Source organism: Corynebacterium drakensteinense, from assembly GCF_041224285.1.
In the GTDB taxonomy this organism is placed as follows: Bacteria; Actinomycetota; Actinomycetes; order Mycobacteriales; family Mycobacteriaceae; genus Corynebacterium.
Window position 1 is genome coordinate 56,099 of sequence record NZ_JAXOFP010000004.1, and the last position, 57,167, is coordinate 113,265.

58 protein-coding genes and 1 pseudogene (2 of these 59 running past the window's edge) are annotated in these 57,167 nt (G+C 57.0%); 19 read left to right on the plus strand and 40 right to left on the minus strand.

The window, feature by feature from the left end; translation table 11 throughout:
- Positions 1-108 carry the 3' end of an Rv3212 family protein gene (locus U1140_RS03625; protein ID WP_369846130.1) on the plus strand. It extends 1,203 nt beyond the left edge of the window, so the window shows 108 of its 1,311 coding nt (coding positions 1,204-1,311); the start codon falls outside the window, past its left edge; the stop codon is at positions 106-108.
- Here U1140_RS03625 and U1140_RS03630 read toward each other — a convergent pair.
- Both U1140_RS03630 and U1140_RS03635 read right to left on the minus strand, forming a co-directional pair.
- Complete coding sequence (locus tag U1140_RS03630; RefSeq protein ID WP_369846131.1) at positions 105-554, minus strand: hypothetical protein; 450 nt, start codon at positions 552-554, stop codon at positions 105-107. The genes U1140_RS03625 and U1140_RS03630 overlap by 4 nt on opposite strands.
- A 299-nt stretch (positions 555-853) precedes the next feature.
- Positions 854-1,009, minus strand: a complete 156-nt coding sequence (locus U1140_RS03635) for a hypothetical protein (protein ID WP_369846133.1) — start codon at positions 1,007-1,009, stop codon at positions 854-856.
- Between the two features lie 34 nt (positions 1,010-1,043).
- Between U1140_RS03635 and U1140_RS03640 the strand changes: the two genes are divergently transcribed.
- Positions 1,044-1,304, plus strand: coding sequence for a WhiB family transcriptional regulator (locus U1140_RS03640; protein WP_018121003.1), 261 nt, complete (start codon positions 1,044-1,046; stop codon positions 1,302-1,304).
- Between the two features lie 172 nt (positions 1,305-1,476).
- Positions 1,477-1,554, plus strand: a complete 78-nt coding sequence (locus U1140_RS03645; protein WP_369707185.1) for a 50S ribosomal protein bL37 — start codon at positions 1,477-1,479, stop codon at positions 1,552-1,554.
- Between the two features lie 125 nt (positions 1,555-1,679).
- Here the strand turns inward: U1140_RS03645 and U1140_RS03650 are convergent, their stop codons facing one another.
- Both U1140_RS03650 and U1140_RS03655 read right to left on the minus strand, forming a co-directional pair.
- A complete protein-coding gene (locus U1140_RS03650; RefSeq protein ID WP_369846135.1) occupies positions 1,680-2,048 on the minus strand; it encodes a hypothetical protein in 369 nt (122 codons plus the stop codon).
- Positions 2,048-2,713, minus strand: a complete 666-nt coding sequence (locus U1140_RS03655) for a sigma-70 family RNA polymerase sigma factor (protein WP_369846136.1) — start codon at positions 2,711-2,713, stop codon at positions 2,048-2,050. The genes U1140_RS03650 and U1140_RS03655 overlap by 1 nt, the downstream gene beginning before the upstream one ends.
- Positions 2,714-2,749: 36 nt before the next feature.
- Between U1140_RS03655 and aroA the strand changes: the two genes are divergently transcribed.
- Both aroA and rsgA read left to right on the plus strand, forming a co-directional pair.
- The gene (gene aroA / locus U1140_RS03660; RefSeq protein WP_369846274.1) at positions 2,750-4,018 is read left to right on the plus strand and encodes a 3-phosphoshikimate 1-carboxyvinyltransferase; all 1,269 of its coding nucleotides are present in this window, start codon (positions 2,750-2,752) and stop codon (positions 4,016-4,018) included.
- Positions 4,018-5,085 carry a ribosome small subunit-dependent GTPase A gene (rsgA, locus tag U1140_RS03665; RefSeq protein WP_369846137.1) on the plus strand — a complete coding sequence of 356 codons (1,068 nt, stop codon included), beginning with the start codon at positions 4,018-4,020 and terminating at the stop codon, positions 5,083-5,085. The genes aroA and rsgA overlap by 1 nt, the downstream gene beginning before the upstream one ends.
- An 8-nt stretch (positions 5,086-5,093) precedes the next feature.
- Here the strand turns inward: rsgA and U1140_RS03670 are convergent, their stop codons facing one another.
- Together U1140_RS03670 and U1140_RS03675 are read right to left on the minus strand one after the other, a co-directional pair.
- Entirely contained in the window at positions 5,094-5,600 is a 507-nt protein-coding gene (locus U1140_RS03670; protein WP_369846138.1) for a DUF6912 family protein, read from the minus strand.
- A 1-nt stretch (position 5,601) separates the two neighbouring features.
- On the minus strand, positions 5,602-6,012 hold the full coding sequence (locus tag U1140_RS03675; RefSeq protein WP_369846140.1) for an HAD family hydrolase: 411 nt from the start codon (positions 6,010-6,012) through the stop codon (positions 5,602-5,604).
- Between the two features lie 171 nt (positions 6,013-6,183).
- Between U1140_RS03675 and U1140_RS03680 the strand changes: the two genes are divergently transcribed.
- On the plus strand, positions 6,184-6,600 hold the full coding sequence (locus U1140_RS03680; protein WP_369846142.1) for a hypothetical protein: 417 nt from the start codon (positions 6,184-6,186) through the stop codon (positions 6,598-6,600).
- Positions 6,601-6,658: 58 nt separating this feature from the next.
- Here U1140_RS03680 and secA read toward each other — a convergent pair whose 3' ends face one another.
- The 3 genes from secA to U1140_RS03695 all read right to left on the minus strand — a co-directional run bounded on the left by secA (position 6,659) and on the right by U1140_RS03695 (position 10,805).
- Entirely contained in the window at positions 6,659-9,256 is a 2,598-nt protein-coding gene (gene secA / locus U1140_RS03685; RefSeq protein WP_369846143.1) for a preprotein translocase subunit SecA, read from the minus strand.
- Between the two features lie 188 nt (positions 9,257-9,444).
- Entirely contained in the window at positions 9,445-10,119 is a 675-nt protein-coding gene (hpf, locus tag U1140_RS03690) for a ribosome hibernation-promoting factor, HPF/YfiA family (RefSeq protein WP_369846144.1), read from the minus strand.
- A gap of 86 nt (positions 10,120-10,205) precedes the next feature.
- Positions 10,206-10,805 carry a ComF family protein gene (locus U1140_RS03695; protein ID WP_369846145.1) on the minus strand — a complete coding sequence of 200 codons (600 nt, stop codon included), beginning with the start codon at positions 10,803-10,805 and terminating at the stop codon, positions 10,206-10,208.
- Between the two features lie 471 nt (positions 10,806-11,276).
- Here U1140_RS03695 and U1140_RS03700 point away from each other — a divergent pair, with 471 nt between their 5' ends.
- The 3 genes from U1140_RS03700 to U1140_RS03710 are packed head-to-tail and all read left to right on the plus strand — an operon-like array spanning position 11,277 to position 14,077.
- A complete protein-coding gene (locus tag U1140_RS03700; protein WP_369846147.1) occupies positions 11,277-12,068 on the plus strand; it encodes an ABC transporter ATP-binding protein in 792 nt (263 codons plus the stop codon).
- Positions 12,055-13,389, plus strand: coding sequence for a hypothetical protein (locus U1140_RS03705; RefSeq protein WP_369846148.1), 1,335 nt, complete (start codon positions 12,055-12,057; stop codon positions 13,387-13,389). The genes U1140_RS03700 and U1140_RS03705 overlap by 14 nt, the downstream gene beginning before the upstream one ends.
- A gap of 4 nt (positions 13,390-13,393) precedes the next feature.
- Positions 13,394-14,077, plus strand: coding sequence for a hypothetical protein (locus tag U1140_RS03710; RefSeq protein ID WP_369846149.1), 684 nt, complete (start codon positions 13,394-13,396; stop codon positions 14,075-14,077).
- 79 nt (positions 14,078-14,156) lie between these two features.
- On the opposite strand, the gene lpqB is transcribed toward U1140_RS03710, so the two are convergent.
- From lpqB to U1140_RS03735, 5 genes are all read right to left on the minus strand, one after another.
- Positions 14,157-15,983 (minus strand): MtrAB system accessory lipoprotein LpqB, encoded by a 1,827-nt coding sequence (lpqB, locus tag U1140_RS03715; RefSeq protein ID WP_369846151.1) that lies wholly within the window; start codon positions 15,981-15,983, stop codon positions 14,157-14,159.
- Positions 15,967-17,613 (minus strand): MtrAB system histidine kinase MtrB, encoded by a 1,647-nt coding sequence (mtrB, locus tag U1140_RS03720; protein ID WP_369846275.1) that lies wholly within the window; start codon positions 17,611-17,613, stop codon positions 15,967-15,969. Before mtrB ends, lpqB begins: the two co-directional genes overlap by 17 nt.
- 148 nt (positions 17,614-17,761) lie before the next feature.
- Positions 17,762-18,466, minus strand: coding sequence for an MtrAB system response regulator MtrA (mtrA, locus tag U1140_RS03725; protein WP_369846153.1), 705 nt, complete (start codon positions 18,464-18,466; stop codon positions 17,762-17,764).
- Between the two features lie 8 nt (positions 18,467-18,474).
- Positions 18,475-19,137: a dTMP kinase gene (locus U1140_RS03730; protein ID WP_369846155.1), complete on the minus strand. Its 663-nt coding sequence runs from the start codon at positions 19,135-19,137 to the stop codon at positions 18,475-18,477.
- Between the two features lie 22 nt (positions 19,138-19,159).
- Positions 19,160-19,510 carry a DUF4259 domain-containing protein gene (locus U1140_RS03735; RefSeq protein ID WP_369846157.1) on the minus strand — a complete coding sequence of 117 codons (351 nt, stop codon included), beginning with the start codon at positions 19,508-19,510 and terminating at the stop codon, positions 19,160-19,162.
- Positions 19,511-19,688: 178 nt separating this feature from the next.
- Between U1140_RS03735 and U1140_RS03740 the strand changes: the two genes are divergently transcribed.
- A complete protein-coding gene (locus tag U1140_RS03740) occupies positions 19,689-20,732 on the plus strand; it encodes a hypothetical protein (RefSeq protein WP_369846158.1) in 1,044 nt (347 codons plus the stop codon).
- Here U1140_RS03740 and manA read toward each other — a convergent pair.
- The 3 genes and pseudogenes from manA to U1140_RS03755 form a co-directional block, all read right to left on the minus strand.
- Positions 20,716-22,020, minus strand: a complete 1,305-nt coding sequence (gene manA / locus U1140_RS03745) for a mannose-6-phosphate isomerase, class I (protein ID WP_369846160.1) — start codon at positions 22,018-22,020, stop codon at positions 20,716-20,718. The genes U1140_RS03740 and manA overlap by 17 nt on opposite strands.
- Before the next feature lie 53 nt (positions 22,021-22,073).
- Entirely contained in the window at positions 22,074-23,480 is a 1,407-nt protein-coding gene (locus U1140_RS03750) for a phosphomannomutase/phosphoglucomutase (protein WP_369846161.1), read from the minus strand.
- A 331-nt stretch (positions 23,481-23,811) separates the two neighbouring features.
- Positions 23,812-24,243: pseudogene (locus U1140_RS03755) on the minus strand (DUF3499 domain-containing protein); the annotation flags it as partial.
- A gap of 123 nt (positions 24,244-24,366) precedes the next feature.
- On the opposite strand from U1140_RS03755, the gene U1140_RS03760 reads away from it, so the two are divergent.
- Positions 24,367-24,840, plus strand: coding sequence for a metallopeptidase family protein (locus U1140_RS03760; RefSeq protein WP_369846163.1), 474 nt, complete (start codon positions 24,367-24,369; stop codon positions 24,838-24,840).
- Between the two features lie 7 nt (positions 24,841-24,847).
- Here the strand turns inward: U1140_RS03760 and U1140_RS03765 are convergent, their stop codons facing one another.
- From U1140_RS03765 to U1140_RS03775, 3 genes are all read right to left on the minus strand, one after another.
- Positions 24,848-25,144, minus strand: a complete 297-nt coding sequence (locus U1140_RS03765) for a WhiB family transcriptional regulator (RefSeq protein WP_027017995.1) — start codon at positions 25,142-25,144, stop codon at positions 24,848-24,850.
- A gap of 225 nt (positions 25,145-25,369) precedes the next feature.
- On the minus strand, positions 25,370-26,440 hold the full coding sequence (manB, locus tag U1140_RS03770; RefSeq protein ID WP_369846165.1) for a mannose-1-phosphate guanylyltransferase: 1,071 nt from the start codon (positions 26,438-26,440) through the stop codon (positions 25,370-25,372).
- A gap of 124 nt (positions 26,441-26,564) precedes the next feature.
- A complete protein-coding gene (locus tag U1140_RS03775) occupies positions 26,565-27,410 on the minus strand; it encodes a glycosyltransferase family 2 protein (RefSeq protein ID WP_465246419.1) in 846 nt (281 codons plus the stop codon).
- Between the two features lie 149 nt (positions 27,411-27,559).
- On the opposite strand from U1140_RS03775, the gene U1140_RS03780 reads away from it, so the two are divergent.
- The 4 genes from U1140_RS03780 (at position 27,560) to U1140_RS03795 (ending at position 33,505) form a co-directional block, all read left to right on the plus strand.
- Positions 27,560-29,176, plus strand: a complete 1,617-nt coding sequence (locus tag U1140_RS03780; protein WP_369846167.1) for an LCP family protein — start codon at positions 27,560-27,562, stop codon at positions 29,174-29,176.
- Positions 29,177-29,217: 41 nt separating this feature from the next.
- On the plus strand, positions 29,218-29,880 hold the full coding sequence (locus U1140_RS03785) for a TIGR03089 family protein (protein ID WP_369846169.1): 663 nt from the start codon (positions 29,218-29,220) through the stop codon (positions 29,878-29,880).
- Between the two features lie 130 nt (positions 29,881-30,010).
- Positions 30,011-31,189 carry an acetyl-CoA C-acyltransferase gene (locus tag U1140_RS03790; RefSeq protein WP_369846171.1) on the plus strand — a complete coding sequence of 393 codons (1,179 nt, stop codon included), beginning with the start codon at positions 30,011-30,013 and terminating at the stop codon, positions 31,187-31,189.
- A 3-nt stretch (positions 31,190-31,192) separates the two neighbouring features.
- Entirely contained in the window at positions 31,193-33,505 is a 2,313-nt protein-coding gene (locus U1140_RS03795) for a 3-hydroxyacyl-CoA dehydrogenase/enoyl-CoA hydratase family protein (protein ID WP_369846173.1), read from the plus strand.
- Positions 33,506-33,699: 194 nt separating this feature from the next.
- Here U1140_RS03795 and U1140_RS03800 read toward each other — a convergent pair whose 3' ends face one another.
- Entirely contained in the window at positions 33,700-35,409 is a 1,710-nt protein-coding gene (locus U1140_RS03800; RefSeq protein WP_369846174.1) for an AMP-binding protein, read from the minus strand.
- A 362-nt stretch (positions 35,410-35,771) separates the two neighbouring features.
- Complete coding sequence (locus U1140_RS03805; RefSeq protein ID WP_369846176.1) at positions 35,772-36,947, minus strand: acyl-CoA dehydrogenase family protein; 1,176 nt, start codon at positions 36,945-36,947, stop codon at positions 35,772-35,774.
- 165 nt (positions 36,948-37,112) lie between these two features.
- Here U1140_RS03805 and U1140_RS03810 point away from each other — a divergent pair, with 165 nt between their 5' ends.
- A complete protein-coding gene (locus U1140_RS03810) occupies positions 37,113-37,772 on the plus strand; it encodes a TetR/AcrR family transcriptional regulator (protein ID WP_369846177.1) in 660 nt (219 codons plus the stop codon).
- A gap of 19 nt (positions 37,773-37,791) precedes the next feature.
- Here U1140_RS03810 and U1140_RS03815 read toward each other — a convergent pair whose 3' ends face one another.
- The 4 genes from U1140_RS03815 to lepA form a co-directional block, all read right to left on the minus strand.
- The gene (locus U1140_RS03815; RefSeq protein ID WP_369846179.1) at positions 37,792-38,670 is read right to left on the minus strand and encodes an HpcH/HpaI aldolase/citrate lyase family protein; all 879 of its coding nucleotides are present in this window, start codon (positions 38,668-38,670) and stop codon (positions 37,792-37,794) included.
- A gap of 110 nt (positions 38,671-38,780) precedes the next feature.
- The gene (locus U1140_RS03820) at positions 38,781-38,939 is read right to left on the minus strand and encodes a hypothetical protein (protein ID WP_369846180.1); all 159 of its coding nucleotides are present in this window, start codon (positions 38,937-38,939) and stop codon (positions 38,781-38,783) included.
- Positions 38,940-38,983: 44 nt separating this feature from the next.
- Positions 38,984-40,435 (minus strand): M20 metallopeptidase family protein, encoded by a 1,452-nt coding sequence (locus tag U1140_RS03825; RefSeq protein WP_369846277.1) that lies wholly within the window; start codon positions 40,433-40,435, stop codon positions 38,984-38,986.
- A 217-nt stretch (positions 40,436-40,652) separates the two neighbouring features.
- Positions 40,653-42,500 (minus strand): translation elongation factor 4, encoded by a 1,848-nt coding sequence (gene lepA / locus U1140_RS03830; protein WP_369846182.1) that lies wholly within the window; start codon positions 42,498-42,500, stop codon positions 40,653-40,655.
- A gap of 128 nt (positions 42,501-42,628) precedes the next feature.
- Here lepA and U1140_RS03835 point away from each other — a divergent pair, with 128 nt between their 5' ends.
- From U1140_RS03835 to U1140_RS03845, 3 genes are all read left to right on the plus strand, one after another.
- Complete coding sequence (locus U1140_RS03835; RefSeq protein ID WP_369846184.1) at positions 42,629-43,165, plus strand: type II toxin-antitoxin system PemK/MazF family toxin; 537 nt, start codon at positions 42,629-42,631, stop codon at positions 43,163-43,165.
- Between the two features lie 215 nt (positions 43,166-43,380).
- Complete coding sequence (gene rpsT / locus U1140_RS03840) at positions 43,381-43,647, plus strand: 30S ribosomal protein S20 (RefSeq protein ID WP_369846186.1); 267 nt, start codon at positions 43,381-43,383, stop codon at positions 43,645-43,647.
- Between the two features lie 919 nt (positions 43,648-44,566).
- Positions 44,567-44,734, plus strand: a complete 168-nt coding sequence (locus tag U1140_RS03845; RefSeq protein WP_369846187.1) for a hypothetical protein — start codon at positions 44,567-44,569, stop codon at positions 44,732-44,734.
- 209 nt (positions 44,735-44,943) lie between these two features.
- On the opposite strand, the gene U1140_RS03850 is transcribed toward U1140_RS03845, so the two are convergent.
- The 14 genes from U1140_RS03850 to proB all read right to left on the minus strand — a co-directional run.
- The gene (locus U1140_RS03850) at positions 44,944-45,069 is read right to left on the minus strand and encodes a hypothetical protein (RefSeq protein WP_369846189.1); all 126 of its coding nucleotides are present in this window, start codon (positions 45,067-45,069) and stop codon (positions 44,944-44,946) included.
- A 423-nt stretch (positions 45,070-45,492) separates the two neighbouring features.
- Positions 45,493-46,143, minus strand: coding sequence for a LysE family translocator (locus U1140_RS03855; protein WP_369846191.1), 651 nt, complete (start codon positions 46,141-46,143; stop codon positions 45,493-45,495).
- Positions 46,140-46,568 (minus strand): ankyrin repeat domain-containing protein, encoded by a 429-nt coding sequence (locus U1140_RS03860; RefSeq protein ID WP_369846194.1) that lies wholly within the window; start codon positions 46,566-46,568, stop codon positions 46,140-46,142. The genes U1140_RS03855 and U1140_RS03860 overlap by 4 nt, the downstream gene beginning before the upstream one ends.
- A gap of 12 nt (positions 46,569-46,580) precedes the next feature.
- A complete protein-coding gene (holA, locus tag U1140_RS03865) occupies positions 46,581-47,537 on the minus strand; it encodes a DNA polymerase III subunit delta (RefSeq protein ID WP_369846195.1) in 957 nt (318 codons plus the stop codon).
- 106 nt (positions 47,538-47,643) lie between these two features.
- Positions 47,644-49,323 carry a ComEC/Rec2 family competence protein gene (locus U1140_RS03870; protein WP_369846197.1) on the minus strand — a complete coding sequence of 560 codons (1,680 nt, stop codon included), beginning with the start codon at positions 49,321-49,323 and terminating at the stop codon, positions 47,644-47,646.
- A 78-nt stretch (positions 49,324-49,401) separates the two neighbouring features.
- Positions 49,402-50,250 (minus strand): ComEA family DNA-binding protein, encoded by an 849-nt coding sequence (locus U1140_RS03875; protein WP_369846199.1) that lies wholly within the window; start codon positions 50,248-50,250, stop codon positions 49,402-49,404.
- Positions 50,251-50,417: 167 nt separating this feature from the next.
- A complete protein-coding gene (locus tag U1140_RS03880; RefSeq protein WP_369846201.1) occupies positions 50,418-51,227 on the minus strand; it encodes a DegV family protein in 810 nt (269 codons plus the stop codon).
- The gene (locus U1140_RS03885) at positions 51,228-51,905 is read right to left on the minus strand and encodes a histidine phosphatase family protein (RefSeq protein WP_369846202.1); all 678 of its coding nucleotides are present in this window, start codon (positions 51,903-51,905) and stop codon (positions 51,228-51,230) included. It lies immediately after the preceding gene.
- Entirely contained in the window at positions 51,902-52,360 is a 459-nt protein-coding gene (rsfS, locus tag U1140_RS03890; RefSeq protein WP_369846204.1) for a ribosome silencing factor, read from the minus strand. The genes U1140_RS03885 and rsfS overlap by 4 nt, the downstream gene beginning before the upstream one ends.
- Positions 52,361-52,447: 87 nt before the next feature.
- On the minus strand, positions 52,448-53,128 hold the full coding sequence (nadD, locus tag U1140_RS03895; RefSeq protein WP_369846206.1) for a nicotinate-nucleotide adenylyltransferase: 681 nt from the start codon (positions 53,126-53,128) through the stop codon (positions 52,448-52,450).
- Positions 53,129-53,182: 54 nt separating this feature from the next.
- Positions 53,183-53,701 carry a hypothetical protein gene (locus tag U1140_RS03900; protein ID WP_369846207.1) on the minus strand — a complete coding sequence of 173 codons (519 nt, stop codon included), beginning with the start codon at positions 53,699-53,701 and terminating at the stop codon, positions 53,183-53,185.
- Positions 53,702-53,765: 64 nt separating this feature from the next.
- On the minus strand, positions 53,766-55,067 hold the full coding sequence (locus U1140_RS03905) for a glutamate-5-semialdehyde dehydrogenase (RefSeq protein ID WP_369846209.1): 1,302 nt from the start codon (positions 55,065-55,067) through the stop codon (positions 53,766-53,768).
- Between the two features lie 96 nt (positions 55,068-55,163).
- Positions 55,164-56,072: a D-isomer specific 2-hydroxyacid dehydrogenase family protein gene (locus U1140_RS03910; protein ID WP_369846211.1), complete on the minus strand. Its 909-nt coding sequence runs from the start codon at positions 56,070-56,072 to the stop codon at positions 55,164-55,166.
- Between the two features lie 95 nt (positions 56,073-56,167).
- Positions 56,168-57,167: the 3' portion of a glutamate 5-kinase gene (gene proB / locus U1140_RS03915; protein WP_369846212.1), read on the minus strand. Its footprint extends 239 nt past the window's final position; only the last 1,000 of its 1,239 coding nucleotides appear in the window; its start codon lies beyond the right edge, outside the window; it ends in the stop codon at positions 56,168-56,170.

A 57,167-nucleotide genomic window follows, 5' to 3' on the forward strand; every position in this document is an offset into this window, starting at 1 on the left:
CGCACCATTCCACTCGATCGCGGCGACTACGCCGGGCCGGTGTCGCTTGCGCTCGCCGGCGAGTTTCTCGTCGAAAAGCGCGGTACGGAATTAGTCGTGCTGCATTAGCGGCGCGCCTGGTGGTGCAGCTCCATCCACGCGTTCGACTGTGGGTGGAAAACCATCATCAACGCGATCAGTGCCGAGGCCAAAATGAAGATGCCAAAAAATACCGCCCCACCCGACATCATCTGAAACGACGACGCCGCCAAGATCACCTGCAGCAAAACGATCGGACCGCGACCCCAGCGTTTACCGCGGTACTGTGAGATAGCAGCTGCGACGATGGTGCCAAAAACGATGATGATAAACCCGGCGGTACCTGCGCCAATCCAGTTCGCGGTGGCGGCATCGGAGGCCACGCTTGGGTTTTCGGCGTCAATGATCTCGCGCCAAATCAAAAACCCAGCAAAAATCAGCGCTATCGTTGACTGCACGACGGCGATCAGCGCAGCAAACTTGATGGTTGCTGGCGGTTGCACTGGTGTGTCTGGCTTATCCGACGAAGATTTCACGTCCCGTATTCTACCGTTAAGATTCTGCACCTGGAAAGAGCGTGGCATAACAGCCTGCCCAGGTGGCGATTTGACGAGCTTCACTTTTCAGCACTTTTGCAGAATAAAGCATTCGTGCAGCTCAACGTCGGCAAGATGCTGTGAGGATGCTGAATTAACCGTTTGCGGCCACCGTTTTTGGGAAAAAGTTTCGCGCCTAATACATGATTTAACTCACTATTTACGCGAGAACCCTAGCATTCACCTTTTATTCATGTCATTATTCCTTCATAGCGACAACACAGGCCGCTAACCCGGCATCATCCCGGACCGTGCAGCAAGCACCGCAACCACGAGTTGAGCGAGAACAACAGCTTCCGGGAACTCCAGCGCGCCCAGCGCGAGACCACGGTGCACACCCAGCCGGTAGCACCACAGAGGATGGCCACAACGGCATCTTCGACCACAACCCCCATGAATCTCTGATTTCGATCAAAGGAGCACACAGTAATGTCTGATTGGCGCCACGAAGCGATTTGCCGAAACGAAGATCCAGAACTCTTTTTCCCAGTCGGCAACTCTGGTCCTGCATTGACCCAGGTCGCAAAAGCGAAACTGGTGTGCAACCGCTGCCCCGTCACCAACGACTGCCTACAGTGGGCGTTGGAAACCGGCCAGGACGCTGGAGTCTGGGGCGGAATGTCAGAAGAAGAACGCCGCGCCCTCAAGCGCAAGCGTAACCGCGGCCGTCGTGCCCGCGTCAGCGCATAATCTGGTCTCAGATCTTCGCCGATATCGATGCACTACCAATCAACACCGATGCATCGTGCAAGCTGTAATGCGATGCCTTCCTAGGCCTTTGCACTACCAGTGCTTAACCTGCCGACGGGTTTCGCTACTATAGTCTCTGATACCCGTTCCTAATGAATAAGGAGTGATCACCATGAGCAAGCGTGGTCGTAAGCGTAAAGACCGTCGTAAGAAATCCGCTAACCGTGGTAAGCGTCCAAACGGCGGATAGCGTTCTACGAGCGGAGGATTAGAGCCACAGGCACTAGACCCGCTCGACGTTGAAGAGGCATCACCTGCATAACTGCGGGTGGTGCCTCTTTTTCTTGTGCATAAATACTGCACAAGCCACCAGCGCTAACGTTGCCGACGCTCATAGCGCTCGTAGCGGGCATAACCGCTACTGTGCGTGGTTTCCGTGCGGATCGAGACAATAATGCGTTCACGCAAACTCTGCGGAGCAGCATCTGCTCCCTCATCAACCGCAGCACAACAACGGTTCAGCATCGCCCGGAAGCGCTCTTCTTGTTCCAGCCGCTGATAACACAGCTCGCACGATGCCAACTCAGCGCGCACCTCCTGCAATTCGGCAGAGTTCAACTCACCGTGTGCTGCACCGTCGATCAGCAGGCCGACGAGATGGTTGACCCGCGCCGGGCTACACCCACAGGGTGCATATTCCACGGCCGGATCTTCTGCATCGTCGGGTGTGTTCCACTGTTGCATCAGCGCTCACCTTCTTTGCTGTTCGTCTGCGCGGCGGCAATACCGTGCTCTGCTGCTACTTCCTTCAACGCCTCGCGTAACTTTTTTCTTCCACGATTCAACCGGCTCATCACTGTTCCTAGAGGAATCTCCAGCACATCGGCGATTTCTTTATACGCAAGCCCCACGACATCGGCGTAATAAACCACCCGCCGATAATCCTCGGATAGATCATTCAGCGCCGCGGCAATCGTGGTATCCGGCATCGCTGAAAGTGCTTCCACCTCTGCCGAAACCAGCCCGGCAGAATCGTGCCCAGCGGTGGTATATAACTGTCCGTCGGTCAACTCATCAGCGCTGGTCTGTAATGGTTGGCGCTGTTTTTTGCGGTAGCTGTTGATGTAGGTATTCGTCATGATGCGATACAGCCACGCCTTCAAGTTCGTCCCGACGGTGAACTTCTCGAAGTTCTGGAACCCTTTCAGATAGGTCTCTTGCACCAGATCTTCGGCATCTTGCGGGTTGCGTGTCATTTTTAGCGCCCCGCCATACAGCTGGTCCAACAACGGCATCGCGAGTTCTTCGAAGCTAGCGCTTGCCGACGCCTGCGGCTCGGCGTGTTGTTCTGGTGGAGTACTCGGTTGCGACGCACCGGCCGCCGGCTCGTCGTTGAGCTGCGTTCTCATCCACGTGTCCTTTCCGGCGTGAGCTCGTCTACTAGTATGGCCTGCATGAGCAATTTCTGGGCTGCCCCGTACGCCGAACGCCCGGTTTCGCATAGTCAAGCGATCCCGGGATCGAAATCACTGAGCAACCGCGCCTTAGTACTTGCCAGTCTAGCCGATCGTCCCTCCACGATCCTGCGCCCGCTGCATTCACGCGATACCCAGCTCATGGCCCAAGCCTTGCGCAATATGGGCGTGGGTGTCACCGAAGAATCCGACCGCATCACCGTCGAACCTGCCCCACTACAGCCTGCGATGATTGATTGCGGGCTGGCGGGCACGGTCATGCGTTTTTTGCCTCCGCTGGCTGCTCTGGCCTCGGGAACGGTGGACGTTGACGGCGATGAACAAGCACGCGCTCGCCCCATCGGGCCGCTTCTCGACGCCTTGCGCGCACTTGGAGTCACCGTCGACGGCGAACACTTACCATTTCGTATCCTCGGTGCCGGAGTTCCCACCGGCGGGGTGGTAGAAATCGATGCCTCTGGTTCTTCCCAGTTTGTTTCCGGATTGTTGCTTTCCGGCGCTCGCTATACCGAGGGCATCACCGTGCGTCATATCGGGCATTCCCTGCCGTCGATGCCGCACATCGTCATGACCGTCGAAATGCTCCGCGATGCCGGCGTGCGCGTCGATGTCTCCGACAACGAGTGGCGTGTCCACCCCGGCCCGATTCGTGGCGGAGTCTGGGACATCGAGCCAGATCTGTCGAATGCCACCCCGTTTTTGGCCGCCGCGGCAGTAACCGGCGGCACGGTCGTGATCCCGCAGTGGCCGCCCCACACCACCCAGCCCGGCGAGGAAATCCGCCCGATCTTGCAAGAAATGGGCTGCGAAGTGCAGCATACGGATTCCGGAGAGTTGCGCGTGACCGGGCCGGCGGATGGGCAGCTGCGCGGCATCGAACGCGATATGGGCGATATCGGCGAACTTACCCCCACGGTCGCAGCCCTGGCTGCCCTAGCGACAACGCCGTCGCGCCTGACGGGTATTGCCCACCTGCGCGGCCACGAAACCGACCGGCTTTCCGCCCTGGCCACCGAGATTAACCGCGCCGGTGGCGATTGCGAAGAACTTGCCGACGGGCTGCTCATTCGCCCCGCAGAACTCCACGGTGGTCAGTGGCATTCCTATCATGATCACCGCATGGCCACTGCTGGTGCGATCATCGGCCTGCGCGTCACCGGTATCGAAGTAGAAAACATCGACACCACCGCCAAAACCTTGCCTGGCTTCGCGGACATGTGGGAAGCGATGGTGCATTAATGGCCCGCCGGGATTGGGATGAATCGGATGTCAAGGTCCGCCCTGGCAAAGGGTCGAAACCGCGAACGAAAAACCGCCCGCAGCACAAAAATGCGGTCTTTGGCATGGTCATTGCGAAAGACCGCGGGCGTTGGACCGTTGCCCTAGATCAAGGCCCAGATGTGGTGTGCATGCGCGCCCGCGAGCTCGGCCGCACCCCCATCGAGGTCGGCGATCGTGTCGGAGTAGTCGGTGATACTTCCGGCAAGAAAGATACCCTGGCCCGGATCGTGAAACTTGCCGAGCGCAGCTCGGTGTTGCGTCGTACCGCCGATGACACCGACCCCTACGAGCGCATCGTCGTCGCCAATGCAGATCAGATGCTGATCGTCACCGCCGTTGCCGATCCCCCACCGCGCACGGGTTTTGTCGAGCGTGCCCTGATCGCGGCTTTTGTCGGCAATATCACACCGATTTTGTGCCTGACCAAAACGGATCTCGCCGACCCCTCTGAATTCGCTGCGCAGTTCGCCGATCTGGATATCACCATCGTGCACGCCGGCACCTCTGATGGGCTTTCCGACGTCGCCGGGCTCGTGGCAGGTCACCGTACGGCTTTGATCGGCCATTCTGGCGTCGGTAAGTCCACCCTGGTCAACCGCTTGGTGCCGGAGGCAGATCGCGCCACGGGCGAGGTTTCTGCTATCGGCCGCGGGCGGCATACCTCCACGCAATCAGTGGCTCTGCGGCTACCAGCCAACCTTGCCGACGGCAGCGCCGCGCATAGAGACGGCGCCGCAGATCACAATGGTGACCATGCGGGCTGGTTGATTGATACCCCCGGCATTCGCTCGTTCGGTTTAGCACACGTCGATTCCGAAACCGTGTTAGAGGTCTTTGACGATCTCGACGAAATCACGGAGGATTGCCCGCGTGGTTGTTCCCATATCGGCCCCCCGGCTGATCCGGAATGCGAACTCGACGCGATTGCTGTAGACGACCCAGACCTAGCACCGACCCGGCAGCGGCGCGACGCTGTACGCAGGTTATTAGAAGCACTGCGCAGCAACGTTGACTGGGAGAACTAACCCGGGATCTAGTTGCTCAGCTGCACCAACGCGTTGAGCTCATCGGCATCGTAATATGCCATGAGATTATCTTGCGCATCGCCGACGGCTAGTTCGGCGTCTTCGTCGCCAAGGTCGGCGGCGTCGATGAGCTCAATGGCTTTGGCGGTGGCTTCTTCGGCAGCAGCGACGTCCATGTGAATGGCAGCGAAATCGCGCACGTTGATCACAGCCGGGTCCAATTTAACGACTGGCTCTCCCATTTCTGGGTCGGGTGTGCAGTGTGCTTCCGGAACATCAGCCGAGATCACCACACGACGGTGCGGCAGCTCAGAATCTCCAGCAGCCAATAATCGCAATGAGGCCTCGGCTGCGGAATCGAAGGCGATCAGCTCAATTTCTTCCTCGTCGCCCGAATCGAAGAAATCGCGCAACGCATCGGTCAGCGCGAAGGCCCAATCACCCTGAGCTGGGAATTCACCGTCTTCGGCGCATTTTTTGAGAAGGCTAAACGTCGCAGGCAGGTAGATGCGCATTCTAGAATTCTCCGTCGATATCGAAAATAGCTTGGATTTCTACGCCCGAGCGATCGAACTGGGTATACAGCACTCCGACCATGCCGTAACCAACAGAGGCACGCACGTTGTCAATGCCGTCGTCGACCATCACACAGTCATTCAGTGGCAAATCCATGGCAGCGGCTGCGTGCTGGAAAGCACCCATTTCCGGTTTTTCCATGCCGATTTCGCCGGAAAGCAACACCGCATCGACGATGCCGCGGTATTCCCATTCGCGGATGGGTTCCGCATCCGGCCCGCCAGGGTGGTTCGACAAAATTGCGGTGGCAACACCGTTGGAACGGGCTGCACCGAGCAGGTTGCGCCAACGGCGCTGATCTTCTTCGGAGCCATCCAGCACTCCGGTATAATCCAGGATCAATCCACGCATAAAATATTCTTCCTTTTACCCATTTGCTTCTGTCCCGTTCTCGGGCTCCCATTATTGGGTCCCCGTTTTTGGGGTTGGGTGCGCATTTTTTGCACCTAATTCCACACAGGTCGGTATCGACCAGGCACACTGGATACAGTACCTGTTTCAGTACTTTTCAGGGGGGATACCATGCTGGCTGCCATACCAGGATATGCACATCTGCGCGTTTTTATTCCGGACGAACCCGAGCGTGGGCCAGAGAACGACGAGACTGACATCGACGTTTTACACCGTTACGCACCGCTGTTGCAGATCGCGCTCGAGGTTATTAGTGGGATGCGCACCGATCATCAGGTGCGCAACGCGCGTTTTGGCTCTGCGGTGCGTATCCATATCGCTGCCCGGAAGCGCGGGTCCGGGGCGGCAAAGATTTCTGGCCCGGTGGCGGTGAAATCGCTGCACACCCGCCCATCATCGAGCGAGACCGACTCTTGGGAATTATTCGGCACCGCCCTCATTGGGGCGGCGCACGCCCGCCGCAGCTATGGCTTTACTGCAGTCTGCAGCGGCGAGCAGTTGGTGAGCTTGCGTGTGCTGTCGGGGTAGCTCCAGCCACGCTAAGCACCCAGAACCGAGCCATCCGGCACGCTAGAAATCCGGCGCCCTAGCCGCCCATCACGCTGCTGGTGGCGCCGCCGCCACCAGCGGACTGAATCGGGGTGCCGGGAGCAGATTCCGGCTGGTCCTGCTGTGCAAAGCGCTTGCGCAACATGAACAGCTGGCGCACGGTTTCTTCTTTGATGGCTTCGTTCATGGCGTTGAACATGTCGCCGCCTTCCTTCTGGTACTCCACCAGTGGGTCGCGCTGCGCCATCGCGCGCAAGCCGATGCCTTCTTTCAGGTAATCCATCTCGTAGAGATGCTCGCGCCATTTCTGATCGATAACCGGCAGAATCACCATGCGTTCGGTGTTGCGCATCTGCTCATCGCCACCGATATCCGCAACGGCTTTTTCCAGCTCGTCGTATTCGCTTTGCGCATCGGCGATGACGGCCTCGCGCAGCTGTTCGGCGCTGAGCTCGCCTTTCGAACCGTACTCTGTACCGTCGACGAGCTCCTGCCAGCTTATGGTTGGCTCGTACAGGCTGTTCAGCGCGTTCCACAGCTCGTCGAGATCCCAGTCTTCAACATAACCAACCGCGGTAGCTCCGGAAACGTAGGCTCCGATGGTGTCATCGATCATCGAGCGTACGTGCGAGGAAATATCTTGTGAGGTCAAGATTTCGTGGCGGGTCTTGTAGACGACCTTGCGCTGCTCGTTGAGCACCTCGTCGTACTTCAGGACGTTTTTGCGCATCTCGAAGTTCTGGTTTTCCACCATGGCCTGGGCACCCTTGATGGAATTGGAAACCATCTTCGCCTCGATAGGAACATCATCCGGAACATTGAGGCGGTTCATCATGTTTTCCATGGACTGGCCGACGAATCGCACCATCAGCTCATCTCGCATGGACAGATAGAATCGGGTTTCACCTGGGTCACCCTGGCGTCCGGAACGACCACGCAGCTGGTTGTCGATACGACGTGACTCGTGGCGTTCGGTGCCCAGCACGTACAAACCGCCGGATTCGCGCACTTCATCGCCGCGGCGCTTGCTTTTCGCCTTTTCGTCTTCGATTTCGTTGTCCCAGGCTTCCTGGTAGGCCTCTTCGTCCTCGAATGGGTCCAGGCCACGCTGGCGCAGGCGCATATCCAGAATAACTTCTGGGTTACCACCCAGCACGATGTCGGTACCACGGCCGGCCATGTTCGTCGCGACGGTGACGTTGCCCGGCAGGCCCGCACGCGCGATGATGTTGCCTTCTTCTTCGTGGTATTTCGCGTTCAGCACGTTGTGCTCGATACCCTTGCGGGTCAACAGCTGCGACAGGTACTCGGATCGTTCCACGGAAGTGGTACCCACCAACACCGGTTGGCCGGCAGAGACGTGTTCTGCGATGTCTTCGACCACCGCAGAGAACTTCGCCTCCTGGGTTTTGTAGATGCGGTCCGAGTGGTCTTCGCGCTGGTTGGGTTTGTTCGTCGGGATCGGCACGACGTCGAGCTTGTAAATTGAGTTCAACTCGGCTGCTTCGGTCTCTGCAGTACCGGTCATGCCAGAAATCTTGTCGTAGAGACGGAAGTAGTTCTGCAGCGTGACCGTCGCCAGCGTCTGGTTTTCGTTTTTGATCTCGACTTTTTCTTTGGCCTCGATCGCCTGGTGCATGCCTTCGCTGAAGCGACGTCCGGCCAGCACACGGCCGGTAAAGCCGTCAACGATCATGACTTCGCCCTCGCGGACGATGTAGTCCTTATCGCGCACGAACAGCTCTTTCGCCTTTAGTGCGTTGTTCAAAAACGAGACCAACTGCGCGTGCTCTGGGGCATACAAGTTATCGATACCCAGTTGATCCTCGACGTATTCCACGCCATCTTCACTGATGCCGATGGTGCGCTTGCGGTGATCGACCTCATAGTGCTTGCCTTCGCGCATGCGTGGCGCCAACTGTGCAAAGACCGAGTAGTACTGCGAGCTGCCGTCGACTGGCCCGGAGATGATCAGCGGGGTACGGGCTTCGTCGATCAGAATCGAGTCCACCTCGTCGACGATGCAGAAGTTGTGACCGCGCTGCACGGCGTCATTAAGCTGGCGGACCATGTTGTCGCGCAGGTAGTCGAAGCCGAGCTCGTTGTTGGTGCCGTAAGTGATATCGGCAGCGTAGGCTTCGCGGCGTTCGTCGGGGCGCATCTGTGAAAGGATCACGCCGACTTCCAAGCCCAACCAGCGGTGGACACGCCCCATCATCTCGGCGTCACGTTTGGCCAAGTAGTCATTCACGGTGACAACGTGAACGCCTTTTCCTTCCAGCGCATTGAGGTAGGCCGGAAGCACGGAGGTCAGGGTTTTACCTTCACCAGTACGCATTTCGGCGACGTTGCCGAAGTGCAGGGCTGCGCCGCCCATGATCTGCACCAGGAAGTGCTTCTGGTCGAGAACGCGCCAGGAGGCTTCGCGGGCGACCGCGAATGCTTCCAGCATGATGTCGTTGAGGTCTTCGCCATCGGCTAGTCGTTTGCGGAATTCGCCCGTTTTGTCCTTCAGTTCCTCGTCAGACAGTGCGGCGTACTCGTCGTCGAGCGCCATGACGTCTTGGGCGATTTTCTTCAGGCGTTTGACGGTCTTGCCTTCACCAGCCCGGAGAAGCTTGGAAAGTCCAAACACAGGTGTGCCATCCTTTAAAAATCATGGATAATTTTTGTTCTGGGCTATTCTACGCGCGCAGCAACAAAAAATTGCCCTAGACCGAGGTTGACGAGCAACACACTGGGGATTTCTCGGCCTGCGGCGGGCAATTTAGTTGATCTTCTGGTTCTCAAACAGAACCCGATCAGCGGTATTTATACGGCGGTTTAGCTCTTGTCACCCTCGGTCAGGGAGATCAGGCCGTAGTCGAATGCGTGACGACGGTAAACGACCGATGGACGGTTGTTCTCGCTGTTGATGAACAGGTAGAAATCGTGGCCGACCAGTTCCATTTCTGACAGGGCGTCGTCGACGCTCATCGGAACAGCGGCGTGCTCTTTCTCACGCACGACCTGGCCTGGCTCGATATCCTCGACGGAATCAGCGTATGGGTCAATGTCGTACTTCGACTGCTTCGCCTGCTCTTGGGCTTCCGCCTTCGCGGCAGCAACCATCTCGGCAGCCAATTCGCCAGTACCCTTCGGCGCGCGGTGGCCGGACTTCGCGGCCTCGCGGCGCACCTTTACCTTGCGCAGGCTGCGGGACATCTTCTGCAGTGCGGTCTCCAAAGCAGCGTAGAACGAATCTTCTTTCGCCTCAGCGCGCAGCAGGTGACCTTTACCCGTAGCGGTGATCTGAATGCGGGAGCCCTGCGCTTCACGGCGTGGGTTCTGCTCCTGCTTCAACTCCACGTGGAAAAACGTCAGCGTTGGGTCCAGCTTTTCGATGCGGGAGAGCTTTTCATTAACACGCTCAGCGAAGTGCTCCGGCACCTCGACGTTACGACCAGTGATCGTAACCTGTGCTTCTGGGGCTTGAGCGTCGTTAGCGTTGTTCGTCATAACTGTAATCTTTCCCTTTCATCTCGGTTGCTCTACCTCAATTGTATCAAGGGATGAACTATCACATCTGGGCTTTCGCAGCCGGACTACCGCACCGCCGCGAGCACCACACACCCTGCAACGTCTGCCCCGGCATACACCAGCGTGTCGACGGTGGCGGCCAAGGTCGCTCCAGTCGTCAGCACATCATCAATCACAACGACTTCCACCCCGGGCGGTAGCTCGCGCAATAATTGCACATTGCCACGGACGTTGTGGAGCCGATCATCCCGGTTGAGCGCGGATTGATCTGGCATCGCGGGCGCCAGGCGTACTGCTTCGATGACCGGGAACCCACTACCCAAGCACAACTGTGTCATTGGGTCACCGCCGCGCAGCCTGGCTGAGCGCGCACGAGTGGGGGCGGGAACCAACACCACGCGATGTGAAAGCTCCCCGCGTGCCTGCAAGGTTTCTATCGCTGCCCGCACCACCGCGGCAATATACGGACGGATCGCGCGATTATTACGTTCTTTCATCTCTAAGATGACTTCGCGGTGTGGGCCACCATAGGCACCACAAGCGTATACCGGCGCGAGCACATCAGCCTTCGGGGCGATACGACGAGGTGGCTGGGCCAGCAGCTTACGGCAGTGCCGACACAAACGCTCACCAACTTTTCCACACCCGGCGCAACGACGGGGCAAAACCAGCTCCACAAACCCCGTTCTCACAACCAGCCCTCGAGTGCTGTGCCCCTCTTTACGACGAAATTTCGACATACCCCCGCCACAACCACAACTCAGTTTCAGATTTTTCGGATCCCCGCAAACCTGTATGCGATTTTACTTACATTGAAGTGCCCGGGGATTCGTTCCGATTGCGCAGATGGAAAATCTGGGACATTTCACCAAGAAATTTTCTAAATAAAAGCGATAAACCTATTGCCCCCCCCGTCACAATTGCAGTAATTTAACCACTACCAGTTCCAATTAGAGATATATATCACTTCATGGTCATGAAAGGAAGCGACATGAAGCCTTCCGCAAGTATAAAAACAGTGATCATGTCTGCTGTTACCGCAGCCACAGGAGGCCCAGGCACCCATCGACATCCGACCTGGGATATGGGACGGGACAGAATCACACATTGGCTAAGGATGTAAGAAGGACGCAATAATGTTCAGCGCTGAGCATATAAATAAACATTTCTCCTACAAAGGAACACGTCATACCGCGGTTACAGATTTTTCAGCTTCCTTTAGCCAATCGGTAACCGCCATCATCGGAGCCAATGGCAGCGGTAAATCGACTCTTATCAAAGTCCTTTGCAGCATCGACAAACCCAGTTCGGGCATTATTTATTACAACGACGCACCATTAAAAGGGCGCAACCTGCAAAATTTCCGCGTACAAATCGGCTATGTCCCGCAAGACGTCAATTTTGTACCTTCGATGACCTGTCACGATGCCCTTGCCTATTCAGGATGGGTCTCTGGCATGGATAAAGTGGCGATACGCAAGCGCATCCCCGAAGCATTATCGCTGGTGAATTTGAATGGAATGGAGCGCAAGAAAACCAAAACGCTCTCAGGTGGGCAAAACCGCAGATTGGGAATTGCTGCCGCGATCCTCCACCACCCAAAAATCCTATTTTTGGACGAACCGACAGCCGGTTTAGACCCGTCAATCCGAAAAGAAATTCGCCAAACAATGAGTACGCTTTCGGACTCTACGAAAATAATTTTGTCCACGCACCTGACCAATGATCTAGAGGAAATCTCGACAGATACATCGGTCATTGCATTAGACCGTGGAGTAACTAGCTATGACGGCCCTTGGTCTGCGCTGAAGGCAAAGGCCCTAGCAACTGTCAGTAACACCAGCGCTAGCCAAGATCTGCTTGAAGACGTGTTGACCATGCTCAAGCAGCAGAATAATGGAAAAGATGTAAACGATGATTCTTTATAAGTTAGGTTCGCCAGCCTTCCCTGCCCTCGGCTGGGTCTGGGTTATCGGTGCATTTGGTGCATCCTTATTCATCTCAGTGCAAACTATGACATTGGCTTACATCCGCTGGGCGGACGTAGAAGCGTCGCTCCGATTCCTCTTATTCTTTCTCGCTATGGGCATTGCCGTCGTTGTTTCATTTAACGTATCGGCGCTTTACAACCCCAAAACTCTGACGAATTCGCCTCTTGGCAAGCGCCCAATTCTCATTCAAATAAGGGAACTCGTCGCTTGCCCCACGCTTGTTGGAACCATCGCTGTTATCGCCGGAATAAGCCCGCTGCTAGTCAAAGCCACCATAGACAGTGGAACTATTTCTATACCTTTCCTGCTGGTTTTCCTCAGTTGCATAGCATTTCTTTTTGTGGTTGCACTAGCATCAGCATTGCTCGCGTTCACCGTCCGATCATTACACCCCATTATTGCCGTACTTTTAAGTGCAATTACCCTCTATCTATTTCTTTTCCTTAAAGCCATCCTGTGGACAACGTGGCTCATCAGTCCTGCGCGTGAAGTAATCATTGCTATCCCTACGCAACTTAATTACTTCAATTCAATTGTCAGTCTTTTGAGCACGGTTTTATTCGCAACCGGGCTAGCCTGCATCATTGTGCTAGCTCACGTGCTATCGCAAAAGAAAACCTCCCTATTATATCTTCCGGTGATTTCGGTAAGCGGATTATCTATGATCTTCTTCACAGTGCTGGGAATTGATTACGCTGTCGGTGCGCCCGCCAAAACAGAAAATGACCTCTGCCAAACTTCACACCGAGGCACCGAAATATGTTTCGACGCAAGTGATGCACCTGCCATGGCAACGGCCCTTGAAGACATCAACAGGCTTGAAGAAATAATCCCTCACGTACATCCAGCGCAAATAGCTGATTTCCAGTCATTTGCTAGTTCTTCCAAGCCCGAATACATCTATTCAGTCCTCGACCGCGAAACTGGACGGCTAGATTTAACTAATCTGGCCGCGCATCATAGCGGGTATGCATACTGCGAAGATCCATCCACCGAACCAGCTGAAATTCTAGAGCGATTAACCGTACACTTCATCAACCAAGCTGAAGTCTTTTCCAAAAAAGTCGAAGAAAATGGGGCATTATCTCTCTCGTTTGCCATCACCGGAACCAATGAAGGGGAACTGATTGAAGCAGTAGATACTTTCGCACAAGTGAACCAAGCTGAACTGCACAAACTGCTAGCAGAAAACTGGAATTTCGTGCATAGTTGCCAAGCCACAAACGCTTTGTTTGAAAACCTCCCATTCAAGGAATAGAGCCATGCCAATCACCCTAATAACAAAGTCAGCTCATTTTGTTATTTCGTTTTTAGTTTGTCTCTTATGTTTAGCGGCCGCGCTCTGGCTTGGAGACTATGCACCAATCCGGATAATTAAAAATGGCGGAAGAATAGCGATCGCAGCTATTGAATTTGTTTGTATTTTAAGCGCACTGGTTCTTGTTACATTGGCTGCTCCGCGATTGCAGGATATCGATTTATTCCGTCCGCGAGCTAAACTTCTCGCACTTGTGCGTTTCCTTTATGGTTTCATCCTCATCAGCATTACTACTGCATTAACCGCTTATATTGTCACCGAATCTTATCTACGCGAAGAATTTCCTGAGGAAGCAGCACGACAAGCTGCAACCACCGTTCCGGAATCTGAAGTCTTAATTCACAACAGCTTATTTATTTTCGGCGTAGCTGGGATTCTCATCCCGATAATCGGCCAATCTTTGGGGGTTATTGCGTCGTTAATCGTGTGGGCCATCGGATATTTCCCTGGATTGTTAAACCCTCACGTTGAGCTCTGGCCTTTAGCCAAAATGGATGAAGCGGGCCCCTGGTTTTCCACTCCACATATACTCACCACCGCAAGTTTATTGTTTGTAGCATGTGTTGTGCAGTACAGGACTGCTGGAATGGGTTATACTGCCCGGCGCAACAAAGCAAACCGCGAATAATATGATTCTTTTGGTGGTCGGCATTAATAGCACATGCAGCGACGGTATGCGCTTCTAGCCCCGTTTCACCGAGCAATCACTAGTTCGCCACCAGTGGAACCGAACGCTGCCCCTGCAAGCCCGGAACCTCGCGCCAGAAAGACGTCTCGCTGCCACTCGCCGGGAGCTGCAGCGTCGCATGCGCATCAGTGATATAAATCGTCGAACCAGAAGCGGCCACGGCAACCACCGGCGCAGTCACGTTTCCTGACGGCAGGGACGATACTGCCGAGCCGTCTTGTTCCACGCGCCAAACGGGAGTATCCGCCGCCGAGGTGCCCACCAGCAGTGAGCCATCCGGCTGCCAGTCCAGGCTTAACGCGGTGCCACCAATCTCAGTCCCTAATTCGTGGACGTTGACGATCTTGCGCTCACCAGAAGTCGTGTGCTGCACCACCCCGGTATAAACATGCCCATCGATAATCATTGCCGCCACTGCTCCGCTGTTGGAAAGTCGCAGCACAGAAATCTCACCATCGATATCTTCCAAGGCCGAGGTATCCACGCCACTGGTGGTCAGTTCACCCGAACTCGTCGCGCGCACGACGCGGACGACCTGTTTATCCTGTGTAGCAACCCAAATGCCGCCACCGGTGCGTTCCAACGTCGGGCGCGTGATGTACTCGCTCGACAATGCGTGTTCCAAGGTGCCGTCGAGTTCGCCCACGTACAACTGCGATTCTTCACCGCTCGGCGCTGGCTGGGCCGCCCCCGCACTCTTCGAACGGACCACCGCCAGCGTGCCATCAACGCCGATATCTGCCGCACTCACATCGGACAGCGCCCCGGCAGCGTCGTCAAGCGGCACCCGCTGATCAGAGGCAACCCGCACCAAAGAACCATTCGCCAACGCATACAACGGACTGACCCCACTAGCCGAAGCCTTCGGATTCAGTCCCGCGAAATCATCGGTTGACAACGTCTCTAACCCATCACCAACCGGAACATCGTCGATGAGCACCGAATACGGTCCTGGCACCGACGCATTCGCCAGCGTCCACACCAGCTGGGCCGCAAACTGCATCCGCTGCTCAGAACTCAGCGACGACATTCCAGAAAAGTTGTAGACCCCCTCATCGATGCCGACGAATGCGGCATCCTCTGGCATCACATCTTGCAACGCGGGCGCCAATCGCGAACTTGGGCCTTCGACCAGCATAGTTGCCAAGCTCGCACCGAGGGATTCTTGTTGCGAATACAACCAGCGCCGATCAGAGACCAACACGCTCGCCGTGGAATCAAAGAAATACAACGACTGCGGCTGGTACTGGTTGCGCAGCTCGTTGCGCTCGATAACTACCCCGGAAGGCAGGGTGGCAATGCGCCATTGGTTATCGACCAGCTCCATGTCCACGGTGGTTTCGTACAAGCCATCTTCCGGCTGGTATTTACCGCCATCGCGGAGCTTTCCGATGACCGTTCCGCGCACATTAAATTTCCGTGTCGAGGTATCTGACGGACCCGATGCAGTGTTGAATTCGATGCGATCCACAATCAGCATATCGTCGCTGTGCGGCTGCCAATTCCCCTGCGCATTCTCGGTCAAATACTTCTTGGCGACGCGATAATCACCTTCCGGGCTTGCCGAGGCGCGATAAAACTCACGCAGCAACAAATCCGGTTCTTGGCCGTCGGTGGGGCCGATATTCATGTCGTCGTCAAAGTCTGCGGATGCCTCGAAAGGGCGCAGCGCCTGTGGTTCCGAATCCCGCGGCAGCGAGCTACACGCCACCACAAAACTGAGGCTACCGGCGCAGACCACTGCCAGGCTGCCACGAAGCAGCGGGCTCAGCTGGCGTTGCGAGCGCGAAGAATGCTTGCCGACGGCCTGTGGCTTGTCTTGTGTGCGATTATTTCGCATCGTCATCACGCTCCGCTCGGGTGTTGCGCTTTTGTGAGTCTGCCTCCGGCGGGGTCGAATCTTCCGACTCGGGCGCGGTCTCATCCGGCGCGGCCTCAGCTGGCGCGGTCTCAGCTGGCGCGGTCTCTTCCAGCGCCGACTCGTCCAGCTCTGGCTCCTCCAGCGCCTTCTCCTCCAGTTTTGGCTCGTCCAAGTCAGTGGCCACCGATAGCTCCAGCGGTGCCGGGTCCACGTCACCATGTGGTTTACGCGGCAGCACCAAGCGGAAGCTCGCCCCCACGCCTAATTCACCGGCAGCATCCAAAATTCCGCCGTGCAACTGGGCATCCTCGCGCGCGATCGCCAAGCCCAAACCCGTGCCGCCGGAATGGCGCTTGCGGGATACATCAGCGCGCCAGAAGCGGTTGAAAACTAACTCTTCTTGGCCTTCTTTCAGGCCCACTCCCTGGTCTGCCACCAACACCGCAATCGCGTGTTCATTGGCCGCGGCGGTCACGTGCACGGGGTTTCCCTCAGAGTGATCGATGGCATTCGCCAGCAGATTACGCAAAATGCGTTCAATGCGGCGCGAATCCCCAGCGATCACCAATGCGTCGTCAAGCCCGGAAAAAGTCACCGTAACATCGAGCTTTTGTGCCAGGTGCTTGACCTGATTCCAGGCCGATTCCACGCTTGAGCGCACATCGATCTGGGTTTCGGACAAATCGGCAACGCCGGCGTCGTGACGCGAAATCTCCAACAGGTCGCCCAACAAGTCTTCGAATTTGTCCAACTCGCGGGTCATCAATTCCGAGGCACGCTTGGTCTGCGGGCCGAGCGAATCCGCGTCGGAAGCAATCATGTCGGCTGCCATGCGCACCGTCGTCAGAGGTGTACGCAGCTCATGCGAAACGTCAGAGGTAAATTGCCGCTGCAGGTCTCCGTATTCTTCAAGCTGATTAATCTGGCGGGCGAGCTTATCAGCCATGTCATTAAACGACACGGCCAGCCGCGCCATCTCGTCTTCACCTTCAACGACCATGCGTTCGCGCAAATGCCCGCTGGCCAGGCGTTGTGCGGTGCGTGAGGCCGAACGAATCGGCAAAATCACCTGCTGCGTTGCCAGCCACGCGATCCCCACCAGCAGCACCAGCACCACAACGCCGGCCGTCGACAATAATCCGCGCAACAGCGCCATGGTGGAGGCTTCAGATTCCATCGACAACGCCAAATACACCTGGGCACCAGGGATATCCGATTCGGTCGGCGAACCGATCAACAGCGCGTCGTAGACGGTGCCATCAGCACGTTCCACTGGGGTGAACTGGTAAGAAACGTGGCCTTCGGAGACATACCTGCGCAGCTCTGCTGGTACCCGGAAACCTTCGGGCGCGGTGGTCAATGAGCCGTCGCCGTTGTCAACGACGATGATGGTGTCATACACCGTCGAAAAGTCACTGGTATCGCTGCTGGAATGCGAAATAGATGCCCGCGCCGAGGTGATGCGCACCTGCACGCTGTTCGCAGAGCCAGTGGCGTTGATCTGCTGCTCGACGGCAAAACGCGCGCGATCAATCTCCTGGTTGGCAACGTCAAGTTTCTGATCAACGAGTCGCTGCGTGATCACTGAAATCAACGCGAAAGCCAGCAACAACATGACGATCAGCGAAGAAACAAAAATCGAGCCGATCAGGCGCACCTGCAACGAGGTACGCCAAAATACGACCAACCTGTTGCGCAGGCGGTGGAAGCGTTTAGCAGCAGAAAACACGGATGTGGCGGGCTCCTTCACTGTCTTCTAAGACTTAAGCGGCAGGCTTTTTGCCCGTTTTATAACCCACCCCGCGCACCGTGAGTACAATTTGTGGATCTTCCGGGTCTTTTTCGATCTTTGCACGCAGACGCTGCACGTGCACGTTAACCAAACGCGTATCCGAGGCGTGCTTATAACCCCACACCTTGGAGAGCAGATCTTCGCGCGTGTGCACCTGGCCGGGTTTCCGAGACATTTCCAGCAACAGATCGAATTCCAACGGGGTTAACGAAATCTCCACCCCATCGCGGGTGACGGTGTGTTCGCTGACATCAATGTGCAAATCGCCGACAACAATGATCTCCGCGGACTCGGTTTTCTGCACCTGCGGGTCTACCGCCGGGCGCAGACGTGCGCGAATGCGCGCGATGAGTTCTTTGTGTTTGAAGGGTTTGGTGATGTAATCATCGGCCCCCGATTCCAGCCCCAAAACGACATCGACGGTGTCGGTTTTCGCCGTCAACATCACGATCGGCACAGGCGATTCCGCTCGAATGGTACGGCAGATATCCACGCCATTCATTCCCGGAAGCATGAGGTCGAGCAGGATCAGATCAGGATTGTGCTCGCGGAACGCCGGTACTGCCTCATTGCCATCGGTGACCGCGATGGGCTGAAAACCTTCGGATTCCAGCACGATTGTCAGCATCTCGGAGATTGCTGGGTCGTCATCAACTACCAGAATGGTTGCTGCCATCGTCGTGTTTATCCTCCGGAAGTGGTTGAGCCAGCCAATTCAGCCCGGCGCTTGTCAATCGTTGCCATTATCTTATCTAGGTCAGCGCTGACTAGCCATTGGCCAGCCCAATTACTCTGGGCGAGGCGATGATAAGCGGCATTGGTGTTGGCTTGTAGTTCCCCATCACGCTCATAATGATCACGCTGCCGGGTGCTATCTGCCGCAGAACGGGCTTGTGCACGCGAGGCAGCAATACCGACGGGGACATCCAACAGAATCTGTAAATCTGGTTGCGGTAAACCTAGCCGCCCGAATTCGAGCTCTGCAACCCAGTCAGTGACGTCTTGCTCGCCGGTGCGCGCCCAGCTGAAGGCCGCGTTGGAGGCTACATAGCGATCCAAAATCAATATGGCATCAGCGCGGGCGCCACCGTCGACGTATTCGAGTAACTGCTCGCGGCGTGCACCGCGATCGAGGGCAAAAAGCGTGGCCATCGCGTAAGCAGAAGCACTGAGATCCCCCATGCGCCCATACAGCGCCTCGCGTGCGAGCTGGGCGTGGATGGAATTGTCATAATCCGGGAAAGCCAGCACATCGACGGTGATACCGCGCCGGCGATAACGGTTGGTGAGCTTTTTCACCGTGGTGTTTTTGCCGGCGCCGTCGATACCTTCGATTGCAATGATCATTGATTGACCTCAGTACAAAATTTTACGATAGCGCTTCCAAAAACGGGTCCAGGTCATAGTCTTCTTCGACTTCGCCCAACAGCTCTGCAGCTGCCTCGGAAAGTTGTTCGTCGTGCGTTCCGACGAGACCGCGAATATATGGGTATTCGGCAACGGCATCGCCAGCCGAAAACGGTGCCCCAGCCCAGATCGCGGCGATCGTCGCCGCGACGTAGCCATTGCCAAGCTCGATGTCGTTGGCATCGGAACTTGCTGCGAGCAAACATGCGTCGCGCACGGCTTCGACAATGTCATCGTCGTCCAGGTCTACGAGCTCATCGAGAAAGTCCTGATTGTTTTCGTCGCTAAAGATCGCTTCGTCCCAAGATGTCACTGTGTGCTCCTGTCTTCATCTGTGTCGGCTGAACCAGTTTGGCATATAACGCGTGCCAGCGGGATTTATATAAGCTGACTCACACTATTGCGCTTTTGACTCCACACCCTTACTACATTGCAACAAAACTGTTAGGGTTTGTTATCAAGTTGCAATCAACGCGAAAGGCTAGCGCCCCATGAGCCACGAAACCCGCAGAGCTGTCGCTTTTATCAGTAGCGGCTTCCTGCTTGCGGGTGCAATTGGCCTTGGCGTATGGCAGATTTCTGAATCGGCGCACTTTTCCACGACGGCCTCACAGGTCAACCAAGCCGGGCACACGCAAACGGCAACCACAACGCTCACGGAATCTGCGCCAGTAGAATCCACGCAAGCGCAGGATACGAACGCCGCGCAGCAGAACCCACGCGCAAGCCAGGGCAGCTCGGCACCAGGCTTTGACCCCACGCACACGCTCACGCCACAAGCTCTTCCCGACGCCGAGGCACAAGCTTCACCCCCACAGGGCGCGAAAAATTCACGACGTGCGCAGATCGATGCCGCTGATCCCTACCTTCCACCGCACGCAGTTCTGCAGGAAGATCGAGAACCAGTGGTTCCCACAGTGGTTTACCGCCCACGAGGCTTCGAAGGGCTCCGGGCTGACCTAGAGCCACAGGTGCGCGATGAGTCAGATAATTCCATTGTCATCGCAGAACCTGCGCCCAACGCACTGAATATGCCGCGGAATAATGCGCAAGGCAATGCCCCGCGTTCCACCACTGAGAGCACCGAAAACTCTCCTGCCGACGGCACTCGCAACCGCAGCCCCGGTCAAAATCCGATTGTTCCGCAGGGCGGCCTTCCTGCCCTCGCCGAGGAGCTGCCAGACCTGGACCCGCAGCCGCTGCTCAACGAAACCCTTGATATCGCTGGGCTGGCACAAGATAATCTCCCCCAGGCGCCACAGCTGTCACCGAATACCGGGAACCAGCAGAATAATGAACCTGCGGGAAACTCGGGACAAGCCAATGGCCAGAACGGCGCGGCCAGTCCAGAGACCAACGCTGGTAACGAACAACAACACGAAGCTGCGCCGCAGTCGAGCAACCCATTTGACGCTGCGTTACACGAGATTGAACAGCGTATCCACCAGACGATGAACGACGCATTAGAAGGCTCAAGTGCCTCGGGTGCTCTATCGAGCTCTACGCTGAACTCGCTGGTTACGCCCGAGCGATAAAAAGTTCGGCTGTTCCCGCAGCGTACGGCGCGCTGTTATCAGCGCTTACACCAGCTCCTGCGCCAGTATCAGCAGCACCGCGGCCAGCGCCAGCACCGACGTTAGCCGCAAGGCTGAATTCACAGGGTCCATCGCCGGCTGGCAGCCACACTGCTTCAGCGGCAGCTAGCATCTGCGCGCTGCCTGCACTTGCCTGCACCTGACCGCGCGTGACCAGCACAACCACCGGGCCATCATGGCTGATGCGTACCTGGGGCTGCGCAGAATCCAGCTCTACTCGTTCCAAAACAAATTCTGCAGCGTGCGAAGGATAGCGATACCGCCCCGGCTGGGTTTGTTCAGCGTGCACCACGGGATTGGCAACACTAGAAAATTCCAACACAGAAAGAAGCTCGGGCACATCGACGTGCTTCGCGGTCAATCCACCGCGCAATACGTTATCGGAATTGGCCATAATCTCGACGCCCATGCCTGCTAGATAGGCGTGTAGTTGGCCTGCTTCCAGGCACAGCGCCTGCCCCGGATCCAAAGACACATGATGCAGCAGCAACGCGCCCAGCACACCAGTATCGCCGGGATAACGGCGCTGCAAATCCACCACTGTGTGCAGACTATCCAGCATCCAGGCCGGCAGCCCGGTAGCACCAGCGATGACCGCTTGTGACTTGTCGACGATCGCCGTAATCAACGCGGCGCGTTCATCGTCGTCAAGCGTTACCCACCGGCGAAACAGCTTGTGCAGGCGCGCCGATTCGGTATCGTCAACCGCCAGCATCTGCGCGTATGGCTGCAGCTGTGCACAATCCAGGGCATCGAAAAGCCGCTGTGTATCGGCAATAGAACGAAACCCAGCTAGCGCCCGAAACGGGGTGAGGGCAACGATGAGTTCTGGTTTGTGGTTAGCATCTTTGTAATTACGCTGCGGATCATCCAAAGCCAGGCCAGCCGCGTTTTCCCGCGCAAAGCCTTCTTCTGCTGCTGCCTTCGATGGATGAGCCTGTAATGACAACGGCTCATCGGCAGCCAGCAGCTTCAACATAAACGGCAAGCGCGAATCCGCACTCTGCTCCACCCGAGCGCCCAACTGGTATTCCGGGTCCACGGCGATAACCTGATCCAGACTGGTGGTCCCGCCCTCTGGCGCTGCCAGATGTGCAGGGGCAGCCGGGTGAGCTCCGAACCACAGCTCGGCGACGTGTTCACCAGTGACGGGCTGGCCTGCGAGTTTGGGAATCAGCGTCGTCGAACCCCACGGGTAGTGGCGAATCGCCGGATACAGAGGCTGCATATAAAGAAAATTATCCTTTAACTGGGACAATGGGATTGCACCTTCAACGATCGCTAAGATACAAGCGCCGAGATTTCGTCGACAAGCTCTGCGACGTCTTCTGCCGTTTCTGCCTCCACATTCAACCGCAACAACGGCTCCGTATTCGATGCACGCAGGTTAAACCACGCGGTGCTATTCGCCAGCTGCACGGTCATGCCATCCAGCTCGTCGATGTGTGCTGCCCGCTCCGCAAAGCCAGCGCGAACTTTTTCCTGCGCGGCGGCTTGGTCAGAAACGGTGAAGTTGATCTCGCCCGAGGCGGCATAGTGCTGATACGACGCCATCAGCTCCGATAACGTTCCATCGAACTCTGCCAAAGCTGCCAACATGTGCAACGCCGCCAACATGCCGGAATCGGCGTTGAAGAATTCGCTGAAGTAGTAATGCGCGGAGTGCTCACCACCGAAAACTGCTTCGTGTTCCGCCATTTTCGCCTTGATGAACGAGTGGCCGACCTTGGTGCGCACTGCAGTACCACCGGATTTTTCCACCAATTCCGGCACCATCTGCGAAGTGATCAAATTGTGAATGATCGTTGCCCCTGGGTAGCGCTGCAGCATTCGTTCTGCGATGAGCGCGCAGATCGCAGACGGGGAAACAGGGTCGCCTTTTTCATCCACCAAAAAGACGCGGTCAGCATCACCGTCGAATGCCAGCCCCACATCGGCTCCTTGTTCTACGGTAAAACGCTGCAGATCAACGAGGTTTTTCGGATCCAGCGGGTTGGCCTCGTGGTTGGGGAAGGTGCCGTCGAGGTCGAAATACAGCGTGCGGATCTCAAGTGGCAGGTCACGGAATACCGCCGGCACGGTGTGCCCGGCCATGCCGTTAGCTGCATCAACAGCCACCACTAAGCGGCGTGCGGAAGACAGCGGTACCAGCTCGTTGAGGTAATTGGCATAATCGGGCAAAATCTCGCGTTCTGCAATCTCACCCGAAGTATTAGCTGCGCGTTCCGTGTGAGCGCCGCCGTCGGCAGGCTCTGCGCCGTCATCGGAAAGCTGCGCCAAGTATTCGGCGATTTCGCCGAGCCCTGTGTCTTGCCCAACGGGTTTCGCACCCGCGCGACACAGCTTGATGCCGTTATAGGCTGCGGGGTTGTGCGATGCGGTGAACATGGCACCGGCGCAATCCAGCTCACCAGCCGCGAAATACAGCTCATCGGTAGATACCAGGCCCACAGCAACGACATCCAGGCCGGATTCTGCCACGCCTGCGGAAAACGCCGCTGCTAATTCCGGCGATGACGGGCGCATATCGTGCCCCACAGCGACGCGGGTCTCACTGCCGTGGTTTTTCAGGAAGTCTGCGAAGGCGCGCCCGACGTTGCGAACGAAGCTGGCCGTGATCTGGGAATCCACCAAACCGCGGATATCATATGCCTTGATAACAGAGCTGAGGAACTGAGCAGAATACATAACCGCCATTCTAACGGGCACGGCTGTCTACACGCCGATGAGTACACAGACGCAAACATTCCCACCGCTCTTTGACAGGTAGTTAACGGGAAGCAGGCAGCAAGTTACGCTGCACCGGGCCTGGAGCCTTAGTTATCTAGTTATCGAGTTATTCTTCGGGGCGATCTTCCGGCCACAACGATTCAAAATCGCTCACAGAGCCTTCGCGCAGCTCTTCCAACATCGAATCCACCGGATCATTCGATTGCTCTGGTTCCGGCTCTGCGGTTTTCTGCGGGCCCACGGCATGGCGGCTGCCATTCACGCTCACTGACTCGGCAGGGGCTGGCGTGTTGTCGTCGTCAGGCACCACCTGCAAGTGTGCGCGCCGCTGCTGTTTTTCCTCGTACACGCGCGGGACGCGGTGCACGGGGTGGTTGGAGCGCTCCGGGTCAGCTGCATCGGCAAAAGCCGAGGTGTGTGCGACGGGGCTTGCATCAGCATCATCGACAAGCCCGCTGGTCACGCGCCCGTTTTCCCGCACCGCAGCGGCAAGAGCAACCAAGTCTTCGTCGTCGATATCGACATCACCCACGCGCACGATTTCCCAGCCCACCGGGGCCGTAATCTTTTCGGAGTGCTTCTGGCACAAATCCCAACTGTGCGGGTCAGGCTGGGAAGTCAGTGGGCCAACCACCGCGGTGGATTCGGCATACGCATACGTCAGGGTTGACAGCGCAGGCTGACCACAGCCAGGACGGGAGCAGCGACGAATCTGATTCACGAGAATAAGTTTAAAGACTAGCTCCAGGTTTAACAATGTTTCACGCATGCCACGTCCGGCGGTCGGCGCAACACGCGGCGTGGCGCAACGCGGATTTTCGCTGACGAGTTCTAAGCTGATCCCATGAGTGAAAGCGCGCGATTATCCCCACGACGTAACCGCCATGGCCGCGGCTTACGCGGGGTGTTGTTGCCGCAGCAAACTCCGCGGTTTCGTTCCCGCAGCCAGCAATTCGATATGGCAGCGCTGGATGCTTTCAGCTCCATCCACCAAGCGTTCGCCCCGCAACTCGAGTCCCTAGATCTCGCCGTCGATACCGTACCGCGTATGAATGTCGGTTCGAATTTAGCGCTTGTCGACGACGAGATTTTCAGCGATGGTCCCGTACCACTTGGGCGGGTATTGCAACCCGGAATCGATGCACACGGGCAGCCGACGCGGGCTCGCATCGTGTTGTTCCGTAAGCCAATTGAGCAGCGCGCAGCCAACAGCGAGCAGCGACGGCAGCTACTACAAGAAATCTTGACCGTACTGGTCGCTACTTATCTCAACCTCGACCCACGGGATGTGGACGCGCGTTATCCCTGGGCGGATTAGCCGATCGCTAGCCGATATCGCGCTTGAGGCGGCGCCGTTCACGATCAGACAAGCCACCCCAGATACCGAAGCGCTCATCGTGTTCCAACGCGAATTCCAAACATTCATCACGCACAGGGCAAGCCTGGCAGATACGTTTTGCTTCGCGGGTAGAACCACCCTTTTCCGGGAAGAATGCTTCCGGGTCCGTCTGCGCGCACAGGGCCTGGTCTTGCCACTCTTGTTCAACCGCACCGAAGAGTTCTTCAATCGATAGTGCAGCCGCGCCGCCACGGAGAATGGCGTTTTTAGCCATATCGTCCACGCCGTGTCCTTTCTCCGTAGTTGTCGTTCATATACTTCAAGAGATTAGACAACGCGACACTAAATATCGTCAACCCAGATTCCCCTATCGGAGCCGAAACCAAGCAAAAACCCCAGCACTAGACAACATCAGTCACAGCAGTAACAGAATGTCGTTTACGGGGGCGTCCAACAGGGGTACTACATATAGGGGTATGGCGTGTCGGGAAGACTATTCCGCGTGTCGCTACGCGTCCGAGCTAAAGCGGATGCCGGTATCCGGAATGTTGACTCCCGGCCACACCCGCATGCCTGGAGCGAACTCGCAGCGGGCGCCAATCTGTGCGCCCTCACCGATCACGCAGCCGTCAATAATCGCATTGGCACCAATATGGGCCCCATCCGCGATAATCGAATTCCGAATCCGCGCGCCCGGCTCGATGGTGACCCCGGCAAAAATCACCGAGGAATCGATGCGGCAACCGCCTCCGATTTCCACCCCACGACCCACGGTGGTCCCGCCCAACAGCAGCACTCCCCCGGCAACTCCTGCGGTAGCATCCACCAATGATTCGCCAGTCTGGCCTTCCAGCAGCGGCGAGCCAACGATGCCGCGTACTAAGTCTGATGATCCTTGCACGAAATCATCTGGGCGCCCCATATCGCGCCAATACGCTGCATCAACGTGGCCGACCAGCTTGCGTCCTTCGTCGAGAAGCCGCGGAAACGTCTCGCGTTCCACCGAGACATTGCGCCCCGCCGGGATCGAGGCGATCAGGTCTTTTTTAAACACGTAACAACCCGCGTTGATCTGATCAGTCGGCGGATCTTCAGTCTTTTCCATGAACGCGGTGACCTGCCCATCCGCATCAGTGGGCACGCAACCGAACGCACGCGGATCGGCCACGCGCACCAGGTGCATGGTCAGGTCCGCGGATTTTTCTTCATGCGTGCGCAAAATGCCGCGCAAGTCTGTCGCCGCCAACACGTCACCGTTGAAAACCATGGCGTTATCGTTACGCAGCTTGTCATAGACGTTGCGGATACCGCCGCCGGTGCCAAGGGCCTCTTCCTCGACGACGTACTCAATTTCCAGGCCCAGCTCCGAGCCATCTCCGAAGTATTCTTCAAAAACTTCTGCACGGAATGACGTCGACAAAATCACGTGCTCGATGCCAGCAGCCTTGATGCGAGCTAATAAATGCTGCAGGAAGGGATACCCGGCAGTCGGCAGCATCGGCTTCGGCGTATTGATGGTCAACGGGCGCAGGCGGGTGCCGCGGCCGCCGACCAGAATCACGGCGTCGGTATTGCTCATGGGGGCAATATAACTGTTCAACACCCCCAATCCGGGTTTACACACCGGGACCGAAACGGATCATCGCAGATCATCTCAGTGTGCTCGGCGTGCTCGGCGTGCTCGCCGGCGTCGCCGCGCCCACCTAGCTGCGCGTCAGCAGTTTGGCCCGCACCCCCAGCCCGGCGCGCAACACCCAACGCACAGGGGCCTGATACCAGCGCGGCAACCGGTCACACAGATAGCGCGCGGCAGACTCATGGTGCACGCGCAACATCGTCGCCGAAACGGACTCTGCTTCGGTGGAGTGCCCTTGCGCGTGGCTGATATGCGCATCTGGGCAATAAATATTGCTATAGCCCGCGCGCGTGAATCGGTCGCCGAGATCAGTGTCTTCGAAATACATGAAATAGCGCTCATCGAACCCGCCGACGCGGGCAAACGCCTGGCGGCGCACCAGAAGGCACGAGCCAGACAGCCACCCGGCTTCGCGCTCGGTTTCCATGTCCTGGCCCTGGCGGTAGCGCGCAGACCACGGGTTGGATGGCCACAGATCAGCGAAAATAGCGTGGCCGATGCCGTCGACAAGCGAGGGCAAAGCACGGGCCGAAGGATAGGTGCTGCCGCCGGTATCGATAATGCGCGGGCCCACAGCCGCTGCATTCGGGTGGCGGGCTGCACAGTCCAGCAAGGCGTCGATAGCGCCGTCGTGGAAGACCACATCGGGGTTGGTTAGCAGCACGAAATCGTCGGCAAGCTCGTCGTTATCCCACACCGAGTCTGCTGCTTTGAGCCCAACGTTCATTCCAGCGCCATAGCCCAAGTTGCCGCCGGTGGGAACGAACGCGACGTTGTCGTAGTTTTCCGCCGCCTGTTGCGGGGCAGAGTCGGTCGAGCCGTTATCGGCAAGCACCACCGCGAGACGACGCGTGGTGGCAGCAGGCAAGGATTCCAACAGTGCACGTAGGTGATCACCCGGCGAATAGGTCACCGTGATCACCGGCAGACGCTGGTGCTGGTGCTGATCATGCGCGGGGGTCGGTGTAGAAGCTGGTTTGGAAGCTGGTTTAGAAGTTTGCTCAGACACAATAGCGCTTATGGTAACCGAAAAACGGCGGTTATGCCCTAAGCTTGAACAGCGTGAATGACCGTAATCGCTCCATTCGAGAGATTCAGCCCGCCCCGAGTTCCCGCTCTGCGCTCAAACAGCGTGGCCCTGGAGGGCTCAAGATCATCGTCACCCTACTTTCGGTGCTGACCCTGCTGGTCACTGCAATGGGTTATTGGACGGTCGGCCGTGTTGGTTCCAGCCTGGCTTCTGCCGGCAACCTGGGGTTGAGTGAGACTTCGCAAGGCTCCGGCGATCAGGCACCCGATGGGGCCGTGGACATTTTGCTGGTCGGTTCGGATTCGCGCACCGACGCGCACGGCAACGAGCTCAGCCGCGAGGAACTTGAGCACCTGAACGCCGGTGAATTTGCTGGCGAGGACAACACCGACACGATGATGTTGATCCGCGTGCCAAACGACGGTTCACAAGCCACCGCGATTTCTTTGCCGCGCGATACCTATGTGCATGACGACGAATTCGGCAACATGAAGCTCAACGGCGTGTATAGCGCCCACAAAGCTGCTTTTGAAGAGCAGGCAGCGCAGTCCGCAGAACCTAGCGACGAGCGAGCTGCGATGGAAGCCGGACGATCTGGGCTGGTCTCTGCGGTCGCGGGTCTTACCGGCATCGAAGTCGATCACTACGCCGAAGTCGGCCTGCTGGGGTTCGTGTTGCTGACCGACGCTGTCGGTGGTGTGGATGTGTGCTTGCAAGACGCGGTCGACGATCCGATGTCTGGCGCGAATTTCCCCGCCGGTGTGTCGACTCTCGATGGACGCGATGCCTTGGCATTTGTGCGTCAGCGCTACGGCCTGCCACGCGGCGACCTGGATCGCATCGTGCGCCAGCAAGCGTTCATGGCATCGCTGGTGAACAAGGTCTTGGAGACCGGAACCTTGACTAACCCATCAACGCTCAACAAGATCTCCAACGCGGTGGAGCGCTCGGTGATCATCGACGAGGACTGGGATGTCATGAGCTTTGCCACCCAGCTGTCTAACTTGGCGGGCGGCAACGTCACGTTTACCACCATCCCCGTGACTGCTATTGACGGAATTGGCGATCATGGCGAATCCGTCGTCACCGTAGATGAAGAGCAGGTGCATGCTTTCATGGATCATTTGCTTGCCGACGCCGACTCCGGTGAGGGCGACGGTGCCAGCGACAGCGCTAACGACGCTGACTCCGGCAGCGACGGTGACCAGCCTGCTGCTGGCGATGCAGATGGCGAAAAGCTCGTGGAGATGGTCGCTGAAGGCGCCCAGCTTCATATCTTGAATGCGCAGGCTCCGACCGGTACCGCAGCAGGAGTCGGAGCCTGGCTGGATGAGCACGGCTATACCGTCATGGATGTGTCCAATGCCAACGAAGGCATCTATTCCACCTCGCAAATCGTCGCCGCCGATGCCAACGATCCCCGCGCCCAGGCGCTGGCTGAGCAGTTGGGAATCGAGACGGTAACGGCAAACGCAAACTTGGAACCAGATTCCATCGTCGTCGTGGTCGCTCCTGATTACAACGGCCCGCTGAATGAAGAAAAACTCGGTGAGGATGATGCTTCGGCGGCCGTCGGTGAGGACTTCGGCAGCGTTGTCGATGCCCCAGAAATCGATGCTGGCGGCGACGGTCCGCGCTGCGTGCATTAGTTGCGCTGCAGGCCACCAGCGCAATCCCTAGGATGGGGCCCATGGATATGTTGTCTCATTTGCTTGCCGATGATCCCGCAAGCCCCCGGCTGACCGTCTACAACGAATCCGACGGCACCCGCATGGATTTCTCCGCCCAGACCACCGAGAACTGGGCATCCAAGGTGGCAAATTTCTTGCGCGAAGAATTGGATCTTGACGACGATTCGGTGATCCTGTGCGATCTCCCAGTCTCGTGGCAAACCGCCATGATCGCCCTGGGCGCACTGGCCGCCGGTGTAACGGTGCGTTTTGCCACCGACGACGCCAACGCCGATAAACCAGTGGTCTTTTTCACCACTACGGACAAAGCCGATGAATACGCCGGGCACGGCGATGTTGTCGTCGTAACCACAGATCCGTTCGGTCGTGGTGTCGAAGAACTCGGCGAACAAGTCCCCGCAGGCGCCATCGATTTTGGTCCCACGGTGCGCTTTTATGGCGATTTCTACCCTGGCCAGACCCGGCCATTGGAGGAATTGGTGGCGGCAACCCCAGACAAGCTCCGCGTGCTGTCGACCGGGTGGACCGACTGGGCATCGTTTTCGCGGCAAGTGCTTTCACCACTTGCCGGTGGCGGCTCGGCGGTGGTGGTGGCTGGCATGGTCGATACTGATCGGCTGGCTGAGATCGCAGATAATGAAAAGATCACCGCCCGGGACTAGCAGTTTCCCCCGGCCAGGTTGCAGCGGGCCTCGCCCGTGAGATCATTGCCGAAACCTGATTTGTGACATAGACTACGTTGCATAACGAATAATCATTCGTAAAACGTTGTTTCAACCCGCAAGGAGTCTCATGTCAGAGATCTATATTGCCAGTGCAGCCCGCCTTCCTATCGGAAAAAACCAGGGCTCACTCGCCAAACTCTCTCCTACCGAAATGGGCACCATTGCCGCGAAAGAAGCAATTTCGCGCGCGGGTGTCGACCCTGCAGCTATTGAATCCGTCGTTGCCGGAAACGTAGTTCCTACCACCCCTTCCGACGCCTACTTGTCGCGGAAAATCGGTATCAATTCCGGCCTGCAGGATTCATCCATCGCTTTCAACGTCAACCGTCTGTGCGGTTCCGGTGCGCAAGCCATCGTCTCGGCTAGCCAGCAGCTCTTGAGTGGTGATGCCGAGCTCGCGCTCGCCGCGGGTGTCGAACACATGAGCTCCGCACCATATTCCGTCAAGGGTATGCGCCGCGGAGGATTGAAGATGGGCGATGGCGTGCTGGAAGACTGGTTGTTGGGAACACTTGCGTGCCCATTCGGCACCGGCCACATGGGTGTGACCGCAGAAAACGTCGCGCAAGCCTACGGGATCTCGCGGGAACGCCAAGATAAATTCGCTGCAGAATCACAGCGCCGCGCCGCTGCTGCTCGTGAAAACGGCGTGCACAAAGAAGAAATCGTGCCGGTTACCCTGCAAACCCGGCAGGGCGAGGTCACTTTCGACTTCGACGAACACGTTCGCGAAACCACCCCAGAGGCGCTGGCTAAGCTCAAGCCAGCTTTCCAAAAAGACGGCACTGTCACTGCCGGTAACTCCTCTGGCATCAACGACGGCGCAGCAGCTTTGCTGCTGGGCACCGAATCCGCACTGAACCAGCACGGTTCCAACCCACTGGGCCGCGTGGTCTCGTGGGGCATCGGCGGCGTGGACCCCACCAAGATGGGCCTGGGGCCAATCGTTGCTGTGCCGAAGGCGCTGAAGAAGGCCGGCCTGAGCTTGGACGATATCGATCTCATCGAATCCAACGAGGCATTCGCTGCCCAGGCCATTGCTGTGCAGGATGAGTTGGGCTTCGACCCAGAAAAGACCAACGTACACGGTGGTGCGGTAGCCCACGGACACCCAGTGGGAGCATCCGGCGCCATTTTGACGGTCAAGGTACTGCACCACTTGCGTGCCACCGGTAAGAAGTACGGTCTGGTCACCATGTGTATTGGTGGCGGACAAGGAATCGCACTGATTGTGGAGGCTGTATAAACCATGACGAACTCTTCTCAAAACACAGCACAGAAAATTGTCACCAATCCAGAACCAACTACCGTGGAAGCGCCCGTAAAAAACGCGGCCGTCATCGGTGCTGGTTCCATGGGTGCAGGTATCGCGGCTTTGCTGGCAAGCTCTGGCATCAAAGTCACCTTGCTGGATATGGCCGATGAAGGCGAGACCCACGAAGAGCGCAGCGCTCGTGCGCACAAGGGCATCGAAATTCAAAAGAAACGCAAGGGTTTCGTGCACCCGAAGTTCGTGGAAAATATCTCCGCCGGCAACACCACGGATGACCTTGACAAGCTCAACGAGTGTGACTGGGTTGTCGAGGCCATTTTCGAGGATCTCGATGCCAAGCGTTCGTTGTATGAGACGATCGCACCGCACCTGAATGACACGGCTTTGCTGTCATCGAATACCTCAACAATCCCGCTGGCAGAACTTACCGCCAAGCTCTCGGATGATCTGGCCAGCCGTTTTGCCATCACCCACTTCTTCAACCCGCCACGCGTGATGCGGTTGGTAGAAATCGTGGAAGGCGAAAAGACCAGCGAGTCGACACTCAAAGTGCTCAACGCCGCCGCCGAGCAGCAGCTGGGCAAGGTTGTCGTGGACTGCCGCGACACCCCGGGCTTCATCGCCAACCGCCTGGGTTGTTTCTGGTTGGGTGCCGGTGCTGAGCTGGCCATGAAACAAGGTGTCTCCTATGAACTTGCCGACGCAGTATTCTCCAAGCCATTCGGCATCCCGCGCACCGGTGTGTTCGGGCTTCTGGACTACATCGGCCTACAACTGGTCAAACCCATCTGGTCGTCGTTGACCAACGCTTTGCCAGAATCTGACAAGTTGCAACAGTTCAACTTGGAAGAAAACGATGTCATCACCGGCCTGGTCGAGCGTGGCTTGACCGGCCGTACTGGCGACGGTGGCTTCTACCAGGGCCGCGATAAGGTCATCCAGGAAGACTTCAGCTACGGCGAGCGCCAGAAGCCAGAAGACCCTGCCACCAAGCACAAGGACGCTGCTTCGGTTATCGCAGAAGACAGCGCCGGTGGGCGCTACGCACGCGACCTGTTCGCCGCAACGTTGGGCTACTGCCTGGACACCGCAGAAGAAATCGCCGACACCGTCGAATTGATGGATAAGGCCATGGTGTTGGGTTACGGCTGGAAGCAGGGCCCATTCGCGCTGGCAGATTCCATCGGCTTGGATAAAGTAGCAGAGCTCTACGACGACACCCCTGCCCTGCTGGAGGCTGCCATCAAGGCGGGCGGCTTCTACCCAGAGGTGGGCAAGGTGTTGGCTACCGATGGCACCGTCTCCGAGACCAAGGACCGTTCCGGTGTAGTCACCGTCAAAGAGCTGCTGGCTTCGGGCAAAGCCAAGACTGTGCGTGAGGCCGATAAGGTCAACATCCACCTGCTGGATAACGGCGTCGGCATCTTGGACATCAAGACTTCGCTGAACTCTTTGAGCCAACCGGCGCTCAACGATATCCGTGCGGTGATCGACGATGCAGAAGAACTCGGCATCAAGGCCCTGGTTGTCGGCAACGACGAGCAGCGCGCATTCTGTGCCGGCGCTGACTTGACCTCCATCGCCGAAGCGGGCGAAAGCGGCGATACCCAGCGCATCGATGAACTGGTTCGCAACGGTTCGCAGGTGATGCGCAAGCTGCGCAACGCGCCATTCCCAGTAGTCGGTGCTGTCCGTGGCGTGGCCTTCGGTGGTGGCTCTGAGTTGTACTTGTCGTGTGATCGCGTCGTCGTCCACGCAGACACCAAGGTGGCCTTCCCCGAGCGCAAGGTCGGTTTGTTCCCGGGATGGTCGGGTACCGTCTCCCTGCTGGAACGCATGCAGGGACTCTACGACGACTACCACCAGCGCGCTTTCGATTTGGTCACCGATGCCAACCCGCTGCCGAACATGTACTTCGCTGCGGAATACGGCTTCATCCGTGAAGGCGATGCCGTGTTGATGTCACCGGACCACGTGCTCGGTTATGCCATCGACCAGGCGGCCGACATGATCGAGGGTTATTCACCTGCTGCAGATACCACGATCGCGCTTTATTCCGGCGATACCCCGCTGGATGAGGGCTGGCCGATCGAGGGTATGACGGACAACGATCACGTCATCGCCCGCCAGCTGGCCAAGCACTACACCGCTGCTGATGGCGTAAACGAGCTTGGCTTTGATGAGTTCGCTGACCGCGAGGTTGAGCATGCGGTGCCACTGATCGCTATGCCAGCGAACGTGGAACGCGCCATTCACATGGCAAAGACCCGCAAGCCGCTGAATAATTAGCGCAGTAGTCGGCGTCTCTGACGCTGCAGGCGGACGCTGCGCACAACAGCGCAGCATCGCCGCTGGGTCAAGTCCGCTGAACGAATACCACGTCGCTAGTGCACAAAGCCGGCTAGGAGGAGAACCTCCTAGCCGGCTTTTCAGTGAGACGATGTCCCATGCTAAATCTGCTACCTGAACTCAAGACAACGAGTCTAGACCCACCCCAGAACTTTTGGCGCCCACTCGCGTAATTCAACTTTGCGCACCTTACCCGACGCCGTCGTCGGGAATTGTTTAATGCAGTGAACATAGCGTGGAATCTTCTGCTTCGACAACTTACCTTCAGCAAATTGCGCGACGTCATGGGCAGTCAGTGGTTTACGGCCATCGCGCATAATAATCCAGGCCATGATCTCTTCGCCATACTTATCATCCGGAACACCAATGACTTCCACATCAGCCACATCCGGATGATTACCCAAAAACTCTTCCACCTCACGCGGATAAATATTTTCCCCGCCGCGAATCAACATATCCTTCAAACGGCCAGTCACCATCAAATAACCATCGGCATCCAATTCACCCAAATCACCAGTGGCCATGAAACCATCAGCGTCAATAACCTCGGCCGTCTTTTCCGGGTGCTGCCAATATTCCTTCATTACCGCAAAACCACGGACTTTAATCTCACCTTGTTCTCCGACTGGCACAACGTTGCCATCTTTATCGACGAGCTTGGCTTCCAGATGCGGCAAAATCTGCCCGACGGTATTCACTCGCTTGTCAACAGAGTCGTCTGCCCGGGTTTGGAATGCAACCGGTGAGGTCTCAGTCATGCCATAACAAATAGCAACTTCTTGCATATTGAATTCATTCATGATTCGACGCATAGTGTTGGACGGGCACGAACTGCCTCCCATGATTCCGGTCCGCAACTTCGGCATCTCATAAGCCGACCCATACTCCACATGGTCTTCGGCCTCAATCAACTCGCTGATAAACATCGTCGGCACACCATACAAACTCGTCGCCCCGGTTTGCTGCACCGCCTTCAAAGACTCACGGGGCTTAAACGTGGGCCCTGGGTTAATTACTGCGGCGCCACGACAGAATGCTGCAATTACCCCGGCGACCATGCCAAAGCAATGGAAAAACGGGACTGGAACCACGATTCGATCACTCTCGTCATAGTTGAGCAGTTCACCGGCCATGTAACCGTTGTTCAAAATGTTGTTATGCGTCAGAGTTGCGCCTTTCGGGAATCCCGTCGTACCCGATGTGTATTGAATATTGATTGGATCACCCGGCTGCAAAGCCGCAGTAACCTCGCTCAAATCAACAATATCCGCAGACAACCACTCATCCCAGTGATCCGAACCAAAATAAACGATATCCTGCAACTGCACACCACGTTGTTTGCGGGCTTCATTCAACATCGACCGGTATTCCGAATCCTTATACCGGCGCGCTGCAAAAACCAGTTTCACCCCGGCTTTCGCCAACACATAGTTCAACTCAGATTGGCGATACGCAGGATTAATATTGACCAAAATCAACCCCAAATGGTGGCATGCCCATTGCACGACGATCCACTCCCACCGGTTCGTCGACCAAATACCGACCCGATCGCCTGTACGATAACCCGCATTGTGCATCGCAGAAGCCATCCGCAGCACCAGCTGATAAAACTCTTCATACGTGAGTTCTTTATCAGCATAAACATCCACGATGGCATCACGCGACGGGAACTTCTCCACGGTTTCCCGTAACTGGGTTCCGAGTGTTTTATCGCGCAGCGGTTTCGCGCCCTGCTCGATAGTCGCACCGAAAACATACGACATGTCGTTGCCGGATTCATCAACGGCAATCGAACCATAGCTTGTCGGACGCGTTGCCCACTGCTGTTGTTCAACTTTGTTCATCACAGCTCTCCTTTTATGGAAATAATCATGTTGTCTGTAGGCAATTGCAGTTCGCCACCACCGCACTACAGCTGAAAATTTTTTAGCCCAATGTCCCGGCAGATAATTCTGGCTGGTGAGACTTGTAAACTTGATATTTATTCGCTTACAAAAATTTAAAGCTCAAAAGACGGCCATTATCTAGCTAAAAAATTCGAGGATTCTGGGCCCGGCTAATTGTGGGCCCGGCTACGAGAAATATCCACGAGCGCCAGGCCCAAAGTCTCGTGAAATAGTTGCCGTTTCTAACGCTTCGAAGCAGCAATTCCAGCAATCACGCTTGAATCGCGCTGCATCGGTTCGCGCTAGCCGCACGCAACGACTTATTTGAATGCACCAACACCGGTGATCTTCTTACCAATGATCAACGATTGCACCGTATCCGTACCCTCGTAGGTGTGATAAGCCTCGGTATCAGCGAAGTGACGGGCGATGTTGTTGTCCAACAAGATGCCCACGCCACCAAGCATGTCGCGGGCATCAGCCGCCACCTTGCGGGCACCACGGGTACACCGCAATTTATTGAATGATGCTTGTTCAGAAGTCAACTTTCCTGCCGCATCCAGTTCTGCGATGTGGTGGTTCAGCAGCATCATCTGGCTGATCTCGAGTTGCATGTCTACCAGACGCTGCTGAATAATCTGGCTTTCCGACAGGCGGCGGCCGAACTGGATACGCTCATCGGCGTATTCGCGTGCTTTCTCATAGCATCCGATCGCCGCACCCAGGGCGATCCAAGCAACACCCGTACGGGTAGCCATCAGCACGGCAGCGGTGTCTTTAAACGTCTTGGCGTTGGGGAGCTGGTTCTCTGCGGGCACACGCACGTCGTTAAGCTTGATGTGTGCCTGGTGAATCGCACGCAGGGAGATCTTGTTTTCAATGACCTCTGCATCGTAGCCCGGGGTGTCTTGCGGAACGATAAATCCAGAGACCTCACCGTCTTCGGTACGCGCCCACACAACGGTGATGTCTCCGCCTTTGCCCAGGCCGATCCACTTCTTCTCGCCGTTGAGCACCCACTCGTCACCATCACGTACCGCGGAAGTTTCCAGGGCGATCGAGTCAGAACCGTGATCCGGCTCCGTCAGCGCGAAGGCACCGAGCAGCTCGCCTTTCGCCATCTTTGGCAGGTACTTATCCTTTTGCTCCTGCGATCCGCACATGTCGATTGAACGCATAGCCAGACCGGCCTGCACCGCCAGGATCGTCGCAACTGAACCGTCGATGCGGGCAACTTCCATCAGGGCTAGACCTGAACCCAAATGCGAGAGAGTCTCGTGCCCGTCAACGTCCAGGCCATCGGTGAGCAAATCACGCTCAACGATCTCGGGGATCAGGTCAAAGGGAATTTCTGCACGTTGCCAGTAGTCATTGATGACGGCTTCGATTGGCGCACGCAGACTGGACGCACGCTTCCAGGCGTTGAGGTCAGCTTCTGGAATGTCATTGAATACGCCGAGCAGGTCGGTGCCGGCGGCGAGTGGATTATTGGACATATTTACTCCTCCAGACGAATCATCGTTAGCAGTTAGTGTGACTCACATCGCATTAATAGTCAAGCAAAATATCCAAAACTTTTCGTGGCATGCTTAACTAAGACTGCGTAGCTGACAAATAGTCCGAGTAGCTGACAACCAGCCCGACGAGGAGACCGATAACCTATGGCTAATCCGAAACGCCGAGCACAGATCGCGGAAGCAGCGATGGAGCTTTTCGACGAGCGCGGCTACCACGCCACCGGCATGGAGGATATCGCCTCCGCCGTCGGCATGCGTGCTTCCAGCTTGTACAACCACTATGGATCCAAACAAGAGGTGTTAGCGGATATTGCGATCAGTTCGATGGAGGCTTTATTGCGCTTTCATGCAACTGGTTATTCGCCCATGAAAACTAGCGCAGACAAACTTTTCGCGAGCATGAAATATCACACGATTTTCCATGCGGAACAGGCCCAGCGCGCACGCATCGTCAACAGCGAAATTCGGGCGCTGCAAGAGCCGACCCGTTCGATCGTGGTGCAGATGCGCCGGGATTATGTGGCCCGGTGGATGGCGATTGTGCGCGAAGGCATTGATTCCGGGGTTTTCGTGGCCGATGACGTGAAGATTGTGAGTTGGGCTCTTATCGATATGGGTATCGGTGTCTCGCAGTGGTACGCCGACGGCGGGCGCCTGAGCAGTGAAGAGCTCGGGGATATGTATGGCCGCATTGCACTGCGGCAGTTGTGCAAACCGGGCACTGATCCTTGCACAGATTCGAGCTTATATACGCGCACAGAAAAAGAACTCACGGGCGAAACCGCAGGTTCTGATTTTTCTTAACAGGCTCTCAGCCCGCCGCTTATTTCCCGGCTTTGGCCAGCAGGTCGAGCGCGCGGCGATAAATCGGTGCGTCTACGTAGTTACCTGAATCCAGCTCGACGGACGATTCTTTGCGCGCCACCGCTGCCTCGAACTTCTCAACAGCCTCCCGTGCCCACGCAATCGCGTTATCCGAAGGCTTAAACGCGGCCGTCACAATCTTGCATTGCGACGGGTGAATACATAGTTTGCCGCTAAAGCCCAGCGCACTGGCGTAGTGCGTGGCGTCGATAAGCCCGTCTTCGTTGGCGACGTTGAAAAATGGCGTATCCACCGGAGGCGACAAACGATAAGCCACAGAGGCCGTCGCCAGCGTCGAACGTGCAAACAGCAAAGCATCACGGTTGGAGTGGTTCACGCGTAACTGTTCGGAATAATCGCCGGCGCCGAAGGCTAGCTGTGCCACGCCACGCGTCGAGGCGATCTCGGCGGCATTGACAATGCCACGGGCGGTTTCTACCAAGGCCACGATCGGCACGGGTGCACCATCGGAATCTTTCAACAGGTGCTTGGTTTCCGACAACGCTTTGGACTCATTGACCAGTGGCTGCATAACAAAATCCAGCTGGTCAGCCACGACTTGCAATGCTTCGAGGTCTTTCGGGTATTCCTGAGAATTCACCCCGTTAATGCGCACACCGATGAGCACCGGCTTATGCGCGGTAATGATGTCCGGGTTCTGCCCGGAGGAGTACTCCTCGATAAACGAAACGATATTTTGCCGGGCCCGGGCCTTGTTTTCTGGCGCGCAGGAATCCTGCAAGTCAAAGACAATCGAGTCGGTTCCACAGTCGACGGCTTCGCGGAAGCCTTCGGGGTAGTCACCGGGAACGAACAGAGGCGAAACGAGTGAAATCATAACTTTGAGTCTACGTGAGGAAGATCAACAATATGGTCTTGGCATGGACGTGCGGCCGACGCAACCGACGACGAGAACCGAAGCGGGAGCACGCGGCTACGTGCCGACAATTAATGCGCGTGAATCATGCGCATTAGGCAGTTGTCGATGACGTGCTCGTCGGCACGCTCTGGGTGCAGTGCGGCTGCTGCAAGTTGCTGAAATTGTTCTTCTTGCTGGCTTGTGAGCCCACAGCCCGGTGCGGGCTGCCGTGAATCTGCGTTCCACATAGCCCTCAGCATAGCTGACGACTATCGCGGCGGGTTCATCATGGCTAGGAATCACTGGATCGACCAGCCGCACGGTCTTGCTCCCGCGTGGCTGCTTTCTCCTTCGCTTCCCGCGCCGCGCGTACGCTTGCCGACGGATGTGCCTCTTCTGTCGCCAAACGCTCGAATGCCAACGCCGCCAAGGCTGCGGCCTGATCGCCGAGGATCGAATCGTTGAAATTAATCTTCGGTGAGTGGTTCCAATCGCGCAGGTGCTCTGGTTTTTCCGGGTTTGCGGTACCCAAAAACACGAAGGTTCCTGGAATCTGAGCGAGCACAAAGCCGAAGTCCTCCGAAGCCATCATCGGTGCGTCGAAAGGCTGCACCGCATCTTCACCGAACATCTCGCCCCACACAGAGGCTGCGAACTTGGTTTCCCGGGCATTCGTCTTGGTGGTCGGATACAGCACCTGGAAGTCGATATCGACTGAGCATCGATGGGCGGCTGCGACGTTACCGGCCACCTCTGCGATCATTTGGCGCACCGAATCAATCTTTTCATCACGCAGCACGCGGACCGTCGCACCCAACGTGGCGGTATCCGGGATCGCGTTGAATGCGCCTTCGCCAGCGCGCACGTTAGTTACGGTTACCACTATCGGGTCGAGGGCATCGAAACGCCGCGTAATCGCCATCTGCAGCGAAGTCTGAATCTCGGCCAAAGCCAGCACCGGGTCGATGGCATCGTGCGGGCGCGAGCCGTGCCCTCCTTTACCTGTAACCGTAATGGTCAAGTTGGATGACGACGACATCATCGGCCCAGGCACGTAGTGGAAAGTGCCATAATCCTGCGGTCCGACATGAATGCCGTAGGCTGCGATCGGACGCCGGCCAGCGGCATCGAGCACGCCTTCTTCGATCATTGGCGCTGCCCCGCCTGGGCCTTCTTCTCCGGGCTGGAACATGAAGATGATGTCACCGGCAAGTTCTTCACGGTAACGGCACAAGATTTTCGCCGCCCCGACCAACCCCGCGGTGTGCAGATCATGGCCGCAGGCATGCATGTAATCGTTTTTCGAGGCAAACGGCAGGTCAAGGCGCTCACGCACGGCCAACGCGTCCATGTCTCCGCGCAACAAAACCGATACGGGGTGGTCTCCCCTCTTGCCGCCGCGCAACACCGCGATCACCGAAGACAGCCCGTGGCCGGTGGTGATCTCTAGCGGAAGCCCCTCTAAGGCGTCCAAAACTTTTTGTTGGGTGCGCGGCAGATGCAAGCCGATCTCGGGGTGTTCATGCAAATCACGACGCAGCTCTTGCAACTGGCCAATGACTTCCTCTGCTGCGCCGCGGAACACTTCCCCCACTGGCTGGCCTCCAACCGTCGCCCGCACAAATTCCAGCGGCCCCTGCGCTGGTGCGCTACGTGGCGGAAGGCCTTGTCCTTGGGCTTGCGGCTGGCCAGGGGCTGTCGGGCGGCCGACGCGTCCCGGGCGGGCGGAACGACGGTTGGTCAGCGGATTGAACTCTGGCTGTTGGGATTCTGGGCCGGGCACGGGAAGTAGCACATCCTTCAACGAGAAAAATTTCGGTAACGAGGTATGCCCTTCCACAGTAGTCAATTGTGCGATTGACCGCGCAGCGTCGGCCGCAGGTGCACGCGCCGCCAATTCTTGCCCCACCGACGGAGATTCGCCGATGCTTGTCGACGGCTAGTCGGCGGCTTGCTGGCGGCTAGTTGTCGTCCGTGGACAACGCAGCGACGAAGGCCTCCTGCGGCACATTGACCGAACCCAACGATTTCATGCGCTTTTTACCAGCCTTCTGCTTTTCCAGCAGCTTGCGCTTACGCGAAATATCGCCGCCGTAGCACTTCGCCAGCACGTCCTTGCGCATCGCACGGATATTTTCACGTGCGATGATCTTGGCACCAATAGCCGCCTGCACCGGAACCTCGAATTGCTGGCGCGGGATAAGCTCTTTCAGCTTCTTCGTCATCTTGTTGCCGTAGTGGTACGCATGCTCACGGTGCACAATTGCGCTGAAGGCGTCGACAGGATCGCCCTGCAGCAAAATATCGACCTTCACCAGATCAGCCAGCTGCTCACCAGCTTCTTCATAGTTCAACGAGGCATAGCCCTTGGTGCGCGATTTCAGCATGTCAAAGAAATCGAAGATGATCTCACCCAACGGCATGGTGTAGCGCAGCTCGACGCGGTCTTCAGAAAGATAATCCATTCCGCCCATCTGGCCACGCTTGGACTGACACAGCTCCATGGTCGGGCCGACGAAATCCGCGGGCACGATGATGGTCATTTTCACGATCGGCTCGTAGACCGAATCATGCTTACCCTCTGGCCAGTCCGCCGGGTTGTGCACGTACTGTTCCGTGCCATCTTCCTTGACGACGCGATAGGTCACCGACGGTGCGGTGGAGATCAAGTCCAGGTCGAATTCGCGTTCCAGGCGGTCGCGGGTAATTTCCATGTGCAGCAAGCCCAAAAAGCCACAACGGAAGCCAAAACCAAGCGCGACGGAAGTTTCCGGTTCGAAGGTCAGCGAGGCGTCGTTCAGCTGTAGTTTTTCTAGCGCGTCACGTAGATCCGGGAAGTCTTCCTGGGAAATCGGGAACATGCCGGAATACACCATCGGCTTGGGCTCTTCGTAGCCCTGCAACGGTTCTTCAGCGCCCTTGCTGGCCCAGGTGATGGTATCGCCGACTTTGGTTTCGCGCACGTCTTTCACGCCCGTGATCACATAACCCACCTCACCAGGGCCGAGGCCTTTGCAGGAAGTCGGCTTCGGCGAGACGATACCCATGTCCAGGATCTCCAGCTCAGTGCCGGTGTTCATCATGCGCACCTTTTGGCGTGGCTTGAGCTGGCCGTCGACGACCCTGATATAGGTGACGACACCACGGTAAACGTCGTAGACCGAGTCGAAAATCATCGCACGCGCGGGTGCATCGTCCGGATAATCGGTATGCGGTGGCGGGGTAAGCTCCACGACTTTATCCAGCAGCTCTACTACGCCTTCACCAGTTTTACCGGAGACATGCAGCACGTCTTCTGGTTCACAGCCGATGATATTGGCCAACTCCAGGGCATATTTTTCTGGATCGGCAGCCGGCAGATCAATCTTGTTGAGAACCGGGATGATCTCGAGCTCGTGCTCCATGGCGAGGTACAGGTTCGCCAGGGTTTGGGCTTCGATGCCTTGGGCCGCGTCGACAAGCAAGATTGCTGCCTCACACGCATCGAGTGCACGGGAGACCTCATAGGTGAAGTCGACGTGGCCGGGGGTGTCGTTCATCTGCAGCACGATTTCCTCGCCCTTATGCGGGCCAGAAGTCGGCACCCAGGGCAGGCGCACAGACTGCGCCTTGATGGTGATGCCGCGTTCGCGCTCGATGTCCATGTTGTCGAGGTACTGATCACGCATGTCGCGCTCGTCGACAACCTTCGACAATTGCAGGATACGGTCTGCCAGGGTGGATTTACCGTGGTCAATATGCGCAATGATGCAGAAGTTGCGCAGGCGTTTGGCTTCGGTGAACGTCTGCGCTGCAAAATTATTCGACATTACTTCCCATTACTTCCTCGGACTACCTCTCGTCATAAACTCCCACCAGCCTACCCAACGACGACGCACCACCAACAGCCAGCAACGACTAACGAAGTTTATGTGTGGAGATCGCTAGGATTACTACTATGTTTGCCGCACGACGGAAAAATAAGCGCTGGTCGCCGTCAACCCCGAATGAAGACCAACTGGAAAAAGGCCTGGCTTTAATCAACGAGCGTTTGGGGATGCACAACACCTCTGGCCGGTCCGTCGCGCGTGCTGCAGCAAAAATTCGGGTGTGGAAATCTCGCGCGTTGAACCGCACCATCTTTTATGCCCCAGACATGGATGGTCACGCGGATTCGGGTGAAGTCGTGTGGGTATGGACGCCGACCGACGGTTCGGAATCCCCGCCCCGCGAGCGCGCGGTCTTGGTCATCGGGCGCACGAGCAACAGTGTGCTGGCGTTGTTGATTTCACCAAACCCGACGCATGATCACGATCCACGGTGGACGAGCATCGGCACCGGCGAATGGGATGAGGCCGGCAGACCGTGCTGGATTCGGGTCGATCGGGTGTTGGAAATCCAAGAGCAGTACTTGCGGCGGCAAGGCGTATTGTTTCCGAAGCGACGCTTTGAACGCATCGCTGCCCGGTTGCGCAATGAACACCAGTGGGATTAACGGGCTGGTGGGATTAACGGGCTGGTTCTGCTAGTATCTATGAGGTTGCTCGTCTGTCGAGCTGCACCAAGCGGGGCGGTCAGGACCTTGGGTCCGCCCGATAACGGTTTGGTGACGCGCACGATGGCCATTGAAATACTGGTCAGCGTGCTGGAAATGCCCGGCAGAAGGAGTTTTCACGTCATTGTCTATCGACTATAAGAGGTATTTTCACCATGGCAAACATTAAGTCCAAGCAGAAGCGCATCCTCACCAACGAGAAGTCGCGTCGTCGCAACCAGCACGTCCGCTCTCGCGTTCGCACCATGATGCGCAACTTCCGCACTGCTGTAGAGGCTGGCGACAAGTCCGTTGCCGAGGAGAAGCTGCGCGTAGCTTCCCGTGAGCTGGACAAAGCTGTCTCCAAGGGTGTTTTCCACCGCAACACCGCTGCGAACAAGAAGTCCGGCATGGCCAACCTCTTCAACAAGATGGAAGGCTAATTCGGTTTTCTGCACCATCGTGCTTACTCGCACGCTAGCGGGTGAGTAACGAACTAGCGGCGCTATACCACACCGGCCTGGGCTCTGCCTGGGCCGGTTTTTCTATGCTCACTGTTTGCGAGCGGATACGCAATAGTCGAATAGACAATGCGCCTCAGCCTGCACGGTCAGTCATCCCCCACCGAAAAACGGGACCTTTTGTCAGATTTTGTGATTATTTTCAAACCAAATGTTATTGGAGTGAAACTATGCTAAGATATTGCAAAGCAGCGACAAGTTCTCGCAGCTAACCCAGCCCAACCATGCAAATATGCATCGAGAAAGGATCGATCATGAGCAACATTGCAGATAACTTGACCTCCCTGGTGGAATCCATCATCTCCGGCTTCACCAACGTCTTCGAAGACCTCATCCGCCTGGTTTTTTCCAGCAAGTAAATTACATAAATTCCCCACACCAGTAACTTTCTGGTGTGCACTCACCTAAAGAAAGATGGCAACAATGGCTGACAAAATCATCGCTTTCGTCGATACCCTAGGCAGCAAGCTGACCGAGGTACTCACCCAAATCATCAACGTAGTGCTTTCCTCCAAGTAGGCAGACCCTTTTGACTGTTCGGCTTAGCTGGACAGCTCTGCAACCCGCGCCCCTCGCCTGCGAGGGGCGCGTTTTTGTCATCTACCTACCAAAACCCCACCCCTAGAGTGACAGTGAGAATAATGAACAAATTTTTATGTTACGTATTTGCGGCACTTATCACGTCAGGTGAAATCATCCTGGGGATTCATGTTTCCGGCCACTAAGGCATTTGCCCCCACAACTAACTGCCCCTATTATTGGAATCGTAATGCAAGGAGAAACCCGTTTATCTCCGGGATTTTGAATTGCGGAGTTCCCATAAACTACTGAGGAGAAATCTATGCCTAAGGATGCAGTAAGCCCAATTGACCCAACCAACCCACTCGTTGCCGATGCACAGGCATCCAGCTTCGTTAACTTCATCGAGGCTATTGGCGTCAACATCGCAAATGTCATTTCCGCTATTGCTGAGCCATTCGTTCAGATCTTCACCGGCTCCAGCTTCTAATTCAGACTGAGCCCATAGAGCCCCCTAGAACCTAACAACTTTAGGCTCTAGGCCCCATCCGCTAGCGCACTTGCGTTAGCGGATTTTGTGTTAGCAACAGCTGTAGAGCCAAGGAAGACCATGCAATAGAAAAACCCCGACGGGATAAACCCACCGGGGAATTCTCAAGAGACTCGACTTCCGCAGGGAAGTCGGCCAACTAGCCTATTTTACTTCTTGAACAGGTTAGAGGAGGACTCGAACAGGGTTCCGCCCAGGCCGTCAACGCCGCCGAGCAGAGAGGTGAATACGCCGGCAACGGTTGCGAGTACGGTTTCAAAAAGTTCAGCGATCATTGTAGAAGTTCCTTTCGGATTGGGTTGTGCTTACAGATGGAATATAACCACGCTCGCATAAACGGCTGCAAACAGCACAAACAAGAAAAACTCGCGACAAACATGGGATTATTAGCTGAATTTTAGCTGTGTTATTTATGAATTTTTCTTAGAAAGACGCTCTTTGCATCCTTTGAACTGCATAAACATTTTGCTATTGAATGAAATGATTTCGTTACACCTTCTTTATACTGCCCCCTCACTTAGGTGTATTACATAACGGACGGCCCCATTTTTTAGGGGCAAAACTTTTACACAAAAAGTGATCCACAACACTCAATAACAACAGATTCTGGCTCTACTTTTCCGGTGTTGTTTTCGTCTACAGCACGCAAAAAGCGCCCAATCGAACTTCGATTGGGCGCCAGCAGACTATTCAGGCGTCTAACCGCCCACCATCGTGAGCAATCCATTGATTGCCAACGAAGCACCGATCACCACGAACAGCACGCCGGCAGCGATATCAATCCACGGACCTGCTGCAAGAACCCGGCGTCGTACAGCTTTCGTCGACAAGAAAAACGCCACCACGACGAACAATAAGAACGCAGATAGCGTTAGCGCGGCGATCACGGCGATCGCTAGCCCCAGAGATGGGCTTTGCGGCAACAACGGCGCGACGATCGCGGCCAAGAAGAGCACAATCTTTGGGTTCGCGATATTCGTCAACAGCCCCGTGCGAAACGCAGCTTTCAGTGAGCCCAGCCGCAAAGCGGCATCAGCAAGATCTACCGGCTTCACATTACGATCGCGCCAACCTGCCCTCGCCATGCTCAAGCCCATCAGAATCAACGCGATACCGCCAAGTAACTGTACGAAAGCCAGCAAGGACGGATACGCCGTCAACACCGCAGCGGCGCCAAAGACCGTGAGGCTGCACCACATCACCACGCCCAGCTGAATCCCCGCCGCAGCAGCCAGTGCATGCGTGCGTGAACGCGTCGCCAAGCGCATGATCAAAATCATGTCCGGGCCGGGGCTAGCGGCACCCGCGAGGTTGAGCGCGAGCAAGCTGGCCCACTGCGCTAGCGTCACTTGGTGTTCTCGAATCGCTCGAGCAGGTCCGCACGCTCAAACATGCGCGCAGTATCGACCGCCGTCGGGTGCCCATGGTTCGGGTCCGCACCTGCCTCCAGCAGCACGTCGACCACGGCATCTTCCTTTTTAAATACTGCCCCCGCCAGCGGCGACTGGCCACGATCGTTGAGCTTGTCGACGTCTGCGCCACGGGCGGCCAAGCCGCGCACCAAATCTGCATGCCCGTGATACGCAGCCATCATCAGCAGACTGTGGCCTTCGTGGTTCACCAGATCCGCATTCAGGCCATGTTCGACGTATTGCAGCAAGGTGGCGTTACCATCGCGGGCGAGATCAAAAAGCTTAGTGGCAAATTCTTGCAGCTGCTGATCATCGGCAGAATCGTTCGGGTGCGAGTTATCTTGCGTATTGTTTTCAGTCATAGCGACACAATATTAGCGCGCAAGTTCCGAAATTTTCCGCACCGCAGATTCCAGCGCGTATTCAGCATCGCCACCCTGGCCTTTAACCGTGGCATCCAGTTCCGCGATGATCATCACCGCTTGCGAAACGTTTTCCCCGCGCCAGCGCCGGGCCACCTTTAATGACTTATCCAGTAGCCACGGCGGCATGCCCAGCTGTCCCGCAAGTTTCTGCGCATTGCCGCCGTGCTCGGAATACAAGCGCGCAATAGTTCCCACCTTGCTGGCTAGTGCATACGCCAGCTTCACCGGTGGCTCCCCCAGCTGCAAGGCACGACGCACCGAAGCCACCGCCTGCGCTGTATGGCCCGCAACAGCAGCATCGGCAATGTCGAACCCAGATACTTCGGCCACACCTTGGTAGTACTCCCGCACTGCATCTTCGGTGACATTGCCATTGGTATCGGCTACCAATTGGCTGACCGCAGAAGCCAACTCGCGAAGATCAGACCCAACACCTTCTAACAGACCGTGGGTAACCTCCGGGCCCACGCGCACGCCATGGCGCCGGAACTCTTGGTTCACCCACCCAGCGCGCTCGGAAGGTTTAAGCTTGGCGACGTGATGGGTCTGGGCAAGCTTGTCGATCTTTTTCATGATCGCCTGATTGCGCCCTCCACCGGCATAAACGATGATGATTGTCACCGATGGCGCGGGATCCACACACGCCTGCAATAACAGGTTCAGCGGTTCTTTGCCCGCCGTTTCTGCGTGGGTGATCACCACAATGCGCTCGTCGCCAAACAGCGATGGACTCGTCGCCTCGATCAGCTCTGGGCCCGTTATATCCCCGGCGCGCAACGTGGTCTGGTGTACTTGTTCACCGTCGGCGGCGGCCTCGCGCACCTGCGCTGTCAGTTCCAAGCGCACGCGCTCGGCGAGGTATTCCTCATCCCCGGTGATCAAATGCACGCTTGCCGTCGTTGCCATGCCTCTATCGTGCCATAGCTGCCGCGCTCGCCCCGCGCGTTCAACGCGACGACACGAAAACAGGACACGGGAACCCGCGGCCAGCGCTCACGGCCACAATCAGCTATTAGAACGCACCGTTGTCAGCATGCTGGGTGCCATCAATGTGAATGGTCACCGGCCCGTCTCGATTGGGAAACACGATCGGGATTCCACTGGGTGTCGCTGTGGGGCGCGTCGCTGGTTTTCCCGACGAGTCGGTGACCACGATGGCGTCGATGCCCGGCGGGACGGTGGCAGGGTCGAATTGTCCGGAATAATCGGTGACCTGTTCTAGTTCCTTGACGACGAGCACGTTATCTGCGGTGATTTCTGCCTGTGGTGGTAGGCGCTGGTTCCATCCTGCCAGGAACATCGCTGCCACTAGCACCACGGTGGTGGTGCGGATAAAGCCGGCCAGTATCGCAGCGAGAATCCAGCCATAGGCGATCAGCGCCGCCCACGGGGAAATTTCTATGGTTGCTACCGGTAAGTCTTGTGCCCATTTGGCCACGCGATAAATCCACCACGCAGCTGGCTCGACGAATGCGAACGCTACTGCTTCGACAGCTATCGGCAGTGCCAGCACGGCCAAGACGGTGGCAGCGAGACCGATGATGAGTGCAGGGGCAATTGCTGGTGTCACCACAACGTTGGCAATCACGCTGACCACAGAAACCCGGCCGGCCAACAAAGAGACCAGAGGCATGGTCACGATATCGGCGGCGATAGATACGGCCAATGCGCGCACAATAATATCGGGCAGCCTGCTGCGCGCCAGCGGACGATAGAGCAACGGTGTCAGCGAAATGATGCCGGCGGTGGCGGCCACCGACAGTGCGAAGCCGAAGGCAACCGCAAGATCGCTATCAAAAAACAGCAGCGTGATCACCGCAATGCACAATGCGTGCAGCGGGGGCATCCGTGAAGAATTCATGATCGCTGCCAGGCCCACCAATCCGGTGATACTCGCCCGCAATACTGATGGGGCTGGCCCGACGACGCACACATATAATGCCAGCACACAACTAGCCGCGACCGATTGTCCCACCGGGCCCATGCGTATGGCCTTCGTCACTATTACCGCGGTGGCGACCACCGTGGCGACGTGGAGCCCGCTGACCGCGGTCAAGTGGGTTAATCCGGCGTCGATATACATTTGCCTCTCGGTACTGGTTTGCCCGCTTGTATCGCCCAACACCATGCCGGGAAGCAACGATGCGGTGTTCTCCCCCAAATACTGGTGGCTGGCCTGGTGCAACGATTGGGCCACTGAGTGCGCGAATTGCGCTATTCCTGTGGGCGGGGAGATCTCGGTGATCTCACCACGGACGACAACCGGGGCCAGCCCGGGGCGATCAGCCTCGCGATAGGTAGCGTCAACCACAATGTGTGCACCCCTTGCGAGCGCATCGGGGCGGTCAGGTTCTTGTGCAAACAGCGCCAATGTGGGTGCCAGCCCGTCGACGCTAACCGGAAGATAATAGCCACCGTGATCAAGCGGCTTAGGGTGGCCTGCCACCGTGGCATGCAGCTGTGTGGGATAGGCAAAAGCTGCCGCACGCCATAGCCGCACCGTGGCAATGAACACCGCGGCGCCGCCAAAACCAGCCACCAGCACGGCATGCTGCCACAACCTGCAGACCATGCACGCGGTCACTACGACGACCAGCAGCGCTACTGCCCAGACCGGCGAGCCTGTGACAAGCAGGAGAACCACTGCGCCCCAGCAGGTGGCTGCCGTGGGAACTAATCGCAGATCATGCATGGTGCACCTTCCTGGCTGGTAGGTGTTTCATGGGTGGACGACTTCGAGAGTTGCTGTGGCGTGGCGAAGACCGCGGGGTTACACGGTGACCTCATCTTGCAGACGAGAAAACTTCGCTGGACCAATCCCGGAGACCTCCAGAAGCTGATCTACAGAAGCAAAACCCCCATTGGATTCACGGAATTCGATAATCGCCGCCGCAGTGGCCTCGCCTACTCCATGCAGGGACATCAGCTCGGCCGCACTAGCTGTATTCAACGAAATCGGCCCAGCACCACCGCCGCCTAAGCCGGCCGCTGGCCCCGTGCCCTCGACTGCACCGGCAGTGCCGGGCGGAGCCGGGTCGTCCGGGCCCAGAACGACGATTTGTTGGCCATCGCGCAATCGCTCTGCCTGGTTGATGCGCAGCACATCGGCTTCGGGCAACACGTGTGCAACCGCAAGCGCGTCGGCAGCACGCGCACCGTCGGGAAGGGTCATCACCCCAGGGTTTTCCACCAGCCCGACCACCGAAACCACAATCTCATCGACGCGCTTACCACCGTCGGCAGTCGGAACTTCCGTCCCTGGACCTGCAGGCCCTGCCGAGTCTGCTTCTGCCGAGTCTGGTTCTTCCGCAGCCTGCTCCGCTACAGCGGCGAGCTGTTGTGCAGAATCAGACTCGTTGTCGCCAGAGCTGGCGAAAAACCACACCACACACGCAATAATCGCAACAACGCCACCGGCCAGTGCGGCCTTCGTCGTCACGGAAAACCTCGGCTGCGGGTAATCGACCGCCATGAGATCTTCTTCGCCAGTAGGCCGCAGCAACTCTGCAATGCGCTCACGTACGCGAGAAGAATCACCCCGCTGCGGCAGGCGAGCAAAAGAATCTGTGCGAGGCAGTTCAGTGTGAACAGCCGTTGCGTTCGGTGGTGTGGTCTCCATGACCGCGATCCTAAGACCGTCACAGGCCCCCGAAAACGGATTCATCACCAGCACTGTGAAAAACGCGATGACACGTCAACAAAAGGACGTGGTCTGTGGATAACTAGCCGTGAAACCGCTGTGCAAAGCTAACCACGAATCCGCCGCGCAAAGCCAGCACAAAAAGCCTAATCAGCGACTGTAAAAACCGCGGAGACCCCCACCGCACCGGAGCCGACATGGATACGCAAAACCTCATCCATTTCCTGCACCATCACCGAAGAACCGGTAGCTAAAGCATCAACCAGTAGGTCATATAACGTATCTGCGGCATCTTCGGCATCACTATGCTGAATGGCAACAAACGCGGGCTCACCGCCAGCTTCTTGCGAGATCAACTCCACCAGCTTGTTAAAAGCCTTCGTCTGCGTGCGGGTTTTGCCGACCAACTCCAGTTTGCCCTCGACAAACTGCATGATCGGCTTGGTCGCCAGCAGAGCAGTCGAGAGCATCGCAGTCGTCGTCGACAAGCGACCCGAACGGCGCAAATCATCAATGCGGTGCAAATACACCCACGTCGCTGAGCGTGAAAGCACACCTAATGCGGCATCGTGGCATTCGTCTAAGCCCGCCCCCTGTTGTGCGAGCTTCGCCGCAGTCATCACCGCAGCGCCCATCGCCATCGCAATCGCAGGCGAATCGATAATGCGAATCTCGTCGTCGTCAAAAAGCCCCACCGCCGTCTGGGCAGACGTCCAGGTCGACGACAATTCTTTCGGCAAATGCAGCACTAACACGCCATCGCCCTGGCTGCGCTCGACCAAACGGCCATAGGCCGCAGCCAACTCCAACGACGACAAACCCGCCGTAGAACGCTCCACCGAGCCATCCTTGGCGGTTTTTTCCACCACGTGCAGATCCAGCACAGTGATGCCAAGTTCTGCGATTACGTCCTCATTCAAACTCGCTGAGGAATCCGTGACCACCTGAACTGCCATTTAATCCCCTCGGCCCATATTCCAGCCCTCCAGGAACCACTGGGCAGTGCGGGCATCAGCAGCATCCGTGAAACGCGGCGCGCGCTTTGGTGCCGACGGGTCAAACCCTGGGCGAGCGACCAGCTTGGCCCAGTGCGTGTTCTTCAGACTGGAGAGCATCGGAAATTGTGCAACTTCCAGGTTCAACAGTGCGCAGGCCAGCGCCGCAATCGCGCCGTTATGCGCGACCAGCAACACGCCGCCGTCGTCCCATTCGGAATATTCTTCCATCAACTCATCGACAACCGGGCGGATACGGTGGCACACATCCACACGAGACTCGCCACCCGGTGGAGTCCACGTCGCATCATTGCGCCACTGCGCACGACTGCCCGGGTACTGCGCGTCAACCTCAGTACGCGCCATCCCCTGCCATTCACCCAAGTGAGTTTCGCGCAAACGGCGATCAGTGGTCACCGGCAGGCCCAACCGTTCCGCGATATAACCGGCGGTGGTTGCCGCTCGGCTCAAATCCGAGGCGACGATGCGGGTGATGGGGACGTCGGCAAGCATCTCTGCTGCCTGGCGGGCCTGGGCATGGCCCCGCTCGGAAAGTTCGGTATCGAGCTGACCCTGCATCCGCCCGGAGGCGTTAAAGGTCGTCTCCCCGTGACGGACGAGGTACAGCGCGCGTGTCATGGGTGCTCGCCGCCCACCACTGGAATATCGTCGATACGCTGGGCAGAACGAACCTGCTCGCCATCAGACTCGGTGTAGGTACCTGGCCGGTGATATTCCACACCGTCTACCTCTACCAGCGGGCAATCGCCATACAGACGGTCAAGCCCATAAAAATCACGCTCGTCGTTGTGCTGCACATGGACGACGATATCGCCGTAATCTAACAGCACCCAGCGATAATCACGCTGGCCTTCCCGACGCAACGGCTTGCGGCCGGCATCTTTGAGATCCTCTTCAATCTCGTCGACGATGGCCTTGACCGCACGCTCCGTATCCGCCGAGGCAATGATGAAAACCTCGGTAATGCCCAAAACGTCTGAGACGTCCATGGCAGCGATATTGGCCGCGGATTTTTCATCGGCGGCGCGAACGGCCACACCCGTGAGTTCGCGAGCGGTATCAGTAACGGTCAATGCAGCACCTTCCTTAGTACAACGAGGCTTGAGTGTGTGTCAGCTTCGGCGCAAACCCAAGCGTAGATATATTTTCGCACGAAAAGATTACTTTGGGCTAGTTTTGAGAAGTTTTTCGGCATATAAATTGTTTTTCGAAATATATTGCACCACCCCATCCGGCACCAAGTACCACACCGGACGCCCTTCCTCAGCGCGTCGTCGAATATCAGTCGAGGAAATCGCGAGAGCGGGAACGTCGACAAGATCAACGCGACGCTGATGAATATCCGGCATCATCGACTCAGACAGCTCGTAACCAGGACGCGTAACTGCAACGAACCGAGCCATCTCGAACATTTCTTCCCAGTTATGCCAGGAGACGATATTCGCCATGGCATCGGCACCTGTGATGAAGAACAGCTCTGCGTCCGGGTAGGCTTCGCGCAGATCACGCAACGTATCGACCGTATAGGTATCACCTCCGCGGTCGATATCTACGCGGCTGACCCCAAAGCGGGGATTGGATGCGGTTGCGATCACCGTCATCAAATAGCGCGACTCTGCGGCGGTGACCTGCTTTTCGGCTTTTTGCCACGGTTGGCCAGTGGGCACGAAGATCACCGAATCCAGTGAGAATTTGTCTGCGACTTCGCTGGCAGCAACCAAGTGCCCGTTATGGATTGGGTCGAAAGTTCCGCCCATCACCCCGATCCGCTGCCGCGCGGGGTTAGCTGGGCTGGCGTGCTCAGCATGCTTGACCGGCTCAGCTTGCTTGTGATTAGCCATTCACGATCCATTCTGCGAGTTCATCAACAACGGCACCATCGTCAGGATAATCGATCAGGAAATAATCACCGTGGATTCCCGCGCCGCCGCCCCCGGCAGCAGACCATTGCCCACTCGCGGGTTACCCACCGTCGACGGATCACCGGCACCGAGTTGCGGGTTGCCGAGATAGACCACGCCACGCAGCTGGCCTTTCTCATGCAAATGCTGCTCCAGGTGACTCAACACGATCGAGCCTTGCGAATAACCGAACAAAATATAGTCCGGCTGGCAGCCGGTGCGGTGTTCAAAATCCGCAACAAAGCCTGGAGCGTTGGCAATGCCGGATCGCAGGCTGTTCACCAAACCGGAAATGGCCTCATAGGCGATGGCGTGCGGGGTGGTCTCAAAATTTTGTTCCGAACCCCGCGCAGCAATAATCGCCACCTCCGGGCACCGCTGCTCCGGGGTGGCGATCGGATTTTCTAGTGCAACGCCAGCCTGCGCAGCCGAGGCGGTGGCTCCAGCAGCGCTGATGGCACTCAGACCAAGGAGTGCAACAACAAGAGAACGTGACCCGCAAGAAAAATTCATATCAGGAATTATTGCAGGTCACGAACCCAAATGCGAGTCTGTTTATGGGCGTAAGCTCCGCGCCTTATGGGCGGGTATGGCCTGTGCCCTGCAGAATCCACTTGCTCGAGGTCAGCTCTGGCAAAGCCATTGGCCCACGCGCGTGCAATTTCTGGGTGGAAATACCAATTTCTGCACCCATGCCATATACCTCACCGTCGGTGAACGCGGTCGAAGCATTCAACATGACGGCGGCGGCATCGACTTCGTTAGCGAATTGCTGCAAGATATCGGCATCCTGTGCGGCAATGCCTTCGGTGTGCCCGGTGCTCCACTTCTGAATGTGAGCGATTGCGCCATCGACGCCGTCGACAACCTTGGCGTTGATATCCATCGACAACGATTCTTCGGCCCAATCTTCTTCCGTAGCTGCAACGGCATCTTCCACGCCAAAGCCAGAAAGCTCGCTGACCTCACCGTGGATGGTGACCTCTGCATCTTGCAGGGCACGAACCACTTTCAGCTTGTCTTCATCGCTAAGCGCAGAATCCAGCAACACCGTTTCGGTGGAGTTACAAACAGAAGTACGACGAGTCTTGCCGTTAACCACCATCGCGATGGCCTTATCCAAATCAGCAGACTTGTCGACGTAGAAGTGGCAGTTACCGGTACCGGTTTCGATCGTTGGCACGGTAGCGCCCAGCACGACGGCGTTGATCAAGCCCGCGCCACCGCGTGGAATAACCAGGTCCACCAAACCGCGGGCGGTAATCAAGTCCTGCACGGAATCGCGGGAATCACACGGCAGCAATTGCACTGCCTCGCGTGGGTGGCCGAGCTTCTCCAGCGTATCCTGCAGCAGCTCAACCAGCTGTTTATTGGATTCACGGGCAGATTTCGACCCACGCAACAGTGGAACGTTACCCGATTTGATGGCCAAGCCGAATGCGTCGACGGTGACATTCGGGCGGGCTTCATAAACCATGCCCATCACGCCGAGTGGCACGCGCACCTGCTTCATCTCGATGCCGTTATCCATCGTCGACCCCTGCAGGATCTCACCTACCGGATCCTGCAATCCTGCGACCAGACGCAAGCCATTGGCAATGCCAGCAATACGCTCTTCATCCAAACGCAAGCGGTCTAGCAGCTGATCCGTCAAGCCAGCTTCTTTACCATTGACGATATCGCGCTCGTTGGCGCCGAGGATGAGGGAAGTATTATCCAGCAAGTGCTGGGCCGCAGCTTCCAGGATTTCATTTTTCTGCGGGGTAGAAAGTTGGGCGATCACCGGGGCCACGTCCTTAGCAGCGCGAGCCTTGGTGAGCACCTCCTCGCGCTCCTGAGCACGTTCGGGTGACAAGTTTTCCGTAGCTTGATCAGTCATGTCACCCAGTATACGTGTTTAACAATGTGCTTCCAGGACAGTTTACGGCTGGTAGAGCAACTACCAGGTGGTTTTTCGCCGCTGCCGCGAGCTTTCTTAATAGCCTGCCTCGATATCAACTTCTGTCGGCATGGTCTCACCGGCCGCGAATGCCTCCATGTTTTTCAACATGTGCGCGCCAATGCGATCACGAACGGAATACAGCGGGTTCGCCAGGTGCGGGGTAATCACGCATTGCGGCATTGCCCACAGCGGGTGCCCGTCTGGAAGCGGCTCCGGTTCGGTGACATCCAGGCCGGCACCGGCGATTTCGCCGTTGCGCAGCGCCTCGACCAAATCATCAGTGTTCACCAACGGCCCACGGCCGACGTTGATAACAACCGCCGAATCCTTCATCTTGGCAAACGCCGCGGCATCCACAACATGGTGCGTCTCGTCTGTCAACGGCATCAACAACACAAAATAATCCGCGCGCGGCCACACAGAATCTAATTCAGTGCTCGGCACCGTCTCGTCAGCGCCCAACACCGGATTACCAGACCGGTTGACCGCGATAATCTCCGGCCCAAAGCCAGTCAACATCGCAATGAGCTCTTCGCCAATACCGCCAGCACCGACGATGGCAACGGTGGAATCGTCGGACAAGAAGCGCGTCTTCGGTTCTAGCTCTTCTTGCAACCACGTTTCGGCTTGCGTAGAGGGTTTGTGCGCATGCAGCTGCGCCAGCAGCAAAGCGATAGCCGATTCCGCGACGGTCTTATCGTATAAGCCCGCGGCATTCGCCCACCGCGTCGACGAGTTTTTCATCTGCTCGGAAAAGGCATCAACGCCGGCTAAGTGCAGCTGCACGAAGCCCAGTGATTCCGGGATCTCCGGCATCTCATCTGGGCTGCCGTTAAAAAGCATGCAATCGGCGTCGCCAAGCTCATCGACACGAGTGTGCCCGGCATCTTCAAGGGTCTGTTGTACTTTGTCCCAATTGTTGGGTTGCATCACGAACTTCATGAGCCCGAGGTTACAGTGATTTAGCGGCACACGACGTGCCAGAGAAAATTTTTACCGTGTGCCACTAAAAGTTTTACGACATGCAACAGAAAGTTTTACAGACGCGATGCGTAGTTAGACAGGTAGTCGGCGTGGACGACTGGGCGTTGCATCTCTTCTGGCATTTCTTCGGTCTTCTTACCGATGATCGATTTCAGTGCCGACGACGAGTAGTTGACCTCGCCACGGCCCACGACCTCAGAGTTTGGCCCGACAATATCCACAATTTCGCCTGCGCGGAATTCACCGTCGACATCGGTGATACCCACGGCCAACAGCGAGTTGCCGCCGCGGGTAACAGCCTTAAGCGCGCCTTCGTCCAAACGCAGGGTTCCGCCGGCATCGGCAGAGTACAGCGCCCAGAATTTCCAGGCGGACAGCCGACGTTCTTCGCGGGTGTGGAACACGGTGCCGATGCGGGCATCTTCCAGGGCCGGGCCGATGTTCTCGGCGGAGGTCAGCAATACTGGCACGCCGCCACGGGCAGCCAGGCGGGCTGCGGAAACCTTCGAGGCCATACCGCCGGTACCAACTTTGCCGCCGTCGCCTGCGGCCACGCCCTTCAGATCTTTACCGGTCACGACCTCATCGACGAAGTTAGCATCCGGTTCTGCCGGGTTCTTGTCATACAAACCGTCGACGTCGGAAAGCAAAAATAGCGCATCCGCCCCGGTCAGGTGAGCCACGATTGCCGAAAGGCGGTCGTTGTCACCGAAGCGCATTTCGGAGGTCGCCACCGTGTCATTCTCGTTCACGATGGGCACCGCTCGCAAAATGCGCAGACGATCAATAGTGCGCTGCGCGTTACGGGTACGGTCGCGCCTACCAGCATCTGAGGCAGTCAACAGGACCTGGCCGCACGTACGGTTGTAGCGCGCAAACGAACGCGACCACTCGTAAGCCAAGTGCACCTGACCAACGGCCGCGGCCGCCTGCTTCGTTGCAAGATCCTGCGGGCGCTCGGTCAGACCCAGCGGCTTCATCCCGGCGGCAACCGCACCAGAAGAAACCACGATGACGTCGGAAAATTCCATGCGGGCCTGCAGCGCATCAACA

Coding starts and splice junctions, on each gene's coding strand:
- U1140_RS03635 (WP_369846133.1), bottom strand. CDS start 1,009: ATGGGGGTTGTGGTCGAAGATGCCGTTGTGGCCATCCTCTGTGGTGCT.
- U1140_RS03640 (WP_018121003.1), top strand. CDS start 1,044: ATGTCTGATTGGCGCCACGAAGCGATTTGCCGAAACGAAGATCCAGAA.
- U1140_RS03645 (WP_369707185.1), top strand. CDS start 1,477: ATGAGCAAGCGTGGTCGTAAGCGTAAAGACCGTCGTAAGAAATCCGCT.
- U1140_RS03650 (WP_369846135.1), bottom strand. CDS start 2,048: ATGCAACAGTGGAACACACCCGACGATGCAGAAGATCCGGCCGTGGAA.
- U1140_RS03655 (WP_369846136.1), bottom strand. CDS start 2,713: ATGAGAACGCAGCTCAACGACGAGCCGGCGGCCGGTGCGTCGCAACCG.
- aroA (WP_369846274.1), top strand. CDS start 2,750: ATGGCCTGCATGAGCAATTTCTGGGCTGCCCCGTACGCCGAACGCCCG.
- rsgA (WP_369846137.1), top strand. CDS start 4,018: ATGGCCCGCCGGGATTGGGATGAATCGGATGTCAAGGTCCGCCCTGGC.
- U1140_RS03670 (WP_369846138.1), bottom strand. CDS start 5,600: ATGCGCATCTACCTGCCTGCGACGTTTAGCCTTCTCAAAAAATGCGCC.
- U1140_RS03675 (WP_369846140.1), bottom strand. CDS start 6,012: ATGCGTGGATTGATCCTGGATTATACCGGAGTGCTGGATGGCTCCGAA.
- U1140_RS03680 (WP_369846142.1), top strand. CDS start 6,184: ATGCTGGCTGCCATACCAGGATATGCACATCTGCGCGTTTTTATTCCG.
- hpf (WP_369846144.1), bottom strand. CDS start 10,119: ATGACGAACAACGCTAACGACGCTCAAGCCCCAGAAGCACAGGTTACG.
- U1140_RS03700 (WP_369846147.1), top strand. CDS start 11,277: ATGTTCAGCGCTGAGCATATAAATAAACATTTCTCCTACAAAGGAACA.
- U1140_RS03705 (WP_369846148.1), top strand. CDS start 12,055: ATGATTCTTTATAAGTTAGGTTCGCCAGCCTTCCCTGCCCTCGGCTGG.
- U1140_RS03710 (WP_369846149.1), top strand. CDS start 13,394: ATGCCAATCACCCTAATAACAAAGTCAGCTCATTTTGTTATTTCGTTT.
- lpqB (WP_369846151.1), bottom strand. CDS start 15,983: ATGACGATGCGAAATAATCGCACACAAGACAAGCCACAGGCCGTCGGC.
- mtrB (WP_369846275.1), bottom strand. CDS start 17,613: ATGTTGTTGCTGGCTTTCGCGTTGATTTCAGTGATCACGCAGCGACTC.
- mtrA (WP_369846153.1), bottom strand. CDS start 18,466: ATGGCAGCAACCATTCTGGTAGTTGATGACGACCCAGCAATCTCCGAG.
- U1140_RS03730 (WP_369846155.1), bottom strand. CDS start 19,137: ATGATCATTGCAATCGAAGGTATCGACGGCGCCGGCAAAAACACCACG.
- U1140_RS03740 (WP_369846158.1), top strand. CDS start 19,689: ATGAGCCACGAAACCCGCAGAGCTGTCGCTTTTATCAGTAGCGGCTTC.
- manA (WP_369846160.1), bottom strand. CDS start 22,020: ATGCAGCCTCTGTATCCGGCGATTCGCCACTACCCGTGGGGTTCGACG.
- U1140_RS03750 (WP_369846161.1), bottom strand. CDS start 23,480: ATGTATTCTGCTCAGTTCCTCAGCTCTGTTATCAAGGCATATGATATC.
- U1140_RS03760 (WP_369846163.1), top strand. CDS start 24,367: ATGAGTGAAAGCGCGCGATTATCCCCACGACGTAACCGCCATGGCCGC.
- manB (WP_369846165.1), bottom strand. CDS start 26,440: ATGAGCAATACCGACGCCGTGATTCTGGTCGGCGGCCGCGGCACCCGC.
- U1140_RS03785 (WP_369846169.1), top strand. CDS start 29,218: ATGGATATGTTGTCTCATTTGCTTGCCGATGATCCCGCAAGCCCCCGG.
- U1140_RS03790 (WP_369846171.1), top strand. CDS start 30,011: ATGTCAGAGATCTATATTGCCAGTGCAGCCCGCCTTCCTATCGGAAAA.
- U1140_RS03795 (WP_369846173.1), top strand. CDS start 31,193: ATGACGAACTCTTCTCAAAACACAGCACAGAAAATTGTCACCAATCCA.
- U1140_RS03800 (WP_369846174.1), bottom strand. CDS start 35,409: ATGAACAAAGTTGAACAACAGCAGTGGGCAACGCGTCCGACAAGCTAT.
- U1140_RS03805 (WP_369846176.1), bottom strand. CDS start 36,947: ATGTCCAATAATCCACTCGCCGCCGGCACCGACCTGCTCGGCGTATTC.
- U1140_RS03810 (WP_369846177.1), top strand. CDS start 37,113: ATGGCTAATCCGAAACGCCGAGCACAGATCGCGGAAGCAGCGATGGAG.
- U1140_RS03815 (WP_369846179.1), bottom strand. CDS start 38,670: ATGATTTCACTCGTTTCGCCTCTGTTCGTTCCCGGTGACTACCCCGAA.
- U1140_RS03820 (WP_369846180.1), bottom strand. CDS start 38,939: ATGTGGAACGCAGATTCACGGCAGCCCGCACCGGGCTGTGGGCTCACA.
- lepA (WP_369846182.1), bottom strand. CDS start 42,500: ATGTCGAATAATTTTGCAGCGCAGACGTTCACCGAAGCCAAACGCCTG.
- U1140_RS03835 (WP_369846184.1), top strand. CDS start 42,629: ATGTTTGCCGCACGACGGAAAAATAAGCGCTGGTCGCCGTCAACCCCG.
- rpsT (WP_369846186.1), top strand. CDS start 43,381: ATGGCAAACATTAAGTCCAAGCAGAAGCGCATCCTCACCAACGAGAAG.
- U1140_RS03845 (WP_369846187.1), top strand. CDS start 44,567: ATGCCTAAGGATGCAGTAAGCCCAATTGACCCAACCAACCCACTCGTT.
- U1140_RS03850 (WP_369846189.1), bottom strand. CDS start 45,069: ATGATCGCTGAACTTTTTGAAACCGTACTCGCAACCGTTGCCGGCGTA.
- U1140_RS03860 (WP_369846194.1), bottom strand. CDS start 46,568: ATGACTGAAAACAATACGCAAGATAACTCGCACCCGAACGATTCTGCC.
- holA (WP_369846195.1), bottom strand. CDS start 47,537: ATGGCAACGACGGCAAGCGTGCATTTGATCACCGGGGATGAGGAATAC.
- U1140_RS03870 (WP_369846197.1), bottom strand. CDS start 49,323: ATGCATGATCTGCGATTAGTTCCCACGGCAGCCACCTGCTGGGGCGCA.
- U1140_RS03875 (WP_369846199.1), bottom strand. CDS start 50,250: ATGGAGACCACACCACCGAACGCAACGGCTGTTCACACTGAACTGCCT.
- U1140_RS03880 (WP_369846201.1), bottom strand. CDS start 51,227: ATGGCAGTTCAGGTGGTCACGGATTCCTCAGCGAGTTTGAATGAGGAC.
- U1140_RS03885 (WP_369846202.1), bottom strand. CDS start 51,905: ATGACACGCGCGCTGTACCTCGTCCGTCACGGGGAGACGACCTTTAAC.
- nadD (WP_369846206.1), bottom strand. CDS start 53,128: ATGGCTAATCACAAGCAAGCTGAGCCGGTCAAGCATGCTGAGCACGCC.
- U1140_RS03900 (WP_369846207.1), bottom strand. CDS start 53,701: ATGAATTTTTCTTGCGGGTCACGTTCTCTTGTTGTTGCACTCCTTGGT.
- U1140_RS03905 (WP_369846209.1), bottom strand. CDS start 55,067: ATGACTGATCAAGCTACGGAAAACTTGTCACCCGAACGTGCTCAGGAG.
- U1140_RS03910 (WP_369846211.1), bottom strand. CDS start 56,072: ATGAAGTTCGTGATGCAACCCAACAATTGGGACAAAGTACAACAGACC.